Origin of the sequence: Streptomyces sp. NPDC006140 (assembly GCF_040628815.1) — a bacterium.
Classification (GTDB): domain Bacteria; phylum Actinomycetota; class Actinomycetes; order Streptomycetales; family Streptomycetaceae; genus Streptomyces.
In genome coordinates this window covers 170,627-227,980 of sequence record NZ_JBEXTS010000003.1, presented here as the reverse complement: position 1 = coordinate 227,980, position 57,354 = coordinate 170,627, and the positions used below count along the sequence as shown (strand labels likewise).

Annotated in this window: 44 protein-coding genes and 1 tRNA gene (2 of these 45 only partly in view); 20 read left to right on the top strand and 25 right to left on the bottom strand. The window is 71.9% G+C overall.

Annotated features, from left to right (window positions below; translation table 11 throughout):
• The 3 genes from ABZ386_RS10450 to ABZ386_RS10440 all read left to right on the top strand — a co-directional run.
• Positions 1-1,578, top strand: partial view of an ABC transporter ATP-binding protein gene (locus ABZ386_RS10450; protein ID WP_358964557.1) — the 3' portion only. Its footprint begins 147 nt before the window's first position; only the last 1,578 of its 1,725 coding nucleotides appear in the window; its start codon lies beyond the left edge, outside the window; its stop codon occupies positions 1,576-1,578.
• Positions 1,575-3,425 (top strand): ABC transporter ATP-binding protein, encoded by a 1,851-nt coding sequence (locus tag ABZ386_RS10445; RefSeq protein WP_358964555.1) that lies wholly within the window; start codon positions 1,575-1,577, stop codon positions 3,423-3,425. Before ABZ386_RS10450 ends, ABZ386_RS10445 begins: the two co-directional genes overlap by 4 nt.
• Positions 3,426-3,579: 154 nt before the next feature.
• The gene (locus ABZ386_RS10440; protein ID WP_351334239.1) at positions 3,580-4,776 is read left to right on the top strand and encodes an MFS transporter; all 1,197 of its coding nucleotides are present in this window, start codon (positions 3,580-3,582) and stop codon (positions 4,774-4,776) included.
• 86 nt (positions 4,777-4,862) lie between these two features.
• Here the strand turns inward: ABZ386_RS10440 and ABZ386_RS10435 are convergent.
• Positions 4,863-4,950, bottom strand: a tRNA-Leu gene (locus ABZ386_RS10435).
• A gap of 142 nt (positions 4,951-5,092) precedes the next feature.
• Between ABZ386_RS10435 and ABZ386_RS10430 the strand changes: the two genes are divergently transcribed.
• Positions 5,093-6,424 carry a DUF2254 domain-containing protein gene (locus ABZ386_RS10430; RefSeq protein WP_358964554.1) on the top strand — a complete coding sequence of 444 codons (1,332 nt, stop codon included), beginning with the start codon at positions 5,093-5,095 and terminating at the stop codon, positions 6,422-6,424.
• A gap of 69 nt (positions 6,425-6,493) precedes the next feature.
• On the opposite strand, the gene ABZ386_RS10425 is transcribed toward ABZ386_RS10430, so the two are convergent.
• Genes ABZ386_RS10425 through sucC form a run of 3 tightly spaced genes read right to left on the bottom strand, consistent with a single transcriptional unit; the run spans position 6,494 to position 10,154 of the window.
• Positions 6,494-8,035: an aldehyde dehydrogenase family protein gene (locus tag ABZ386_RS10425; protein ID WP_356615789.1), complete on the bottom strand. Its 1,542-nt coding sequence runs from the start codon at positions 8,033-8,035 to the stop codon at positions 6,494-6,496.
• A gap of 56 nt (positions 8,036-8,091) precedes the next feature.
• The gene (gene sucD, locus ABZ386_RS10420) at positions 8,092-9,009 is read right to left on the bottom strand and encodes a succinate--CoA ligase subunit alpha (protein WP_356615791.1); all 918 of its coding nucleotides are present in this window, start codon (positions 9,007-9,009) and stop codon (positions 8,092-8,094) included.
• 14 nt (positions 9,010-9,023) lie between these two features.
• Positions 9,024-10,154, bottom strand: coding sequence for an ADP-forming succinate--CoA ligase subunit beta (gene sucC, locus ABZ386_RS10415; RefSeq protein WP_358964552.1), 1,131 nt, complete (start codon positions 10,152-10,154; stop codon positions 9,024-9,026).
• A gap of 142 nt (positions 10,155-10,296) precedes the next feature.
• On the opposite strand from sucC, the gene ABZ386_RS10410 reads away from it, so the two are divergent.
• The 5 genes from ABZ386_RS10410 to ABZ386_RS10390 all read left to right on the top strand — a co-directional run bounded on the left by ABZ386_RS10410 (position 10,297) and on the right by ABZ386_RS10390 (position 18,277).
• Positions 10,297-11,979: a thiamine pyrophosphate-binding protein gene (locus ABZ386_RS10410; protein WP_351334179.1), complete on the top strand. Its 1,683-nt coding sequence runs from the start codon at positions 10,297-10,299 to the stop codon at positions 11,977-11,979.
• Positions 11,980-11,988: 9 nt separating this feature from the next.
• Complete coding sequence (gene frc / locus ABZ386_RS10405; RefSeq protein ID WP_351334182.1) at positions 11,989-13,230, top strand: formyl-CoA transferase; 1,242 nt, start codon at positions 11,989-11,991, stop codon at positions 13,228-13,230.
• 4 nt (positions 13,231-13,234) lie between these two features.
• The gene (locus ABZ386_RS10400; protein ID WP_358964719.1) at positions 13,235-15,379 is read left to right on the top strand and encodes an acetate--CoA ligase family protein; all 2,145 of its coding nucleotides are present in this window, start codon (positions 13,235-13,237) and stop codon (positions 15,377-15,379) included.
• Positions 15,380-15,501: 122 nt separating this feature from the next.
• Positions 15,502-16,890: an OFA family MFS transporter gene (locus ABZ386_RS10395; protein ID WP_351343023.1), complete on the top strand. Its 1,389-nt coding sequence runs from the start codon at positions 15,502-15,504 to the stop codon at positions 16,888-16,890.
• 1 nt (position 16,891) lies between these two features.
• A complete protein-coding gene (locus ABZ386_RS10390; protein WP_355727779.1) occupies positions 16,892-18,277 on the top strand; it encodes an OFA family MFS transporter in 1,386 nt (461 codons plus the stop codon).
• A gap of 68 nt (positions 18,278-18,345) precedes the next feature.
• Here ABZ386_RS10390 and ABZ386_RS10385 read toward each other — a convergent pair whose 3' ends face one another.
• The 15 genes from ABZ386_RS10385 to ABZ386_RS10315 all read right to left on the bottom strand — a co-directional run bounded on the left by ABZ386_RS10385 (position 18,346) and on the right by ABZ386_RS10315 (position 38,379).
• Complete coding sequence (locus tag ABZ386_RS10385; RefSeq protein WP_358964550.1) at positions 18,346-19,425, bottom strand: sugar phosphate isomerase/epimerase; 1,080 nt, start codon at positions 19,423-19,425, stop codon at positions 18,346-18,348.
• Between the two features lie 81 nt (positions 19,426-19,506).
• Positions 19,507-20,925, bottom strand: coding sequence for a nucleotide pyrophosphatase/phosphodiesterase family protein (locus ABZ386_RS10380; protein ID WP_358964548.1), 1,419 nt, complete (start codon positions 20,923-20,925; stop codon positions 19,507-19,509).
• Positions 20,922-22,091 (bottom strand): metabolite traffic protein EboE, encoded by a 1,170-nt coding sequence (gene eboE, locus ABZ386_RS10375; RefSeq protein WP_358964546.1) that lies wholly within the window; start codon positions 22,089-22,091, stop codon positions 20,922-20,924. The genes ABZ386_RS10380 and eboE overlap by 4 nt, the downstream gene beginning before the upstream one ends.
• Before the next feature lie 3 nt (positions 22,092-22,094).
• On the bottom strand, positions 22,095-23,027 hold the full coding sequence (locus ABZ386_RS10370; protein ID WP_355727142.1) for a TatD family hydrolase: 933 nt from the start codon (positions 23,025-23,027) through the stop codon (positions 22,095-22,097).
• Positions 23,027-23,779, bottom strand: a complete 753-nt coding sequence (locus ABZ386_RS10365; protein WP_356503308.1) for an EboA domain-containing protein — start codon at positions 23,777-23,779, stop codon at positions 23,027-23,029. The genes ABZ386_RS10370 and ABZ386_RS10365 overlap by 1 nt, the downstream gene beginning before the upstream one ends.
• Positions 23,776-24,786 (bottom strand): sugar phosphate isomerase/epimerase family protein, encoded by a 1,011-nt coding sequence (locus tag ABZ386_RS10360; protein WP_356503310.1) that lies wholly within the window; start codon positions 24,784-24,786, stop codon positions 23,776-23,778. Before ABZ386_RS10360 ends, ABZ386_RS10365 begins: the two co-directional genes overlap by 4 nt.
• Positions 24,783-25,901 carry an SCO3242 family prenyltransferase gene (locus tag ABZ386_RS10355; RefSeq protein WP_358964545.1) on the bottom strand — a complete coding sequence of 373 codons (1,119 nt, stop codon included), beginning with the start codon at positions 25,899-25,901 and terminating at the stop codon, positions 24,783-24,785. Before ABZ386_RS10355 ends, ABZ386_RS10360 begins: the two co-directional genes overlap by 4 nt.
• Complete coding sequence (locus ABZ386_RS10350) at positions 25,898-27,130, bottom strand: inositol-3-phosphate synthase (RefSeq protein WP_358964544.1); 1,233 nt, start codon at positions 27,128-27,130, stop codon at positions 25,898-25,900. Before ABZ386_RS10350 ends, ABZ386_RS10355 begins: the two co-directional genes overlap by 4 nt.
• Before the next feature lie 82 nt (positions 27,131-27,212).
• The gene (locus tag ABZ386_RS10345; protein ID WP_351343043.1) at positions 27,213-30,935 is read right to left on the bottom strand and encodes a ThuA domain-containing protein; all 3,723 of its coding nucleotides are present in this window, start codon (positions 30,933-30,935) and stop codon (positions 27,213-27,215) included.
• A gap of 261 nt (positions 30,936-31,196) precedes the next feature.
• A complete protein-coding gene (locus ABZ386_RS10340) occupies positions 31,197-32,195 on the bottom strand; it encodes a sugar phosphate isomerase/epimerase family protein (RefSeq protein ID WP_351343045.1) in 999 nt (332 codons plus the stop codon).
• A 14-nt stretch (positions 32,196-32,209) separates the two neighbouring features.
• The gene (locus tag ABZ386_RS10335) at positions 32,210-33,421 is read right to left on the bottom strand and encodes a Gfo/Idh/MocA family oxidoreductase (protein WP_351343047.1); all 1,212 of its coding nucleotides are present in this window, start codon (positions 33,419-33,421) and stop codon (positions 32,210-32,212) included.
• Positions 33,422-33,476: 55 nt separating this feature from the next.
• On the bottom strand, positions 33,477-34,523 hold the full coding sequence (locus ABZ386_RS10330) for a substrate-binding domain-containing protein (protein ID WP_114256395.1): 1,047 nt from the start codon (positions 34,521-34,523) through the stop codon (positions 33,477-33,479).
• A 50-nt stretch (positions 34,524-34,573) separates the two neighbouring features.
• Entirely contained in the window at positions 34,574-35,593 is a 1,020-nt protein-coding gene (locus ABZ386_RS10325; protein WP_351343050.1) for an ABC transporter permease, read from the bottom strand.
• Entirely contained in the window at positions 35,590-37,107 is a 1,518-nt protein-coding gene (locus ABZ386_RS10320) for a sugar ABC transporter ATP-binding protein (protein ID WP_358964542.1), read from the bottom strand. Before ABZ386_RS10320 ends, ABZ386_RS10325 begins: the two co-directional genes overlap by 4 nt.
• Positions 37,108-37,197: 90 nt before the next feature.
• Entirely contained in the window at positions 37,198-38,379 is a 1,182-nt protein-coding gene (locus ABZ386_RS10315; RefSeq protein ID WP_351343054.1) for an ROK family transcriptional regulator, read from the bottom strand.
• Positions 38,380-38,634: 255 nt separating this feature from the next.
• On the opposite strand from ABZ386_RS10315, the gene ABZ386_RS10310 reads away from it, so the two are divergent.
• Positions 38,635-39,075: a PaaI family thioesterase gene (locus tag ABZ386_RS10310; protein WP_356503325.1), complete on the top strand. Its 441-nt coding sequence runs from the start codon at positions 38,635-38,637 to the stop codon at positions 39,073-39,075.
• A 5-nt stretch (positions 39,076-39,080) separates the two neighbouring features.
• On the opposite strand, the gene ABZ386_RS10305 is transcribed toward ABZ386_RS10310, so the two are convergent.
• The 4 genes from ABZ386_RS10305 to ABZ386_RS10290 all read right to left on the bottom strand — a co-directional run bounded on the left by ABZ386_RS10305 (position 39,081) and on the right by ABZ386_RS10290 (position 42,464).
• On the bottom strand, positions 39,081-39,758 hold the full coding sequence (locus ABZ386_RS10305) for a GntR family transcriptional regulator (RefSeq protein WP_351343058.1): 678 nt from the start codon (positions 39,756-39,758) through the stop codon (positions 39,081-39,083).
• Positions 39,759-39,931: 173 nt separating this feature from the next.
• Positions 39,932-40,870, bottom strand: coding sequence for a beta-ketoacyl-ACP synthase III (locus tag ABZ386_RS10300; RefSeq protein WP_114256389.1), 939 nt, complete (start codon positions 40,868-40,870; stop codon positions 39,932-39,934).
• Between the two features lie 150 nt (positions 40,871-41,020).
• Positions 41,021-41,161, bottom strand: a complete 141-nt coding sequence (locus ABZ386_RS10295; RefSeq protein WP_190050259.1) for a hypothetical protein — start codon at positions 41,159-41,161, stop codon at positions 41,021-41,023.
• Complete coding sequence (locus ABZ386_RS10290; protein WP_358964540.1) at positions 41,130-42,464, bottom strand: OFA family MFS transporter; 1,335 nt, start codon at positions 42,462-42,464, stop codon at positions 41,130-41,132. Before ABZ386_RS10290 ends, ABZ386_RS10295 begins: the two co-directional genes overlap by 32 nt.
• Before the next feature lie 235 nt (positions 42,465-42,699).
• Between ABZ386_RS10290 and ABZ386_RS10285 the strand changes: the two genes are divergently transcribed.
• From ABZ386_RS10285 to fdhD, 5 genes are read left to right on the top strand one after another with little or no spacing between them, the layout of a single operon-like run.
• On the top strand, positions 42,700-43,671 hold the full coding sequence (locus tag ABZ386_RS10285; RefSeq protein WP_358964538.1) for a 2-dehydropantoate 2-reductase: 972 nt from the start codon (positions 42,700-42,702) through the stop codon (positions 43,669-43,671).
• Positions 43,668-45,593 carry a molybdopterin-dependent oxidoreductase gene (locus ABZ386_RS10280; protein ID WP_356615822.1) on the top strand — a complete coding sequence of 642 codons (1,926 nt, stop codon included), beginning with the start codon at positions 43,668-43,670 and terminating at the stop codon, positions 45,591-45,593. The genes ABZ386_RS10285 and ABZ386_RS10280 overlap by 4 nt, the downstream gene beginning before the upstream one ends.
• Positions 45,594-45,599: 6 nt before the next feature.
• Positions 45,600-47,423 carry an NAD(P)H-dependent oxidoreductase subunit E gene (locus ABZ386_RS10275; protein WP_358964536.1) on the top strand — a complete coding sequence of 608 codons (1,824 nt, stop codon included), beginning with the start codon at positions 45,600-45,602 and terminating at the stop codon, positions 47,421-47,423.
• Complete coding sequence (locus ABZ386_RS10270) at positions 47,420-48,280, top strand: 2Fe-2S iron-sulfur cluster-binding protein (protein WP_358964534.1); 861 nt, start codon at positions 47,420-47,422, stop codon at positions 48,278-48,280. Before ABZ386_RS10275 ends, ABZ386_RS10270 begins: the two co-directional genes overlap by 4 nt.
• 7 nt (positions 48,281-48,287) lie before the next feature.
• Entirely contained in the window at positions 48,288-49,136 is an 849-nt protein-coding gene (gene fdhD, locus ABZ386_RS10265; RefSeq protein ID WP_355723170.1) for a formate dehydrogenase accessory sulfurtransferase FdhD, read from the top strand.
• Positions 49,137-49,233: 97 nt separating this feature from the next.
• On the opposite strand, the gene ABZ386_RS10260 is transcribed toward fdhD, so the two are convergent.
• Complete coding sequence (locus tag ABZ386_RS10260; protein WP_351343073.1) at positions 49,234-49,671, bottom strand: MarR family winged helix-turn-helix transcriptional regulator; 438 nt, start codon at positions 49,669-49,671, stop codon at positions 49,234-49,236.
• Positions 49,672-49,795: 124 nt separating this feature from the next.
• Between ABZ386_RS10260 and ABZ386_RS10255 the strand changes: the two genes are divergently transcribed.
• The 3 genes from ABZ386_RS10255 to ABZ386_RS10245 all read left to right on the top strand — a co-directional run bounded on the left by ABZ386_RS10255 (position 49,796) and on the right by ABZ386_RS10245 (position 53,975).
• Positions 49,796-50,713: a zinc-binding dehydrogenase gene (locus ABZ386_RS10255; RefSeq protein WP_351343075.1), complete on the top strand. Its 918-nt coding sequence runs from the start codon at positions 49,796-49,798 to the stop codon at positions 50,711-50,713.
• A 140-nt stretch (positions 50,714-50,853) separates the two neighbouring features.
• Entirely contained in the window at positions 50,854-52,725 is a 1,872-nt protein-coding gene (locus ABZ386_RS10250; protein ID WP_358964532.1) for a sialidase family protein, read from the top strand.
• 11 nt (positions 52,726-52,736) lie between these two features.
• Positions 52,737-53,975, top strand: coding sequence for a DUF4185 domain-containing protein (locus ABZ386_RS10245; RefSeq protein ID WP_351343079.1), 1,239 nt, complete (start codon positions 52,737-52,739; stop codon positions 53,973-53,975).
• Here the strand turns inward: ABZ386_RS10245 and ABZ386_RS10240 are convergent.
• Positions 53,911-54,948: a bile acid:sodium symporter family protein gene (locus tag ABZ386_RS10240; protein WP_351343081.1), complete on the bottom strand. Its 1,038-nt coding sequence runs from the start codon at positions 54,946-54,948 to the stop codon at positions 53,911-53,913. The two genes, ABZ386_RS10245 and ABZ386_RS10240, sit on opposite strands and share 65 nt — an antisense overlap.
• 134 nt (positions 54,949-55,082) lie before the next feature.
• Between ABZ386_RS10240 and ABZ386_RS10235 the strand changes: the two genes are divergently transcribed.
• Positions 55,083-55,961 carry a LysR substrate-binding domain-containing protein gene (locus tag ABZ386_RS10235; protein WP_114256379.1) on the top strand — a complete coding sequence of 293 codons (879 nt, stop codon included), beginning with the start codon at positions 55,083-55,085 and terminating at the stop codon, positions 55,959-55,961.
• Between the two features lie 297 nt (positions 55,962-56,258).
• Positions 56,259-57,354 carry the 5' portion of an AMP-dependent synthetase/ligase gene (locus ABZ386_RS10230; protein WP_351343084.1) on the top strand. It continues 731 nt past the right edge of the window, so the window shows 1,096 of its 1,827 coding nt (coding positions 1-1,096); its start codon is at positions 56,259-56,261; its stop codon lies off the right edge, out of view.

Below are 57,354 nucleotides of genomic sequence, written 5' to 3'. Positions count from 1 at the left end.
CGGATCGCCGAACTCGGCCTCGTGATGCTGGCGGTGACGTGCGTCCAGGTCCTCTGCGCGGGCTGCGCGGCCTGTCTGAGCGCCTCGGTGGCGCTGGCCTGGGGGCGGGAGCTGCGCCAGGCCGTCTTCTCCCGGATCCTGGCCCTCCCGGCCCACGAGGTGAGCCGTATCGGCCGGGCCGGTCTCGTCACCCGCGCCACCCAGGACGTGCAGCAGCTCCAGCAACTCGCCCTCAACGCCCTGACGGTGATCGTGGTCGCCCCGCTCACCGCCGTCGGCGGCATCGTCATGGCCCTGCGCCAGGACGCCCCGCTGGGCCTCGTGCTGTCGGTGGTCCTGCCGACGCTCACCGTGGCGCTGTGGCTGGTCCTGCGCCGGACGCTGCCGCTGTCCGCCGCCGTGCAGCGGCGCCTGGACCGCGTCAACCAGGTCATGCGGGAACGCCTCGCGGGCCTGCGCACCATCCGGTCCTTCGACCGCGACAGCCATGAGGAGGCCCGTTTCCGGACCGCCGACCAGGCCATGCTGCGCACCGGTCTGGCACTCGGCCGGGCCCAGGCCCTGGTCATGCCGGCGTTCACCGTCGTCATCGAACTGTCCTCGGTCGCGGTGCTGTGGTTCGGCGGTGTGCGCGTGGCCGCGGGCGAGGTGCGGATGGGCACCGTCGTCGCCTTCCTGCACTACCTGTCCCTGATGCTCCAGGCGGTCATGATGGCCATGGGCGTGTTCCTCCAGGCCTCGCGCGCCGGGGCGAGTGTCGGGCGGGTGCGGGAGGTGCTGCGGACCCGGTCCACCCTCGACCTGACGCGGCAGAGCGAGGTCCGGCCGCTCCGCCGGGCGGGAGTGGCGCTCCATTCCGTGGACTTCCGCCACCCGGGCGCCCGGTCGGCCGCGCTGCACGCGGTCTCGCTGACCGTGGCTCCCGGCGAGACGGTCGTGCTGACCGGGCCGGTCGGCAGCGGCAAGACGACCCTGCTGCACCTGGTGGCCCGGCTCGGCGATCCCGGCGGCGGCAGGGTCACCGTGGGCGGGCGGGACGTGCGCGAACTGGACCGCGACACGCTCGCCGCGGCCGTCGGCCTCGTCACGCAGCGGCCGTACCTGTTCTCGGGCACCGTCGCCGACCACCTGCGGCGAGGAGCGCCCGACGCCGACGACCGCGCGCTGTGGCGGGCCCTGGAGCTGGCGCAGGCCCGTGACTTCGTCGAGGCCACCGGGCACGGGCTGGACGCCCCGGTGAGCGCGGGCGGCGCCAACCTGTCCGGCGGCCAGCGCCAGCGGCTGGCCATCGCCCAACTGCTCCTCAAACGACCGCCGGTGTGCCTGCTCGACGAGCCCTTCTCCGCCCTGGACGCCGGCACCACGGCACGGCTGCGCGCCGCCCTGGACGCCGGGACACGCGGGGCCGCGCGGCTCGTCGTCTCCCAGCACCTGGCGACGCTGCGCGCGGCGGACCGCGTGGTCGTGCTGGACCGGGGCCGGGTGGTCGGGCAGGGCCCGCACGCCGATCTCCTGGCGGCCAACACCGCCTACCGGCAGCTCGTGCTCGCTCCCGGCGGCCGTACGGAGGCGTCGTGACGCGCGGGGAGGACCGTGCCGACGGGCCGGGGAGGAAGACGCCGTCCGTCCGGCCCGGGCTGCGACTGGTGGCCGCCACGCCCGGTGCGCGCGCCCGGCTGGTCGCCTGCCTCCTGCTGAGCGCCCTCAGCGTGGCCCTGTCCCTGGTCGTTCCCCTGCTGCTGGGGGCGGTCACCGATCTCGTCGTGGCCGGTGTGCGCGGGGCCGCGGGCGTCGACCTCGCGGCGGCCGGCAGGCTCCTGCTACTGGCCGCGGTGCTCGTCCTCGGTTCGGCGGCCGCCGCCTGGGGGCGTGGGCGGCTGGCGCAGTCCGTGGCCCAGGGCACGGCCTACCGGCTGCGGGAGGCGGTCTCGGCCAAGCTGTCCCGGCTGCCGATGGCGTACCTCGACGCCCGGCCGCGCGGTGACATCCTGTCGAGGCTGACGAACGACACCGAGAACACGTCGACGACCCTCCAGCAGGCCCTCACGCAGATCACCGCCGCCCTGCTCACCCTCGTGGGACTGCTCGCCGCCATGCTGTGGCTGTCCCCGGCTCTCACGCTGGTGGCGCTGGGCATGCTGCTGGTGTCCGCGCTCGTCACGCGGGCCCTCGCACGGCGCTCACGTCCGCGGTACGCGCAGCAGTGGGACGCCGTCGGCGAGGTGAACGCCTTCGTGGAGGAGGCCGTCACGGGGCACACCGAACTGGTGGCCGGGGGGCGGACGGACCGGGCCGAGGAGGCGTTCGGCGAGCGGAACCGCCGGCTGTACCGCGCCGGACTGCGGGCCCAGTTCCTCGCCGGTGTCATGGGTCCCGCGACGACGTTCGCCGGCTCTCTCGGCTATGTGCTCGTCGCGGTCCTGGGCGGCCTGCGGGCGGCGAGCGGCGACCTGTCCGTCGGTGACGTCCAGGCGTTCGTCACCTACACGCTCCAGCTCGGCGGGCCGGCGTCGGCCGTCGCCTCCGCCGTCGGCGTGCTGCAGTCGGGCCTGAGCTCGGCCCGGCGCGTCCTGGCGCTCCTGGACGCGCCGGAGACACTCCCGCTGCTCCCGGCGCCCTCACCCAAGTGCGTCACGGCCTTGGGGCAAGTGCGGTTCGACGGCGTCACCTTCGGCTACACGCCCGACCGCGTGCTCTTCGAGGACCTGTCGTTCACCGCGCGGCCCGGGGAGACGGTGGCGATCGTCGGCCCCACCGGCGCCGGCAAGAGCACGGTGGTGAATCTGCTCCTGGGGTTCTACGCGCCCTGGTCCGGACGCGTCCTGCTCGGCGGCACGGACATCGCGGCGCTGCCCCGCGACGTCCTGCGCCGGCGGGTCGGGGCCGTGCTCCAGGACCCGTGGCTGTTCACCGGAACCGTCGCCGAGAACATCGCCTACGGGGTCGGCGAGGCGAGCGAGAACGACATCCGGCGGGCGGCGCGGGCGGCCTGCGCCGACCACTTCATCCAGGCCCTGCCCCACGGCTACGCGACGGTGGTGGGCGAGGACGGCGGCGGACTCAGTACCGGGCAGCTGCAACTCGTCGTCCTGGCCAGGGCCTTCCTCGCCGACCCCGAGGTGCTGGTGCTGGACGAGGCGACGAGTGCGGTGGACGCCCGTACCGAGGTACTGATCCGCGAGGCCTCCGCGCGCCTGCGCCGCGGACGGACCAGCATCGTGATCGCCCACCGGCTGTCCACGGTCAGGGACGCGGACACCCTTCTGGTCATGGAGGAGGGCCGCGTCGTCGAGCGGGGCGGGCACGACGAACTGACGGCGCGCGGCGGCCGGTACGCCGCGCTGCACGCCCGGCTCGACGGCGCCGACGACGGCATCGGCGCCGGGCCGCCCGGACTTCCACGGACTCCACCGCCTGAGGTGTGAGTGGCACCATGAGCGAACTCGGGCCGCGCGCCCGGCAGACCGGAGCCGACCGCGCCCGCAACCCACCCGCCCCCTCCCGAAAGGCCACCCCGCGCCCATGAGCGACGACCCTTCCATACTCGCGTTACGGGAGCCCGGCTCCGAGCGGCGGCGGATGCCGAGCGGGCTTGTCGCGCTGGCGCTCGGCGGGTTCGGCATCGGCCTGACCGAGTTTCTGATCGCCGGGCTGCTGCCCCAGGTGGCGTCGAGTTTCGCCGTGTCCGAGGCGGCTGCGGGCTGGCTGATCTCCGGGTACGCGCTGAGTGTCGCGGTCGGGGCCATCGCGCTGACCGCGGCGACCGCACGCCTGCCCCGCAAGCAGGTCCTGATCGGCCTGGTGGCGCTGTTCGTCCTCGGCAACCTGCTGTCCGCGATCGCGCCGAACTACCCGGTGATGCTGCTCGGGCGGATCGTCGCGGCGCTGTGCCACGGTTCGTTCTTCGGGATCGGCTCGCTGGTCGCGCGCTCTCTGGTCGCGCCGGAGAAGAAGTCCCAGGCCGTGGCGATCATGTTCGCCGGACTGACCCTCGCCAACGTGCTGGGCGTGCCGTTCGGCGCGCTGGTCGGTGAGCGGTGGGGCTGGCGGGCGGCGTTCTGGGCGGTGACCGCGATCGGCGTGCTCGCGCTGGCCGGTATCGCCGCCCTGGTCCCCGCCTGGGCGGGCCAGGCGCCGCCGGGGAAGCCCCAGGACGGTGCCGCTCCGGTACCACCCCTCGGCCTGGCGGCTCAGTTGCGGGCGTTCCGGTCCTGGCAGGTCTGGCTGACCCTCATCGCCACGGCGCTCGGTTACGGCGGGATGTTCGGCGCGTTCAGCTACATCGCCTACACGTTCACCGAGGTCAGCGGCTTCGCACCGGCCGATGTCGCCTGGCTGCTGATGGTGTACGGCGTCGGTCTGGTCGTCGGGAACCTGGTCGGGGGGCGCGCGGCGGACCGCGATCGCGACCGGGCCCTGGTCCTCGCCCTGCTGGCGCTCACCCTCACGCTGGTCCTGTTCGGCCTGCTGGCCGAGAGCGCGGTCGCCTCGGTGGTCCTGGTGTTCGTGCTGGGGGTGACGGGGTTCGCCAGTGTGCCGGGGATGATCACTCGCGTCACCGACTACGCCCACGGGGCGGCGCTGGCCGCCAGCGCCAACGTGTCGGCGTCCAACGTCGGCAACGCGCTGGGGGCCTGGCTCGGGGGCCTGGCCATCAGCGCGGGCCTCGGCTACACCGCACCGCTGTACGTGGGCGCCGGCATCGCCCTGGTGGCCACCGTCGTCATGGTGATCGCCGCGCGCCGGGTCGCCGGGCGGGACGGGTCGGGTACGTAGGGCGCGGCGACCGCACGAGAAGCCTCGAGAAGCCGACGGCACGGAAAAGGTGCCGACCATGATCTGGTCGGCACCTTTTGTGTCGCTGGTGTCCGAGGGGGGACTTGAACCCCCACGCCCGATAAAGGGCACTAGCACCTCAAGCTAGCGCGTCTGCCATTCCGCCACCCGGACCAGGTGTCTGCCGCCTTGCCAGGGGTGTTCCCCGCGGCGACAGGGACAACAATACCAAGGTTTCGGAGTGCCTTTCACCTGCGTTTCCGTCCGCCGGGCGGGGGTCCGGGACCTCGGGGCACGATGCGCCTAGGGTCGCACCATGAGTGACGGAATGGTTACCCAGAGCCCTCCCGCGGGCCGCCGTCCGCGTGCGCTGTCGCCGCTGAGGGAGCATCTGCGGGACACGTTCTGGTTCGCCCCCACCGCGGCGATGGTGAGCGTCTTCGTGGTCTGGGTGGCTGCGCAGGCGCTCGACACGGCCGTCGTCGACGCGCTCAAGGAGGAGGGCGACCGCGAGACGCTCGACGAGCTGCTGCGGTTCTCGGAGGACGCGAAGGCCGTGGTGAGCGCGGTCGGCTCGGCGATGATGACCTTCATCGGGGTGGTGTTCAGCATCTCGCTGGTGGCGGTGCAGATGGCGAGCGGGCAGTTCACGCCGCGCGTGGTGCGCCTCTTCGTGCGGAGCCGGATCACCAAGGCGACCTTCGCGGTCTTCCTGGCGACCTTCGTGCTGACCCTGCTGGTCCTGACCTCCTTCGAGACGGCCGACGATCCCGGTGCCGTCACGTCTGTGCCGCTGGTGCAGTCCGTCCTCACGCTCTGCATGGTCGGGCTGAGCCTGTTGCTGTTCGTGCTGTATGTGAACACCACCCTGCGGCTGATGCGGATCAGCCATGTGATCGCGCGGATCGCCGCGGAGTCCTTCCGGGTGGCCGCCTCGATGCCCGTGCCGGAGGGCGGGCGGGACGCCGCCCCGCTCGGTTCGGCGACCGCGTGGGTGGCGCACGAGGGCCGGGCGGGGGTGCTGCGGGACGTGCACATCGCGCGGCTGGTGCGGGTGGCGCGCACGCACGGGGTGGTGCTGCGGCTGATTCCGCGGATCGGGGACTTCGTGGTGCCCGGTACGCCCGTGCTGGCGGTGCACGGTGGGCCCGCCCCGCCGCGCAGGGCGCTGCGCTACACGATCGCGGTGGGAGTGGAGCGGACCTACCACCAGGATCTCGGCTTCGGACTGCGGCAGTTGTCCGACATCGCGCTGCGTGCCCTGTCGCCCGCGATCAACGATCCGACGACGGCCGTCCAGGCCCTGGACCGTGTCGTGCAGTTCCTGGCCGCGCTGAGCCGGCATCCGCTGGCGGCGGTGCCGCACCGGGACCGCGGTGGGACGGTGCGGCTGGTGCAGCCCGTGCCGGGGTGGACGGAGCTGGTGGATCTCGGGTTCGCCGAGGTCCGGGGGTGCGCCGCCGGGAGCCCGCAGGTCTCACGGCGCATGCTGGCCGGACTCGACGACCTGCTCCTGCTCGCGCCGCCGGAACGGCGGGAGCCGCTGCTGCGCCACCGCGAACTGCTCCGCCAGGCGGTCGCCCGAACCGCACCGACCGCGGCGGACCGAGCGTTCGCCCTGCGCCCGGACCGACAGGGCATCGGCTGAGCGCCGCCCCGGTGCCGTCCGGCGCCGGGAACCCGCGGGGCGGGCCCGCGCCGGACGCACCGCCCTTGGTTACGGCACGAGCTGGTACTCCGGGAAGTTCCCCGGGAGCCGCTCCCCCGCCGGGCCCCGTGTCACCGCGCGCACCAGCAGTTCGCCGCCGACGAACGCGCCGCGCCAGGACGCGCCCAGCCCGCCGAACAGCTCGTCGCGGTCGCCGCGGGAGCGGGGCCGGCCGTGGCCGACCTTGAACGCACGGATGTGCGGGGCGAGTCGCTCGTAGGTGGCCCGGTCGTCCGTGGACAGCGTGGCCACCAGCGCGCCGTTCGAGGCGTTCATCGCGGCCAGCAGTTCCGCTTCCGTGTCGACCAGGACGATCGTGTCGACCGGGCCGAACGGCTCCGCGTGGTGCAGCGGAGAGGACGAGGGCGGGTTGAGGAGCGTGACCGGCTGGACGTAGGCCGAGGTGTCCTGGCCGGGCAGGAAACGGGCGTCGGCCGGACTGCCGCGGTGCAGGGGCACGGCGCCGCGCTCGAGCGCCTCGGCGACCTGGTCCTGCAGTTCCTTCGCCTTGGCCGCGTTGATCACCGGCCCGAAGTCCAGCTCCGGGTACGGGTCGTCCCGCTTCTCGACGGCGAGCGGGTGGCCGACCCTGAGCGTGCGGACCGCCGGGAGGTACGCCGTCAGGAACGCGTCGAACAGCTTCCGCTGGACGACGAAGCGCGGGTAGGCCGTGCAGCGCTGCTTGCCGTAGTCGAAGAGCTTCGGGATCACCGCGGTCAGCGTGTCCCAGTCCGAGTAGTTCCAGATGCCCCAGGTGTTGAGTCCTTCCTGTTCGAGTACGTGTCGTTTGCCGAGGTCGGCTACGGCCGTGGCCACCGCGGCGCCGGTGTCGCGGCCGCCGACGAACGAGACGCAGCCGATCTCGGGCGCCCGCACCAGCGCCTGGGACAGCTCGCCTCCGCTGCCGCTGACGAGGGTCGCGGGGATCCCCTCGCGGGCGGCGAGCGCGCAGGCCAGGGTGAGACAGGCGACACCGCCGTCGGTCGGGGTCTTGGCGATGACCGCGTTGCCCGCCAGTGCCTGCACCAGCATTGCGTGAACGAGCACGCTCATCGGGTAGTTCCAACTGGCGATGTTGGACACCGGGCCGTCCAGCGGGGCCCGTTCGGCGAGCATCGGCTCGATGCCGTCGACGTACCAGCGGACCCCGTCGATGGCCCGGTCGACGTCCGCCTGGGCGAGCCGCCAGGGCTTGCCGATCTCCCAGACGAGCAGCAGCGCGAGCAGTCGCCGGTGTTCGACGAGGGCGTCGAGGGCGGCCGCGACGCGGGCCCGGCGCTCCTCCAGCGGGACGTGCCGCCAGGCCCGGTGCTGGTCGAGGGCGGCGCGCACTGCCTGGCGCGCGGTCGTCCCGTCCAGGCGCGGCGGGCCGGCGACGGGACTGCCGTCGACCGGGCTGACGGCGGGCAGGACCCGGCCGTCCTCCTGCCAGTCGGCGTTCCAGAGGTTGAGGACCCGGTCGTCCCGGAAGGCCTCCGGGGCGACGGCGAGGCAGCGCTGCCACGCCTCGGGCCAGGACGTGCCGGATTTGAGGGTGAGGGTGGGTGCCATGGGGTTGCTCCGCTCTCGGTGCACGGTCGGGGGCGGGGGCGGGAGGTCCTGGCTCGCTACCGCTGCTCTTCGAGACGCGCCAGCACGAGTTTCGCGGTCTCGGTCGGTGTGCTGCCCACGCTCACCCCGACCGCCTCCAGGGCCTCCTTCTTCGCCTGCGCCGTACCGGAGGAGCCGGACACGATCGCGCCCGCGTGCCCCATGGTCCTGCCCTCGGGCGCGGTGAACCCGGCGATGTAGCCGACGACGGGCTTGGTGACGTGCTCGCGGATGTAGGCCGCCGCCCGTTCCTCGGCGTCGCCGCCGATCTCCCCGATGAGGACGATCAGTTCGGTGTCGGGGTCGTCCTGGAAGGCGGCGAGGCAGTCGATGTGCGTGGTGCCGACGACGGGGTCGCCGCCGATGCCGACGCAGGTCGAGAAGCCGATGTCGCGCAGCTCGTACATGAGCTGGTACGTCAGCGTGCCCGACTTGGAGACCAGCCCGATGCGGCCGGGCTTGGTGATGTCGGCCGGGATGATGCCCGCGTTGGACTGGCCCGGGGTGATGAGGCCCGGGCAGTTGGGGCCGACGATGCGGGTGCCCTTCTGCCGGGCGTACGCGGTGAAGGCGACGGAGTCGTGGACGGGGATGCCCTCGGTGATGACGACGGCGAGCCCGATGCCGGCGTCGGCGGCTTCCACGACGGCCGCCTTGGCGAAGGCGGGCGGCACGAAGACGACGGTGACGTCCGCCCCGGTCGCGCGCATGCCGTCGGCGACCGAGCCGAAGACGGGCACGGCACTGGGGGCACCTCCCAGGCCCTCAAGGCACTGGGAGACGTCGAAGTCGACGGTGCGGCCGGCCTTGCGCGGGTTGACGCCGCCGACGACGTTCGTGCCGGCCGCGAGCATCCGCCGGGTGTGCTTCATGCCCTCGCCGCCGGTCATGCCCTGGACGAGGACCTTGCTCTCCTTGGTGAGGTAGATGGCCATGGCGTTCCCTCTCCTCAGGCCTTGGTGGCGAGTTCGGCGGCACGGGCGGCGGCGCCGTCCATGGTGGTGGCCTGCTCGACGAGCGGATGCGCGTGCTCGTCGAGGACGGCCCGGCCGCGGGCCGCGTTGTTGCCGTCGAGGCGCACGACGAGCGGCTTGGTCAGGCGGACGCTGTCCAGGGCCCGGACGATGCCGTCGGCGACCGCGTCGCAGGCGGTGATGCCGCCGAAGACGTTGACGAAGACGGACTTCACGTCCGTGTCGGAGAGGATGACCGACAGTCCGTCCGCCATGATCTGGGCGCTCGCCCCACCGCCGATGTCGAGGAAGTTGGCGGGCCGCGCACCGCAGCCCGCGACCACGTCGAGGGTCGACATGACCAGGCCCGCGCCGTTGCCGATGATGCCGACCTCGCCGTCGAGCTTGACGTAGTTGAGGCCCTTGGCGGCGGCCGCCGCCTCCAGCGAATCGTCATGCTCCACGTCGTCCGCACCCCACCGTGTCTGGCGGAAGCGGGCGTTGTCGTCGAGTGTGACCTTGCCGTCGAGGGCGACGATCCGCCCCTGCCGGGTGCGCACCAGCGGGTTCACCTCGACGAGGAGGGCGTCCTCGCGGACCAGGACCTCCCAGAGCCGCACGAGGACGTCGACGGTCTGCGGCGGCACTCCGGCGGCCTCGGCGATCTCACCCGCCTTCGCGGAGGTGACGCCATCGGCGGGGTCGACGGGGATGCGGGCCACGGCCTCGGGACGGGTGGCGGCGACCTCCTCGATGTCCATGCCGCCCTCCGCGGACGCGATGGCGAGGAAGCGGCCGGCCGCGCGGTCGAGTACATAGGACACGTAGAACTCGGTGTCGATGTCCACGGGTTGGGCCAGCATCACCGTGCCGACCGTGTGGCCCTTGATGTCCATGCCGAGGATCTGACGGGTGGTGAGCTCGGCGGCGGCGGGGTCGGCGGCGACTTTGACCCCGCCCGCCTTGCCGCGGCCACCGGTCTTCACCTGGGCTTTCACCACGACTCGGCCACCGAGTCGGCGGGCGATCTCGCGTGCCTCCTTGGGCGAGTCGGTGACCTCGGCCCTCGGCACCAAGATGCCGTGCTCTTCGAAGAGTTCCCTTGCCTGGTGTTCGTACAGGTCCATTCCGGCTCCTGTCTGAAAGTGCCGCACGCCCCCTGGACACCACCCACCGGATGCGGGATAACAAGCTTCATACAGTATTCGTCGACTGTATGCAATGTACTGCGAGCCGCTCCAACCCCCTACGAAGGGACAGGACTTCGCCATGCCCGACGACACCCAGGACGTGATCTCCGGTGGTCATCTCGTAGCCAAGGCGCTCAAGGCCGAGGGGGTCGAGCGCATCTACACGCTGTGCGGCGGCCACATCATCGACATCTACGACGGCTGCGTCGACGAGGGCATCGAGGTCGTCGACGTACGCCACGAGCAGGTCGCCGCCCACGCCGCGGACGGTTACGCCCGCATCACCGGCAAGCCCGGCTGCGCGGTGGTCACCGCGGGCCCCGGGACGACCGACGCCGTCACCGGTGTCGCCAACGCCTTCCGCGCGGAGTCCCCCATGCTGCTGATCGGCGGCCAGGGGGCCCTCACCCAGCACAAGATGGGGTCCCTGCAGGACCTGCCGCACGTGGACATGATGAACCCCATCACCAAGTTCGCGGCGACCGTGCCGGACACGGCGCGCGCGGCGGACATGGTGTCCATGGCGTTCCGCGAGTGCTTCCACGGCGCGCCCGGACCCTCCTTCCTGGAGATCCCGCGCGACGTGCTCGACGCCAAGGTGCCGGCCGAGAAAGCGCGCGTGCCGCAGGCCGGTGCCTACCGCGCCTCGACCCGCTCGGCCGGCGATCCCGAAGCGATCGAGAAGCTCGCCGACCTGCTGGTGCACGCCGAGAAACCGGCCATCCTGCTCGGCAGCCAGGTCTGGACGACCCGGGGCACCGAATCGGCCATCGAGCTGGTGCGCACGCTGAACATCCCGGCGTACATGAACGGCGCCGGCCGCGGCACCCTCCCGCCCGGCGACCCGCACCACTTCCAGCTCTCGCGCCGGTACGCCTTCTCCAACGCCGACGTCATCGTCATCGTCGGCACGCCCTTCGACTTCCGCATGGGCTACGGCAAGCGGCTGTCGCAGGACGCGACCGTCGTGCAGATCGACCTCGACTACCGCACGGTCGGCAAGAACCGCGACATCGACCTCGGCATCGTCGGCGACGCCGGACTCGTGCTGAAGTCGGTGACCGAGGCGGCCTCCGGGCGCGTCAACGGCGGGGCGTCGAAGCGCAAGGAGTGGCTGGACGAGCTGCGGGCGGCCGAGCAGACCGCCCTGGAGAAGCGGCTGCCCAGCCTGAAGTCGGACGCCTCACCGATCCACCCCTACCGCCTGGTCAGCGAGATCAACGACTTCCTCACCGAGGACTCCATCTACATCGGCGACGGCGGCGACATCGTCACCTTCTCCGGGCAGGTCGTGCAGCCCAAGTCACCCGGGCACTGGATGGACCCGGGGCCCCTCGGCACGCTCGGCGTCGGTGTCCCCTTCGTGCTCGCGGCCAAGCAGGCGCGGCCCGACAAGGAGGTCGTCGCGCTCTTCGGCGACGGCGCGTTCTCCCTGACCGGCTGGGACTTCGAGACGCTCGTCCGCTACGACCTCCCCTTCGTCGGCATCGTCGGCAACAACTCCTCCATGAACCAGATCCGCTACGGCCAGGCCGCCAAGTACGGCAAGGACCGCGAACGGATCGGCAACACCCTCGGCGACGTCCACTACGACAAGTTCGCCCAGATGCTCGGCGGTTACGGCGAGGAGGTCCGCGACCCCGCCGACATCGGCCCGGCCCTGAGGCGCGCCCGCGAGTCGGGCAAGCCGTCGCTGATCAACGTCTGGGTCGATCCCGACGCGTACGCCCCCGGAACCATGAACCAGACCATGTACAAGTGAGGTGCCCCGATGACTGCTACCTCCACCAAGGCCCTCGAAGGCATCCGCGTCCTGGACATGACCCATGTCCAGTCCGGGCCCTCCGCGACCCAGCTGCTCGCCTGGCTCGGCGCGGACGTCGTCAAGCTGGAGGCGCCGACCGGCGACATCACGCGCAAGCAGCTGCGTGACCTGCCGGACGTCGACTCCCTCTACTTCACGATGCTCAACTGCAACAAGCGGAGCATCACCCTCAACACCAAGACCGAGCGCGGCAAGGAGATCCTCACCGAGCTGATCCGGCGCTCCGACGTCATGGTCGAGAACTTCGGGCCGGGCGCGGTCGACCGCATGGGCTTCACCTGGGACCGCATCCAGGAGATCAATCCGCGTATCGTCTATGCCTCCATCAAGGGGTTCGGCGAGGGTCCGTACACCAACTTCAAGGCGTACGAGGTCGTCGCGCAGGCCATGGGCGGGTCGATGGCGACCACCGGTTTCGAGGACGGGCCGCCGCTGGCGACGGGGGCCCAGATCGGGGACTCGGGGACGGGTGTGCACGCCGTGGCGGGCATCCTCGCCGCGCTCTACCAACGGGAGCGCACCGGTCGCGGGCAGCGGGTCAACGTGGCCATGCAGCACGCTGTACTGAACCTGTGCCGGGTGAAGCTGCGGGACCAGCAGCGTCTGGCACACGGGCCGCTCGCTGAATATCCCAACGAGGACTTCGGCGACGAGGTTCCCAGGTCCGGGAACGCGTCCGGCGGCGGCCAGCCCGGCTGGGCGGTCAAGTGCGCGCCGGGCGGCCCGAACGACTACGTGTACGTCATCGTGCAGCCCGTCGGCTGGCGGCCGATCAGCGAGCTCATCGGCCGGCCCGAGCTGGCCGACGACCCCGAGTGGGCGACGCCCGAGGCCCGGCTGCCCAAGCTCAACAAGATGTTCCAGCTGATCGAGGAGTGGTCCTCGACGCTGCCCAAGTGGGAGGTGCTGGAGCGGCTCAACGCGCACAACATCCCGTGCGGGCCGATCCTGTCCACCAAGGAGATCATCGAGGACCGGTCGCTGGTCGCCAACGAGATGGTCGTCACCGTGCCCCACCCCGAGCGGGGCGAGTTCGTGACCGTCGGCAGCCCGCTCAAGCTGTCCGACTCCCCCGTCGAGGTGACCAGTTCACCCCTGCTCGGCGAGCACAACGAAGAGGTCTACGTCGGCGAACTCGGCCTCGGCGACGAGGAAGTGCGCCTGCTCAAGTCGAACGGAGTGATCTGACGTGATGGCCGAAGACCGGGTCCTGCGGGTGCGGTCCCTCCTCGCAGCCGTGCGCGCCGAGGGGCGGACCGCGCTGACCGCGCCCGAGGGCAAGGTGATCGCCGACGCGTACGGGATCGCCGTACCGGGCGAGGAGCTGGCGACCGATGTCGAGGAGGCCGTGGCGTTCGCCGCGCGCTTCGGCGGGCCCGTCGTCATGAAGATCGTCTCGCCGGACATCCTGCACAAGACCGACGCGGGCGGGGTGATCGTCGGCGTCGAGGGCGCCGCGGACGTCCGGGCCGCCTTCCACACCATCATCGACAACGCGCGTGCGTACGACGCGAACGCCCGCATCTCGGGTGTGCAGGTGCAGGAGCTGCTGCCGAAGGGGCAGGAGGTCATCGTCGGGGCCGTCACGGATCCGACGTTCGGGAAGGTGGTCGCCTTCGGGCTCGGCGGGGTGCTCGTCGAGGTCCTCAAGGACGTCACCTTCCGGCTCGCGCCGGTCGACGCCGACGAGGCGCTGTCGATGCTCGACTCGATCCGGTCGGCGGAGATCCTGCGCGGGGTGCGCGGCCAGGCGGGCGTGGACCGGTGGGCCGTCGCCGAGCAGATCCGGCGTGTGTCGGAACTCGTCGCGGACTTCCCCGAGATCGCCGAGGTGGACCTCAACCCGGTGATCGCGACGCCGGAGGGGGCCGTCGCGGCCGACATCCGGGTCATCCTCGCCGAGTCGCAGCCCGCGCCGCGCCGGAAGTACTCCCGGGACGAGATCCTCGCCTCGATGCGCCGGCTGATGCAGCCGCGCGCGGTCGCCGTCATCGGCGCCTCCAACGAACAGGGCAAGATCGGCAACTCCGTGATGCGCAACCTCGTCGACGGAGGGTTCGCGGGCGACATCCATCCGGTGAATCCCAAAGCCGATGACATTCTGGGCCGCAAGGCGTACAAGAGTGTCACCGACGTTCCCGGTGAGGTGGATGTGGCGGTCTTCGCGATCCCCGCCAAGTTCGTGGCCTCGGCCCTGGAGGAGGTGGGACGCAAGGGCATCCCGAACGCCGTGCTGATCCCCTCCGGGTTCGCGGAGACCGGCGAGCACGAACTCCAGGCGGAGATCGTGGCGATCGCCGAACGGCACGGCATCCGGCTGCTGGGGCCGAACATCTACGGCTACTACTCCACCTGGCAGGACCTGTGCGCCACGTTCTGCACGCCGTACGACGTCAAGGGCGGGGTCGCGCTGACCTCGCAGTCCGGTGGCATCGGGATGGCCATCCTGGGCTTCGCGCGCACCACCAAGACGGGCGTGTCGGCGATCGTCGGGCTCGGCAACAAGTCGGACCTGGACGAGGACGACCTGCTGACCTGGTTCGGGGAGGACCCGAACACCCAGTGCATCGCGATGCACCTGGAGGACCTCAAGGACGGGCGCGCCTTCGTGGAGGCCGCGCGGGCGACCGTGCCGAAGAAGCCGGTGATCGTGCTGAAGGCGGGCCGTACGGCTGCGGGAGCGAAGGCGGCCGGCTCGCACACCGGCGCCCTGGCCGGTGACGACGCGGTCTACGACGACATCCTCCGCCAGGCGGGTGTCATCCGGGCGCCGGGGCTGAACGACATGCTGGAGTACGCGCGCGCGTTGCCCGTACTGCCGGCGCCCCAGGGCGACAACGTCGTGATCATCACGGGTGCCGGCGGCAGCGGGGTGCTGCTCTCCGACGCGGTGACGGACAACGGCCTGTCCCTGATGGAGATCCCGCCCGACCTCGACGAGGCGTTCCGGAAGTTCATCCCGCCCTTCGGGGCGGCGGGCAACCCGGTGGACATCACCGGGGGCGAGCCGCCGTCGACGTACGAGGCGACGATCCGGCTGGGTCTCGAGGACCCGCGCATCCACGCGCTCGTCCTGGGCTACTGGCACACCATCGTCACTCCTCCCATGGTCTTCGCCGAGCTCAGCGCGCGCGTGGTGGCCGAGTTCCGGGAGCGCGGCATCGAGAAGCCCGTGGTGGCGTCGCTCGCCGGGGACGTGGAGGTCGAGGAGGCCTGCCAGTACCTCTTCGAGCGCGGGGTCGTGGCGTACCCGTACACGACGGAGAAGCCGGTGGCCGTGCTCGGCGCGAAGTACCGCTGGGCGCGGGAGGCGGGGCTGCTGGGGGGCGGTACATGAGGTGAGGCAGCGGGGGGCCGGCCGACGGTGCGCGTCGGCCGGCCCCGGGACCCGCACGCGCACGAAAGGCATGGGACAGGGGGCGCTGGCCAGATCTTTCGACGCAAGGGGTGCGACACGACATGACAACGACCGATCTGCCCACCACGGTTCCCTACCGGGAGGTCACCGACGCGAACGGTCGCGTCTACCGTCTCGGTGAGACCGACATCGACATCATGGGGCGCAAGCGCAAGTGGATGGTGATCCTGCCCTGGATCGGCATGATGGGCATCTCCTCCGCCGAGTACGCGTTCGCGTCCGCCGAGGAGACCCTGCACACGGCGCACAGCTGGGACAGCATGCACATCTTCTGGATGATGACCGTCTGGGTCTTCTTCCAGGCCGCGGTGGCCTTTCCCGCGGGCAAGCTGCGAGAGAGCGGAAAACTCCCGGCCCGCTGGGCCATGATGTGCGGCGCGGCGGGCACCCTCATGGGCTACCTGTCGCTGGCCTTCGCACCGCACGTCGTCTTCGCCTACATCGGCTTCAGCATGTTCAGCGGCATGGGCGCGGGCATGGTGTACGCCACCTGCGTCAACATGGTCGGCAAGTGGTATCCGGAGCGCAAGGGCGGCAAGACGGGCTTCGTCAACGGCGGTTTCGCCTACGGCTCGGTGCCCTTCGTCTTCCTCTTCAACGGCTACATGGACCTCACCAACTTCCGCTGGGTGCTGGTCTCGGTGGGCGTGTTCCTGGCCGGGATCGTGGCCTGCTCCGGCTACTTCTTCAAGGATCCGCCGAAGAACTGGTGGCCCGCCGACATCGACCCGCTCAACCCGCCGAAGGACCCGCGCGCGGCCCGCTCACTGCGCATGAACCCGCCGGCGGTGCGCCAGTACTCCCCCAAGGAGGCCTGGAAGACCGGCCGGGTGGCCCTGATGTGGTTCTGCCTGGCCTGTACGTCCGGCGTGAACATCTTCGGCATCGCCTTCCAGGTGGAGATCGGCGAGGAGGCCGGGTTCGCGGGCGGGATCGTCGCCACGGCCATGTCCCTGAAGGCCATCGTCAACGGCACCGGCCGCGGTGTCATCGGCTGGCTCTCCGACCTGTACGGCCGCAAGCGGTGCCTGCTGGTGGTGTGCGTCATCCTGGGCCTGTCCCAGTACGGCATCCTCTGGTCGGCGAACGCCGAGAACCTCCCGCTGTTCCTGGTCTTCTCCTCGATCTCCGGCTTCGGCGGCGGCGCCATCTTCCCGATGTTCGCCGCGCTCACCGCCGACTACTTCGGTGAGAACAACAACGCGTCCAACTACGGCATGGTCTACAGCGCCAAGCTCGTCTCCGGCCTCGGCGCCGGCATGGGAGCCGTGGTCGTCGGCGCCTGGGGGCACTCCGGTGCCTTCATCCTGGCCGGCTCCATCTCCCTCTTCGCCGGATGTGTGGCGCTGTTCCTGACCCCGCCGGGACGCGACAAGGACAAGCACCGCATCGCTCCCAACCCGCAACCGCTCGGCGAGGACACGGCCTGACATGACGGCAGATCCGTACGCAGCAAGCGACTCCCCCACATCATCCGACGCCGCACACCGTCCCTACCGCGAAGTCACCGACGCCCACGGCCGCGTCTACCGCGTCGGCGAGACCGACCGGGACATCCTCGGCCACTCGCGCAAGCTCATGGTGTACCTGCCGTGGCTCGCCATGATGGCCATCAGCGTGTTCGAGTACGCGTACGGCTCCGCGGAGGACACCCTGTCCCACGCGCACGGCTGGACGCAGAGCAACACCTTCTGGATCCTCAGCGTCTGGGTGTTCTTCCAGGCCGGCATCGCCTTCCCCGCGGGCTGGCTGCGGGAGAAGGGCATCCTGACCGCCCGTACGGCCATGTACATCGGGTCCGTCATGTGCCTGCTGGGGTTCCTCGCCCTGTCGCACCTGAGCAACGTCCTGCTGGCGATCCTCGGCTTCGGCGTGGTCGGCGGGATCGGCGCCGGGCTCATCTACGCCACCTGCATCAACATGGTCGGCAAGTGGTTCCCGGAACGACGGGGCGCCCGCACGGGCTTCGTCAACGGCGGGTTCGCGTACGGGTCGCTGCCGTTCATCTTCATCTTCAACTACGGCTTCGACACGGCGAACTACCACCGCGTCCTGGACCTCATCGGCTGCTACATCATGATCGTGGTGCTGGCCTGCGCGTTCTTCTTCAAGGACCCGCCGAAGAACTGGTGGCCGGCCGAGATCGACCCGCTGACCTTCTCCGGCGACCGCAAGCACGCCACGAGCCTCGCCAAGAACCCTCCGGCGGTACGGCAGTACACCCCGAAGGAGGCCATCAGGACCGGGATGCTGCCCCTGATGTGGATCTCGGTGGTGATGACCGCGGGCGTGTCGATCTTCGGCATCTCGTTCCAGGTCGACTTCGCCAAGGACGTGGGCTTCGGCCCGCTGGTGGCGGCGTCGTCCATGGGGGTGATGGCGGTCGTCAACGGCATCGGCCGCGGGGTCGTGGGCTGGCTGTCCGACCGGTGGGGCCGCAAGTCGACCCTGGTGTTCGTCATCGTCGTGCTGGGGCTCGCCCAGTTCGGCGTGATCTGGGCGGGTGACCTGAGGAGCGAGTGGCTGTTCCTGTTCTTCGCGTTCCTCTCCGGCTTCGGCGGCGGCGCGTTCTACCCGCTGTTCGCGGCGCTCACGCCGGACTACTTCGGGGAGAACTACAACGCCAGCAACTACGGGCTGGTCTACAGCGGCAAGCTGATCAGCGGCCTGTTCGGCGGCGGACTGGGCTCCATGGTGGTCGCGGCCTGGGGCTACAACGGCGCGTACGCGCTCGCCGGGGGCGTGTCGATGCTCGCGGCGGCGGTCGCGCTGCTCCTGCGCCAGCCGGGACGCGCCGAGGCGCGGCCCGTGGGCTGACCCTTCCCCCCCCACATGAGGAGGCCCCTCCCCGGCCGGGGAGGGGCCTCCTCATGCCCGTACGGCGCTCAGCACTTCTCCCGCAGCGAGTGCAGGTGTGCGCTGGAGCGGCGCGCGAAGGCGAAGGACTCGGCCGGGTTGTCGTGCTCGGCCTGCCAGTGGTGGGCCAGGCGGTGGCCGCGCAGCCGGGTGACGGCGGAGATGAACCGCTGGTAGTCGATGTCCCCGTCGCCGACGTCGACCATGCGGTAGCCGTACGGGTTCGACGGGTCGCTCTCGCCGTCCTTCACGTGGAACAGCGGGTAGCGGTCGGGCTGCCGCAGGACGTAGTCGAGCGGTTCGAAGGGTGCGGGTGTGCCGTCGGGCCGCTTGGAGAACCGGAACTGGCCGACGTACGCCCAGTAGATGTCCATCTCCAGGAAGACGAGGTCGGGGTCGGTCTCCTCGAGCAGGACGTCGTAGAGGCGGACCTTGGGGTTGTCGGTGGCGAAGGAGAACTCCTCGGAGTGGTTGTGCTGGTAGAACTTCATGCCCCGGGCCCTCGCGGCCGCGCCGTAGGTGTTGAAGTCCTCGGCGGCGCGCTTCCAGGCGTCGACGGTCGAGCCGTAGCGGAACGGGCCGGCGGCCGTGCCGATGTGCTTGAGGCCGAGGGCCTGGGCGTCGTCGAGGACCTTGGTGAGGTTCTGGGCGAACGTGTAGGCGTTCGGGTCGCTGGAGTAGTAGCCCACGTGGCTGCCGATCGGGTTCAGGCCGTGGCTGCGGGCCAGTCGCCTGAGCTGGGCGAGCGTGATGGGACCGGCCGAGCCCTGGGTGTAGCCGGCGAACTCGACCTCGTCGTAGCCGTACTTCTCCAGTTCGGCGAAGACGGGGCCGAAGCCGAGGGTGGAGACCTTGTCGCGCAGGCTGTAGAGCTGGATGCCGAGGCGGCCGGGCGGCAGGACGGGCCGGCCGCGGCCCTTGGCGCCGGGGGCCGTACCGGTGGCGGCTGCAGCGTTGCCGGTGGCGGCCGTCGCGTTGCCGGTGGCGGCCGTCGCCGGGGCCGCGGCGCCGAGCAGGGCGGCGGCGGTGGCGCCCGCCGCCACGCCGAGCATGCCGCGTCTGCTGAGGCGGTGGGCGAGTTCGGGGTCGGGCTGGGAGAAGCGGCTCATGCGTGGAACTCCTCGTGATCGCGGGGCGTTGTCAGTGGTGAGTGCTTCACTTGTGACCAGTCAGGACTGAGGGCTATGGCCTCAGCCGAGACCGGCGAGCCGGAGCAGCAGTGACTTCACATCGGTGGCCGCGACGCGGTCGCCGACAGCGCGGGGGGTGGAGCAGATGAGGAGCGGACCGTCGTCGTCGCTCTGCGGGAGGCGGCCGTGGCTGCCGCGAATAGGTGAGGGGTCCAGGGGCACGACCGCCATGCGGTAGCGCAGGCCGAGTTTCTTGCGCGCCAGAGCGGTGGCCGCCTTGACCTTGACATAGGGGTCGAGGGGATCCATGAAGAGTTCGACCGGGTCGTAGCCGGGTTTGCGGTGGATCTCGACGAGTCGCGCGAAATCGGGCGCGCGGTCGTCGTCGAGCCAGTAGTAGTACGTGAACCAGGCGTCGGGTTCCGCCACGGCGACGAGTTCGCCCGCGCGCGGATGGTCGAGGTGATGGGTCTTCTTGCCCTCGTCGTCGAGGAGTTGCTCGATGCCGGGCAGGCCGTCCAGGGCGGCCCGGGTGGCGTCGAGGTCCTCGGGGCGGCGCACATACACGTGGGCGATCTGGTGGTCGGCCACCGCGAAGGCACGGGATGCCATCGGGTCGAGGTACTCCATGCCGTCCTGGGTGTGCACCTCCAGCAGACCGGCGCGGCGCAGGGCGCGGTTGATGTCGACGGGCCGGTTCACGCGGGTGATGCCGTACTCGGACAGCGCGACGACCGTGCGTCCCTCGGCCCGGGCGTCGTCCAGGAGCGGTGCCAGGGCGCTGTCGAGATCGGCGGCCGCCTTCAGGGAGCGCGGGTCGTCGGGGCCGAAGCGCTGCAGGTCGTAGTCGAGATGAGGGAGGTAGCAGAGCGTCAGGTCGGGATGGCGGGTGCGGATGATGTGGCGGGTCGCGTCGATGATCCACCGGCTGGAGACGAGGTCCGCTCCGGGGCCCCAGAAGTGGAACAGGGGGAAGGTGCCGAGTTTCTCGGTGAGTTCGTCGTGCAGTGCGGGCGGCCTGGTGTAGCAGTCGGGTTCCTTGCGGCCGTCGGCGTAGTAGATCGGACGGGGGGTGACGGTGATGTCGGTGTCGGCGCCCATGGCGTACCACCAGCAGATGTTCGCCACGGTGTAGCCGGGGTGGGCGCGGCGGGCGGCGTCCCAGAGCTTGTCGCCGGCCACGAGCCCGTTGTGCTGGCGCCACAGGAGGACGTCGCCGAGTTCGCGGAAGTACCAGCCGTTGCCGACGATGCCGTGCTCCGAGGGCAGGGCGCCGGTGAGGAACGTGGACTGGGCGGCGCAGGTGACGGCGGGCAGGACCGTGCCCAGTGGGGCGCGGGAGCCGGACTGGCCGAGCGCCTTGAGGTGGGGCATGTGGTCGAGGAGACGGGGGGTGAGGCCGACGACGTCCAGGACGAGGAGCGGGGTGGGGCGCTCGCGGTCCGCGGTGGCCGGGTCCGGGCGCTCATGGGTGCTCATGGCAGCTCCTTCAGGCCGAGGTCCGTCAGCAGGTCGCGGGCGAGGGTGAGTTCGGCGGCGATGCCCTCGGCGAGCTGGGCGCGGCCCTTGGGGCGCAGCTCGGGCGGGAGGGCCTGCCAGGTGTAGGTCTCGACCTCCAGGTGGCGGGTGAGCGGGGCCGGGCCGCCGACCAGCTGGGTCAGTGCTGCTTTCAGGACCGGGAGTGTGGAGGTGAGGGGTGCGGCGGGGGCCGCGTGCAGGGGGACGTGGAAGTGGGCGCGCCAGGGGGAGGCGTCGGGCAGGGCGTGGCCGGCGAGGGCCTCGTCGAGGTCGTCGGTGGCGCGCAGCCCGGCGGCGGTCGAGGTGCGGGTCTGATGCAGGAAGCGGGGTTCGGCGAAGGCGGCGAGGGCCTCGCGGACCTCCGGCAGATGGGGGTGTTCGGCGTGCAGGGCGGCGGAGAGCTGGGATTTGACGACGGGGACGCGGGCGTCGGTGAGTGCGTCCAGGGCGGTGTGCGGGTCTTCGAAGGAGGTGGCGAGATGGCAGGTGTCGACACAGATGCCGATGCGGTCGTGGCCGATCGCGGTGAGCGGGGCGATGGCGTCGCGGGTGGTCTCGACGACGCAGCCGGGTTCCGGTTCCAGGCCGACGCGGAGGGAGCGGCCGGTCAGCTCCTCGATGGCGTCGAGGCGTTCGGCGAGGGTGCGCAGGGCGGCCCGGGCGGCCTCGGCACGCTGGTCGTCGTAGGCGGTGCGCCAGGCGAGGGGCAGGGTGGAGATGGTGCCGTCGGTGACGTCGTCGGGGAGGAGTCCGGCGAGGACGCGGGCCAGGGCGGTGGTGTGGTCGAGGCGTTCCGGGTCGGCCCAGTCGGGCTTGTAGACGCGGTACTTGACTTCCTCTGCGCCGAAGCCCTCGTAGGGGAATCCGTTGAGGGTGACGACCTCGAGGCCGCGCCGGTCCAGCTCGGTGCGCAGGCCGCGCAGCGCGGAGGGGTCGGTGACGAGGGCGTGGGCGGCGTCCTTGGCGAGCCACAGCCCGATGCCCAGCCGGTCGCGTCCCAGGCGGCGGCGGACGGGTTCGCAGTGGTCGCGGAGCTGGGCGAGGACCCCTTCCAGGGTTTCGGCGGGGTGGACGTTGGTGCAGTAGGCGAGGTGGACGGTGGAGCCGTCGGGGTGGCGGAAGCGCATGGCTCACGCCTCCGCGGCGGGGACGCGGACCGGTACTTCGGGGCCGGGGTCCGGCGCTTTGAGGCCGCGGTCCGGATCGTGCGGGTCCTTCGGGACCCCGCGCAGGATGGAGTTGCCTTCGTGGGTGGCCTCCGTGCCGGTGACGTCCAGGTGGAGACGGCCGCTGAGGCCGTAGAAGGCGACCGGGTTGCGCCACAGCACCAGGTCGACCGTGTCCTCGTCGAAGCCCTCGGCGAGCATCAGGTCGGCGACCTTGCGGGTCTTGAGGGGGTCGCTCTTCCCCCAGTCTGCGGCGGAGTTGACCAGGACCTGCTCGGGTCCGTAGGCGCGCAGGATCGCGACCATCCGCTCCTCGTCCATCTTGGTGTCCGGATAGACGGAGAAGCCCAGCCAGCAGCCGCTGTCCCGGGCCTCCTTGACAGTGGTCTCGTTGAGGTGGTCGACCAGGACGCGTTCCACGGGCAGGGCGGACTCCCGGACGACGTCCAGGGTGCGGCGCAGGCCGGCGAGCTTGTCGCGGTGCGGGGTGTGCACGAGAGCGGGCAGGCCGTGGTCCGCGGCCAGCTGGAGCTGCGCGGCGAGGGCGGTGTCCTCGGCGGGGGTCATGGAGTCGTAGCCGATCTCGCCGACCGCCACGACGTTGTCCTTGACGAGATACCGGGGCAGTTCGTCGAGGACGGGCACGCAGCGCGGGTCGTTCGCCTCCTTGGGGTTGAGGGCGATCGTGCAGTGGTGGGCGATGCCGTACTGGGCCGCGCGGAAGGGCTCCCAGCCGAGGAGGGAGTCGAAGTAGTCGCGGAAGGACGCGGGCGAGGTGCGCGGCTGACCGAGCCAGAAGGAGGGCTCGACGACGGCGCGGACCCCGGCGGCGTACATGGCCTCGTAGTCGTCGGTGGTCCGGGACGTCATGTGGATGTGGGGGTCGAAGATGCGCATCAGGACTCCTTGCCGTGGGGGCGGTCCGTGCCGGGGGCCGGGTTCACGGACTCGGTCAGGTCCAGGACGCGGTGCAGGTCCTCGGGGACGGGGCGGCCGGCGGCGGTGCGTTCGGCGGCGTAGTCGCCCAGCATGCGGGCGAGTTCGACATCGCCGCGGGCGCGGCCGGGCAGGTCCGCCACGTGGTCGACGGGGACACCGGTGAACAGGCACTTCAGCACGGCGTGGCGCCATGCGTGGGGGGCCAGGTGCCGGGCGGCGTAGGGGCCGACGGCGGCGGTGAGGAGCCGGGTGTCGTTGGTGCGCAGGGCGTCCTCGACGAGCGGGAGCGCGCCGGGGCCGGAGACGAGGTGGGGCAGGGCGTGCAGGACGGCCCGCCGCTCGTCGGCGGTGCCCTGGAAGTAGACCCGGGTCAGGGCGTCGGTGCCTGCGCGGGCCGCGTCGAGGATGAGCACCCGGGCGGCGTCGGCGTGCGCGGCGCCGCAGCGGCGGCCGGCCTCGGCGAGGCGCAGTTCCCACACGGAGATGGGCCCGTGGAGGCCGGGGTGCGCGGCGGCCTCGTCGAGGGCGTGCTCCAGCCAGGCGCGGGCGGCCGGGTCGAGATGGGTGCTGAGGTGGTGACGGAGGTCGGCGAGCGTGGGGAGAGGGCGGAGGCCCGTGTCAGGGGTGGTTCGGCCGGTGTCGGTTCCGGCGCTGGGGGCGTTCTGGGTGCTCTCGGTTCTCGCCGTCGGCGTGGCGCGGGGGTGGGTCATCTGGTGCTGCTCCCTTCAGAGGTGGCCGAGGGAGCGCCGTGGGGTGGCGCGGCCTGCTGGAGGGCCGGAGCGGGCTGGTGCGACGCGGTGGCCGCGGTCCGCTCGGCGTGGCGGAGGAACGGGAGGGAGTGGGCGGCGAAGTGCGGGCCGGCGTGGGAGTGGCGGGGCAGTTCGACGACGGTCAGGCCCTGGTAGCCGGTGGCGGCGAGGGCCGCCAGGACCGGTGGGAAGTCGATCTCCCCGTCGCCGAACGGGAGGTGCTCGTGGACGCCGCGCCGCATGTCCTCGATCTGGACGTGCCGCAGCCAGGGGGCGGCGTCTCGCACGCAGTCGGCGGGAGAAAGGGGTTCGAGGCACTGGCAGTGGCCGATGTCGAGGGTGAGGCCGAGAGGGCCTGGGTCGCCGAGGAGGCGGCGGAGGTGGTGGAAGTCGGCGAGGGTGGCGAGGAGGTGGCCCGGCTCCGGTTCGACGGCGAGGGGGATGCCCGCGGAGCCGGCGGCGTCCAGGACGGGGGTGAGGGTATCGGCGAGGCGCTGCCACGCGGTGTCCGTGTCGGTGTCCTCCGGGACGATGCCGCTGAAGCAGTGGACCGCGTGGGCACCGAGGTCGGCGGCGACCCGGACGGCCCGTACGAGGAGGTCGACGCGGCGGGCCCGGTCATCGGCGTCCGGGTCCAGCAGGGACGGGCCGTGCTTGCGGCGCGCGTCGAGCACATAGCGGGCCCCCGTCTCCACGGTGACGCCCAGGCCGAGGGCGTCCAGTCGCCGAGCAACCCGGCGGGTGCGGGCGGCGAGGTCGGGGGCGAGCGGGTCGAGGTGCATGTGGTCGAGGGTCAGTCCGACGCCGTCGTAACCGAGGTCGGCGAGGAGAGCGAGCGCGTCGTCGAGCCGGAGGTCGGCGAGGCCGTTGGTGCCGTAGCCGAAGCGGAGGGGGGTGGGCGCCTCGGGCCCGGTGGGCGACGCGGCCGTCGCGAGGTCGGCCGACGCCGGGGGCGCTTCGTGGCTCATGTGACGCTCACCTTCTTCGCGAACCTCGCTCCGAGCGGGGCGAGGGCGGCGATGAGGAGTGCGCCGGCCGTGCCCCGGGAGCGAGCGGTGAGGGCGGCCTGGAGGGGGATCGTGGCGCGGATGCCGGCGCCGACGGCGCGTTGGGTGAGAGGAGGTGACGGATTCAGCGTGGCGTGGACGTAGGGGCGGGCCGTGGTCGCGGCGTAGGCGGCCGCGCATGCCGCGGTGAGCACCTCTGCGGACGCCTGCCCGGGCTGGTGCCGGGCGGGGCGGGGGTCCGTCGGCCCGGGCTTGTGCCGGGCGGGGCGGGAGTCCGTCGGCCCGTGGCCGGTGGCCTGAGAACGGCCGTTCGCCGGCCCCGCGGACCGGTGCGTCAGCAGACGCGTCAGCAGGGCGGTCGTCGCGAGGGCCGCCAGCGGGGCCAGGGGTGAGCCGCCCTGTGCCTCCTGGCGGGAGACCGTCGTCACGGCGACGGTGTGGGTGCCGAGGAGGGCGGCGGAGGGCACGGCCCGGCTGGTGCGGCCGGTGCTGGCCGCGGCTCCGAGGAGCAGGTCCAGGCCCCGGGCGGCGCCCATGGCCACGGGTCCGGCCGGGGTGTGCTTCAGGCCGAGGTCGTAGGCCCAGACGGTCGCGGCCAGAGGTGCGGCCACGGTCAGGGCCGGCCGTCCGGCGCGGGCGGCCAGGGCCAGTCCGGCCGCGGTGAGCGCGCAGGCGGCCGTGAGCGCGGCGGACGGGCGGATGCGGCCGGAGGGCAGGGGGCGGTGCGGGCGTTCGACGGCGTCGACGTCGCGGTCCGCCCAGTCGTTGAGGGCCATGCCGGCCTCGTACAGGCAGAGGGAGGAACCGATGGCGAGCAGGGTGCGGGGGCCGGGACTGCCACCGGCCGCGGCCGTGCCGGCCAGGGCGTCGCCGGGGACGCTGAACAGGGCGGGCAGGCGCAGGAGTTCCGCCCAGGCGCGTGGGGTGCGTCGGGCGCGCCGGGCGCGTCGGCGGTGCGGGTGGCCGGTGACCGTTCGCCCGTCCGTGCCGCAGGCGGCGGCCCCGGCCGCCGCCGTGACGGTGCCGTCGGGGCGTGAGCCGTCGGGCCGTGAGCCGGGCCTCTCGCGCAGCGTCACAGCACGTCCTCCGATGCGTCGGCCCGCTCCCCCGCTTCCACGCCGGGGCTGCCCTCCGCCCCCACGCCAGTGCTGCTCCCCGCCTCCGTGCCGAGGTCGGCCTCGGCCGTCCGCCCCAGCCCACGCCCGAACCGGACCAGCGCCTCGTACTGCTCGGACAGGCCCGAGGGCCCCTCCCCCACCGGGTCCTTGAAGTAGAACCCGAGAGCGCCGAGCGGACCGGTCAGGCCCTTCTCGTGGGCGCGGGCGGTGAGGCGGGCGAGGTCGAGCACCAGGGGTGCAGCCAGGGCCGAGTCGCAGCCCTGCCAGATCGTCTGGAGGATCATGCGGGTGCCGAGGAAGCCGTCGAAGGCGATGTGGTCCCAGGCGGTCTTCCAGTCGCCGAGGGCGGGGACGTCGTCGATATGGACCTCGCCCTCGGGGACATGGCCGAGGGTGTCGGCGAGGACGCGTTCTTTGCCGGCGTTCTTCGCCGCCGCGGCGGCCGGGTCGGCGAGGGCGGCGCCGTCTCCGCCGCCGAGCAGGTTCGTGCCGGACCAGGCCCGGACGTGCAGCGCCCGCTGGGCGAACATCGGGCCCAGCACGGCCCGCAGCAGGGTCTGCCCGGTCTTGCCGTCCCGGCCGGCGTGGGGCAGGCCGCTGTGCTCGGCCTCGCGGGCGGCGACGGGGTGGTGCATGCCCTCGGAGGGGGTGAAGTTGACGTAGGGGCAGCCCGCGCGGAGGGCCGCCAGGGCGTACAGGGTGCTGGCGGGCAGCGGGGCGCCGGGGCCCTGGGAGGCGGGTTCGGTGGAGGCGACGTTCACCACCAAGGTCCGCTGCAAGGCGTGGCGGTGGGTGAAGTCGCGGATGTCGTGGGTGAAGGCCGCGATCAGGTCGGCCTCACTCCTGGTGTCCCCCGGGGCGGGGCCGCCGGGCCGAATCTCCCGGTCCGCAGCCGCGAGTTCGGCGGTGACGGCAGTGGCAAGGCCCGGGGGAAGGACGCCACCCGCGGTCAGGGTCTCGGCCCGTTTGGGGAGGGGGCAGTCGAGGGTGTCGTGGCCGCCGAAGACGAGGTCGGACAGAGCGGGCAGGCCGCTGTCGGTGAAGGCGGGGGTCTCGGTCACCATGCCGGTGGGCGGGTGCAGTCCCGCGGCGACGGCGGCGCACCCCGTGACGACGGTGGTGGCGACGGAGCCGCGGGCTCCGATCAGCCACACCCCCACACGCGGTCGGGGAAGGGACGCGGACATGGGCAGCCTCCTGGTCGTGCGCGAACCCGGGGGGAGGGGGGAGACGGCGGGCGGGGGTCCGGCGTCCCCCGCCCGCCGCCGTTCACTGGCCCTGGACGGGCAGTTCCTTGAGCTGGATGTTGCGGAAGGAGACCTGGTCGTCGGCACCGTGGTTCTGCAGGCCGATGTAGCCGTCGGTCAGGCTCCGCTCGGGGTCCTTGTTGGTGAAGTCGTTGATCTTGACTCCGTTGAGGAACACCTGGAGGCGTTCGCCCTGGACCTTGATCTCGTAGGAGTTCCACTGGCCGGGCGGCCGCAGAACCTGGTCACGGGCCTTGATGTTGGCCGACTTGAAGGAGTACACGGAGCCGGTGGTGCGGTCGGGCGCGTCCGTGGCGTCGATCTGGATCTCGTAGCCCTTGTTCACGGCGGACCAGGGGTCGTCGGAGGCCGGGAAGCCCACGAAGATCCCGGAGTTGTCGTCGCCCTGCATCTTCCAGTCGAGCTTGAGGGAGTACGACTTCAGCTCCTTGGCCTGGTACCAGAGCAGGCCCATGCCGCCCTCGGTCTCCAGCACGCCGTCCTTGACGACGAACCTGCCGGGGCCGGCCTGCTTCCAGCCGTCCAGGGTCTGGCCGTTGAAGATCTTCCGGTAGTCCTTGCTCGGCTTGCAGTCCGCCTTCACCTGGCCGGTGGCGTACTGCAGGCCGCCGAGCAGGTGGGCGCGGAAGGCCTCGTCGGCGTAGGACTCCTTGGTGTGGCCGCCGCCGGTGTAGAAGGAGCGGCCGCCGCCGTAGCTCTGGCACCAGGCGATGGGGTGGTCGCCCTTCATGGTGCCGCCCTGGTAGGTGGTCTCGTCCAGGGTGGCGAGGACCTTGGCCTGCTCGCGCGGGTTGGTGCGGTAGTTGTACCACTCGTCGGTGCGCTCCCAGGTCTCGCCCAGGTGCGCGGTGGAGGGGTGGTCGTGGTCCTCGACGCGGACGGTGGCCTTCTGGATGGCCGGGTGGGAGTGGAAGTAGGCGCCGACGAGGCCGCCGTAGAACTCCCAGTCGTACTCGGTGTCGGCCGCCGCGTGGATGCCCATGTAGCCACCGCCGCCCGCCACGTAGTCCTCGAACGCCTTCTGCTGCTCGGCGTCGAGCACGTCGCCGGTGGTGGACAGGAAGGCCACCGCGTCGTACTTGGCGAGGTTGGTGGTGGTGAACTGCCGGGCTTCCTCGGTGGCGTCGACCGTGATGCCGGCCGGGCCGCCGAGTTCCTTCAGGGCGGCGATGCCGGCCGGGATGGAGTCGTGGCGGAAGCCGGCGGTCTTGGAGAAGACCAGGACCTTCTTGCCGCCCTTGAACGGGTCCTTGGAGAACTCGAAGTCGTCCACGTCGAACAGCGCGCCCTCGCCGCCCTTGAAGACCAGGTAGATGTCGGTGGTCTTCTTCGGCAGCGACCGCAGCGGCACGTCGACGTTCTGGAAGGCCTCCCAGCCGCCGGTCGGCGGGATGTACGCCGAGCCGTGCAGCGGTCCCTCGGGCGAGCCGGTGCGCAGCTCGACGAAGCCGCCCGCGCCGCCGGAGGAGGCCCGTACGGTCAGCTTCTTTTGGCCGTCGAACCGGTAGGGGGTGAAGGAGATCCAGTCGCCGTCGTCGATGTCGCCGACGGTCTTGCCGCCGTGGGCGCCGGTCTTGTCGATGACGGACACGCCCGACTGGGTGGTGAAGTGCTCGCCCTGGCGGTGCAGCGGCTGCAGGACGGTGCGCGCGGTGCCCGTCAGCTCCTCCTGGCCGCCTGCCCCGCCGTCGGTGTAGCTGGCGCCGACCACGCCATAGATGTTGGCGTTGGGGTCGTGGCCGCCGTCACCGGGCGGCGGCTTCAGCGTGCCCTCGCAGCCCATCTCGCTGGTCAGCTCGTGGGCGTGCGAGTCGTGGCCGAGGCTGTAGGTGACCTTGACCTTGGAGCAGTCGACCGTCTCCTCGGGGTCGGTGACCTTCACCTTGAACGGGACGGGCCGGCCGAAGGCGGCCAGGGTGCCGTTGGCCGGGGTCTCGATCGTCACCTTCGGTTCGGTGTTGCCGACGACGATCCGGACGCTGGCGTTGCCGGTGTTGCCCTCGGGGTCCTTGGCGGTGAAGGTGGCGCTGTAGGTGCCGACCTTCTTGTACCGGTGGGTGGGGTTGAGGCCCTCGCCCTTGGTGCCGTCGCCGAAGTCCCAGCTGTAGGTGAGGTTCGTGGAGTCGGCGTCCTTGGCGGAGGCGGTGAACTTGACCTTCAGGCCGGCCGCGCCGGAGGTCTTGTCGGCGCTCACCTCGGCGATCGGCGAGAAGCCGTCCTCGGCATTCTCGATCCGGTACAGCGCGGAGTGCTCGTCGCCCTGGAACCAGGAGACGCCGTAGTCGAGGACGTAGAGCGCGCCGTCGGGGCCGAACTCCATGTCCATGATCTGGGTGCCGGTCCACGGGAAGTCGTTGATCTTCGCGACCGACCCCTCCTCGGTCTGCTCGATCCGCTTGATCCAGCGGCGGCCGAACTCACCCGCGAAGAAGTCGCCGTCGTAGGACTCGGGGAACTTCACGCTGGAGTCGAGCTCGGGGTCGTAGCGGTAGACCGGGCCGGCCATCGGGGACTCGGAGCCGTCGCCGAACTCGGGCAGGGAGCCGCCGTCGTACGGGATCCAGGCGGCCTGCGCGGGCGGCAGGTCGACCAGGCCCGTGTTGTGCGGGGAGGTGTTCTTCGGGGCGGCGCAGTCGAACGTCTCGCCGGACTCCTTGGTGGCGAAGTCGTAGTCGACGTAGGGGTCGTTGTCGCCAGTGCAGAAGGGCCAGCCGAAGTTGGCCGCCTTGGTCACCTTGGCGAACTCGACCTGGCCCGCCGGGCCGCGCTTGGGGTCGGCGGCGCCCGCGTCGGGGCCGTAGTCGCCGACGTAGACGATGCCGGTCTTGTCGTCGACGCTCATCCGGAACGGGTTGCGGAAGCCCATCGCGTAGATCTCGGGGCGGGTCTTCTCGGTGCCCGGGGCGAAGAGGTTGCCCTCCGGGATGGTGTACGAGCCGTCCGCGGCGACCTTGATGCGCAGGATCTTGCCGCGCAGGTCGTTGGTGTTGGCGGAGCTGCGGCGGGCGTCGAAGGCCGGGTTGCGGTTCGGCCGGTCGTCGATCGGCGTGTAGCCGTCGGAGGCGAAGGGGTTGGTGTCGTCGCCGGTCGACAGGTAGAGGTTGCCGTCGGCGTCGAAGTCGATGTCGCCGCCGACGTGGCAGCAGGTGCCGCGGGAGGCCGCGACGTCGATGACCTTCTTCTCGCTGGCCAGGTTCAGCGTGCCGTTGGCGTTCAGGGTGAAGCGGGAGAGGCGGTTGACGCCGTCGAACTTCTTGAAGTCCTCGGCGGTGCCGGTCTCCGGGGCGTCGCCGACCGGGGTGTCGAGCGGCGGGGCGTAGTACAGGTAGATCGCCCGGTTGTTCTTGAAGTCCGGGTCGACGCCGACGCCCTGGAGTCCTTCCTCGTCGTGGGTGTAGACGGGGATCTTGCCGGCGACCTTGGTGACGCCGCCCTGGTCGGTGAGGCGCAGCGTGCCGTCGCGCGAGGTGTGCAGGACGCTGCGGTCCGGGAGCACGGCGAGCGACATCGGCTCGCCCGTCTCGGGTTCGCCCTTGGCGAGCGGCACCTGCTGGAACTGGCCCTCGGCGGCCGCCGGTTCGTCGTGCTCCGCGTGACGGGGGTGGGCGCCCGCGACGGTGGCGGGGGTGCCCACGGCCAGGAGCAGGCCGGTGAACAGGGCGACGGTGGTGCGCAGTTTGGGGCGTCTGGAGGTGCGGGTGCTTCTGAGGCTGGTTCTGTGCACGAAGTCCCTCCGGGAACGGGTGGGCCGTACGGGTGGGTACGAAGACGTGCGGTGCGGGCGCCGGGGTGCGCCGTCACCCCGGAGGTGTGTGTGTCCTGAACACATCAAGGAAGGTAACCGGGTCCGTCCGGGGCGAACACCCCTTGAGAGCGACTCGGTGGAACTTTCTCCCGCCCCAGGACAAAGCGGGATCCGGGCAGGTCGGAGAGGGGATCGGCGATGCCGCCGGTCCCCGCTCCCGACCAGCGCCGGGCGCGCTGTTCAGCTGTTGAACGCGGCGTCGAAGGACGCGCTGGGCGGCTCGAAGTCGAAGGCCTTGAGGCGGGCCAGCGCCTCGGGCGCCCCCTGGAGCCGGTCCATGCCGGCGTCCTCCCACTCGACCGAGACGGGGCCCTGGTAGTCGATGGAGCGCAGCATCCGGAAGACGTCCTCCCAGGGGACGTCGCCATGCCCGGCGGAGACGAAGTCCCAGCCGCGCCGCGGGTCGCCCCAGGGCAGGTGCGAGCCGAGCCGGCCGTTGCGTCCGTCGAGGCGTTTGCGGGCCTCCTTGCAGTCGACGTGGTAGATGCGGTCGCGGAAGTCCCACAGGAAACCGACCGGGTCGAGGTCCTGCCACACGAAGTGCGAGGGGTCGAAGTTGAGGCCGAAGGCGGGGCGCCGGTCGACGGCTTCGAGGGCCCGCTGGGTCGTCCAGTAGTCGTAGGCGATCTCGCTGGGGTGGACCTCGTGCGCGAACCGCACGCCCTCCGCGTCGAAGACGTCGAGGATCGGGTTCCAGCGGTCGGCGAAGTCCTGGTAGCCGCGCTCGATCATCGCGTCGGGCGCGGGCGGGAACATGGCGACGAGGTGCCAGATGGCGGAGCCGGTGAAGCCGATGACGGTGTCGACGCCGAAGGCGGCCGCGGCCCGCGCGGTGTCCTTCATGCGTTCGGCGGCCCGCTGCCGGACCCCTTCCGGGTCGCCGTCGCCCCAGATCGCCCCGGGGAGGATCGCCTGGTGGCGTTCGTCGATGATGGCGTCGCAGACGGCCTGCCCGACCAGGTGGTTGGAGATCGCCCAGCACTTCAGGCCGTACTTGTCGAGGAGCTGGTGCCTGGAGTCCACGTACGAGGGGTCGCTCAGCGCCTTGTCGACCTCGAAGTGGTCGCCCCAGCAGGCGAGTTCGAGGCCGTCGTAGCCGAAGTCGCGGGCCAGGCGGCAGACCTCCTCCAGCGGCAGGTCCGCCCACTGGCCGGTGAAGAGCGTGAAGGTGCGCGGCATGGAAAGGGGCCTCCTCAGACCGCGATCGGGGTGTAGACGGAGTTCTTCTCGGCGCTCTCCTCCACGGCGGCGAGCACGCGCTGCACCTGGAGCCCGTCCGTGAAGGAGGGTTCGGGGCGGCGGCCCTCGGCGATGGCGTGGACGAGGTCGCGGGCCTGGTGGACGAAGGTGTGCTCGTAGCCGAGGCCGTGGCCCGGCGGCCACCAGGCCTCCAGGTAGGGGTGGTCGGGTTCGGTGACGAGGATGCGGCGGAAGCCGGCTTCCGCGCCCGGCTGGGTGCCGTCGTGGAAGGACAGCTCGTTGAGCCGCTCCAGGTCGAAGGCGAGCGAGCCGCGCTCGCCGTTGAGCTCGATGCGCAGGGCGTTCTTGCGGCCGGTGGCGTAGCGGGTGGCCTCGAAGGAGGCGATCGCGCCGGAGGGGAAGCGGGCCGTGAACAGGGCCGCGTCGTCCACGGTGACCTCGCCCTTGCCGGCCGCCGAGACGGCGGACAGTCCGCTGCTGGCGCCGGTGGGCAGCGGCCGCTCGCGGACGAAGGTCTCCGTCAGCGCGGAGACCCCGGCCAGCGGCTCCCCCACGAGGTACTGCGCGAGGTCGATGATGTGCGCGCCCAGGTCGCCGAGCGAGCCCGACCCGGCCTGCTCCTTGCGCAGCCGCCAGGTCAGCGGGAACTCGGGGTCCACGAGCCAGTCCTGGAGGTACGTCACGCGCACGTGCCGCAGCCTGCCGAGCCGTCCCTCGGCGACCATCCGGCGGGCCTGGGCGGTGGCCGGCACCCGGCGGTAGTTGAAGCCGACCATCGCCACCTGCCCCCGCCCGTAGGCCTCCTCGGCAGCCCGGGCCATAGAGGTGGCCTCCTCGACGGTGTTGGCGAGCGGCTTCTCGCACAGCACGTGCTTGCCTGCGGCCAGGGCGGCGAGCGCGATCTCGGCGTGGCTGTCGCCGGGGGTGCAGATGTCGACGAGGTCGATGTCGTCGCGTTCGACGAGGGCCCGCCAGTCGGTCTCGACGGACGCCCAGCCGTGCCGGTCGGCGGCCGCCTGCGCGGCGGAGCGGTCCCGGCCGCAGATCACGGCCTGCACCGGGTCCAGCGGCAGGTCGAAGACGCGGCCCGCGGTGCGCCAGCCCTGGGAGTGGGCGGCGCCCATGAAGGCGTAGCCCACCATCCCCACGCGCAGGGGTGGCTTGCCTGCCTCGGTCCCATCTGACGGCGCTTGCGGCTGTCCCATACGGGTGTCCTCCTCGTCCTGGTCGGGGTGGCGCACGTGGGGGGTGCGGGATGGATCACTTGAAGCCGGTGGGCATGTACTGGTCGACGTTGGTCTTGTCGACGACGGCCGAGTAGAGCGTGATGGAGGCGGGGATCTCGAACTCGGCCATGCCACCGATGCCCTTGCCCTGCCCGAGGGCGCGGGCGAGGTCGATCGCGGAGGCGGCCATGGTCGGCGGGTACAGCACCGTCGCCTTGAGGACGCCGTCGTCCTGCTTGATGGCCTGGAAGGCGGACAGGGCGCCCGCGCCGCCGACCATCAGGAAGTCGTCGCGCCCGGCCTGCTCGATGGCACGCAGCGCGCCCACGCCCTGGTCGTCGTCGTGGTTCCACAGCGCGTCGAACTTCGACTGGGCCTGGAGCAGCTGGGCCATCTTGGCCTGCCCGGACTCGACGGTGAACTCGGCGGCCTGGCGGGCGACCTTCTTGATGTTGGGGTAGTTCTTCAGGGCGTCGTCGAAGCCCTGGGTGCGCTGCTTGGTCAGCTCCAGGTTGTCGAGGCCGGCGAGTTCGATGACGCGGGCGTTCGCCTTCCCCTTGAGCTTCTCGCCGATGTAATGCCCGGCGTTGAGGCCCATGCCGTAGTTGTCGCCGCCGATCCAGCAGCGGTACGCCTGCGGGGTGTTGAAGATCCGGTCGAGGTTGACGACCGGGATGCCCGCGCGCATCGCCTTCAGGCCGACCTGGGTGAGGGCCTTGCCGTCGGCGGGGAGCACGACCAGGACGTCGACCTTCTTGTTGATGAGGGTCTCGATCTGGCCGATCTGCTGGGCGGTGTCGTTGGAACCCTCGGTGATCTCCAGGGTGACGTCGGAGTACTTCTCGGCGCGGCTCTTGGCGTTGTCGTTGATGGCGTTGAGCCAGCCGTGGTCGGCCTGCGGTCCGGCGAAGCCGATGGTGACCTGCTTGCCGGGCTTGTCGTCGGCGGCCGGCTGGTTGTTCCCGGCCGGCTCGTCCTTCGACTCGGACGGCTCGTTGCTGGTGCACCCCGTGATGAGGGCGCCCGCGGAGACGGCGGCGGCCCCGAAGAGCAGTCCTCTGCGGCTCGTGATCTCTGGCATGGCGGGGAAACCCTTTCCTCAGGTCGTGCTTGGCGGGAGCGGTGCGACCCTCAGGTCGTGCTCGCGGTACGGCGCTGGACCAGCACGGCGGCGACGATGATCGCTCCCTTGGCGATCTGCTGGACGTCGCTCTGCAGGTTGTTCAGGGCGAAGATGTTGGTGATCGTGGTGAAGATCAGGACGCCGAGCACGGAGCCGGTGATGGTGCCGCGGCCGCCGGTGAGGAGGGTGCCGCCGATGATGGCGGCGGCGATGGCGTCGAGTTCGTAGAGGTTGCCGTTGGTGTTCTGCCCGGAGCCGGACAGGACGATCAGCAGGAAGGCGGCGATGCCGCAGCACAGCCCGGACAACAGGTAGAGGTAGAGCCGCTGGCGGCGGACGTCGATGCCGGCCAGCCGGGCGGCCTCCGGGTTGCCGCCGACGGCGACCGTGCGGCGGCCGAAGGTGGTGCGGTTGAGGACCAGCCAGCCGATGACCGTGACGACGGCGAACACCATGACCAGCGGCGGGATGCCGAGCACGTAGGCGTCGCGCTCGCCGAGGTCGAGCACGGACGGCACGGTGACGATCTGCGTCTTGCCGTCGGTGATCTGCAGGGCGAGGCCGCGGGCGGAGGCGAGCATGGCGAGGGTGGCGATGAACGGCACCATCGCGCCGTAGGCGATGAGCACCCCGTTGACCAGGCCGCAGCCGACTCCGACGACGACCGCCGTGAAGAGGATCCCGGCGAAGCCGTACTCCTGCGTGGCGACGGTGGTGGCCCACACCGAGGCGAGGGCGACGATCGCGCCGACCGACAGGTCGATGCCGCCGGAGACGATGACGAAGGTCATGCCGACGGTGACGACGCCGATGACGGACGCCTGGGTGAGGACGAGTTGCAGGTTGCGGGTGTCGAGGAACTCGTCGGGTTTGGTGATGCCGCCGATGAGGACCAGCGCGGCGAGCACGCCGAGCAGGGAGAGGGTGCGGACGTCGGCGCGGACCAGTACCGCGCGCCAGGCCGGGGGCTGCGCCTGGGGCACCTTGTCGGTGCTGCTGTCCCGGGGCGGGGAGACGGGCTGCGTCATGACGCCGGGCTTCCTTCCATGACCAGGTCGAGTACGCGGTGTTCGTCGAGTTCGCGCGCGGGTGCCGTGTGGACGACCCGGCCCTCGCGCAGCACCAGGACGCGGTCGGCGAGGCCGAGCACCTCGGGCACCTCGCTGGAGACCAGCAGCACCGCGAGGCCCTCGTCGGCGAGGCGGCGGATGACCGCGTAGAGCTCGGCGCGGGCGCCGACGTCGACGCCTCGGGTGGGTTCGTCGAGCAGCAGCACCTTGCAGCCGCGCAGCAGCCAGCGGGCCAGGACGGCCTTCTGCTGGTTGCCGCCGGACAGGGTGCGCACCGGCGCCGACGGGTTGTCGGGCCTGAGCGACAGCTCGCGGGTGGCGGCCCGGGCGGCACCGAGTTCGGCGCCCCGGTCGATCCAGCCGCCGCGCGAGAAGCGGGACATGGAGGAGACCGACACGTTGCGGGTGACGGACTCCAGCATCAGCAGGGCCTGCGCCTTGCGCTCCTCGGGGGCGAGCCCGAGCCCGGCCCTTACGGCGGCCCGGACGCTGCCGGGCTTCAACGCCCGGCCGTCGACCAGCACCTGACCGCTCGTCGGTTTACGGGCGCCGTAGACGGTCTCCAGGATCTCGGAGCGGCCCGAGCCGACGAGTCCGGCGAGGCCCACGATCTCGCCCGGCCGTACCTCCAGGTCGAGCGTCTCGAACTCGCCCTGGCGGGACAGCCCTTGAACCTTCAGCACAGGCTCCCCGGACGGCGGGGCGACGGGCCGGTCGGGGAAGACGTACTCGACGTTGCGGCCGGTCATCAGGGCGACGACCTCACGGGTCGGGGTCGACTTCGCCGGGAGCCCGTTCGCCACGGCCCGGCCGTCCTTCAGGACGGTGACCCGGTCGCCGATGCGGCGGATCTCCTCCAGGCGGTGCGAGATATAGACGACGGCGACTCCGGCGGCGGTCAGGTCGCCGACGATGCGGAAGAGGTTGTCGACCTCGTCCGGGTCGAGGGCGGCGGACGGCTCGTCCATCACGATGAGCCGCACGTCGTGCGAGAGGGCCCGGGCCATCGACACGATCTGCTGCTGCGCCGCCGACAGCTCGCCGACGAGCCGGCCCGGGTCGATCTCGGCGTGGCCGAGCCGCTTGAGCAGGGCGGCCGTCGACTCCTTCGCCGCCTTGCCCCGGACGACGAAGCCGGCGGTGGTCGGCTCGTGTCCCAGGTGGACGTTCTCGGCGACCGACAGATGCTCCACCAGGTCGAGTTCCTGGTAGATGGTCGCGATGCCGAGGCGCATGGCGGAGATCGGCGAGCGGAGGGTGACGTCCTCGCCGCGCCAGCGCAGGCGGCCGGTGTCGGGCTGGTGGGCGCCGGCCAGGACCTTGATGAGGGTCGACTTGCCGGCGCCGTTCTGGCCGAGCAGGCAGTGCACCTCGCCGGCCACGACGTCGAGGTCGACGCCGTCGAGGGCCCGGACTCCGGGGAACGACTTGGTGATGCCGGACATGCTGAGCAGCGGTGGTTCTGGTGCCATGAGGTCCCCTTGGCAGGCGTGCGGGCCGGTTCAGGGCAGGGCAGAGCAGGGCTCGGACCGAAAGCGTGGTGCCGACGTGCTGAAGTGCGCTTACGCGGGTGAGAACAGGTGGTCGCTGATGAGCCGGGCCGCGCCGGTGACGCCGGCGGCGGGTCCCAGTTCGCCCAGGACGATGGGCAGGTTGCCGGTCGCGAGCGGCAGGGACTGGCGGTAGACCTGGGTGCGGATCGCGGCGAGCAGGGTATGGCCGAGGCCGGTCACCCCGCCGCCGATCACCACCAGGCCCGGGTTGAAGAAGCTGACCAGGCCGGCGATGACCTGGCCGGTGCGGTTGCCGCCCTCGCGGATCAGCTCCAGCGCGGTGGCGTCGCCCGCGGCGGCCGCGGCGGCGACGTCGACGGCGGTGAGGCCGCCGTTCGTCTCCAGTCGCGAGGCCAGTTCGGCCGAGAGGCCCTGCTGGGCGGCCTCCAGGGCGTCGCGGGCGAGGGCCGCCCCGCTGAAGTGGGCCTCCAGGCAGCCCCGGTTGCCGCAGGCACAGGGACGTCCGTCGGGCACGGCCTGGATGTGCCCGATGTCGCCGGCGCTGCCCGTCGTACCGCGGTAGACCTCACCGCCGACGACGATGCCGCAGCCGATGCCGGTGCCGATCTTGACGCAGAGGAAGTCGGCGACGGTGCGGGCGACGCCCGCGTGCTGCTCCCCCATCGCCATCAGGTTCACGTCGTTGTCGACCATGACCGGGCAGCCGAGTTCCTGGCTGAGCGCCTCCCGCACGGGGAAGCCGTCCCAGCCGGGCATGATCGGCGGTGCGACCGGGATGCCCTCGGGGAAGCGGACCGGCCCGGGGACGCCGATGCCGGCGCCGTCGAACCCCTCCGCGAGCCCGGAGGCCCTCAGTTTCGCGGCCATGGCCAGGACCTGCTCGAAGACCGCGACCGGGCCTTCGCGCACGTCCATGGGGTGGTTGATGTGCCCGAGGGTCTCCAGCTCGGCGTTGGTGACGGCGACGTCGACCGAGGTCGCGCCGATGTCGACGCCGAGGAACCGGAGCTCGGGGTTGAGCCGGATGTTGTGGCTGCGGCGGCCACCGCGCGAGGCGGCGAGACCGTCGGCCACGACCAGCCCCGTCTCCAGCAGCCGGTCCACCTCCACGGCGAGCTTGGACCGCGAGAGGTCGACCTGGTCGCCCAGCTGGGCACGGGAGTTGGGGCCGCCGTCGCGCAACAGCTTGAGTAGTCGGGCCTGATGGGCGTTCCCGGGTCGTGCGGTCATGCGTCTCACGAGCCCCTCCCCGCCTCGATCGGCCTGTGCGCGCCGGTTTTCCGCCACATCGGTGGCTTGCTTTCGGAGGGAACGTAGCAGCGGCTGCCGAGGGTGGGAAGAAGTCGCGCAGGAATTGCCCCCTACTTTTTCCACTCACAGGACAAAGGCGAGGAGTGCGGCCCTTACCTCGCAGGTAATCGACCGTGGGTGCGGGCCCGGGTCAGGCTGGGCCCTCGTCCTGGTCGCCCTGTCGGGAGGTCCCGAATGTCCGACGCCCCTGCCCTGGAAGCCCTGTTGCGGGCGGTGCCCTTCGCCGGTGAGCTGGGCATCGCCCTGGAGGAGGCCGCCCCCGCGCGGGTCGAGGCCGCGCTCGCCTGGACCCCGGAGTTGTGCACGGTGGGTGGCGTCCTGCACGGCGGCGCGCTGATGGCACTGGCCGACACGGCCGGCGCGGTGTGCGCGTTCCTCAATCTGCCGCCGGGCGCGAGCACCTCGACGGTCGAGTCGAAGACGAACTTCTTCCGCGCCGTGCAGTCGGGCACCGTCCGCGCCGAGGCGCACCCCGTGCACGTGGGCCGCTCCTTCATCGCGGTCCGGACGGACCTGCGCGACGAGAGCGGCACTCTGGTGGGCCAGACGACACAGACCCAGGCGGTGCTGACGGGCGCGGGCCGCACCGACGCCGGTGCGGCCCGCGCCCGGTGAAGGCCTCAGGAGCGGGCGCGCGCGTGGTACGACCGTCGTGTGTGCTCGGTGTGTTCACGCATCAGCTGGGTCGCCCGCTGCTCGTCCCGGGCGGCGACCGCCGCGATGAGTTCGCGGTGTTCGATCCAGGACTGGTGGCCGCGCTGGCGGGCCACCGGCGTGTAGTACCAGCGCACGCGCCGGTCGACCTGGGCGGCCAGTTCGGCGAGGACGGCGTTGCCCGCCAGCTCCATGATCTTGGCGTGGAAGCGGGCGTTCATGGCGACGGCCCCGTCCACGTCGTCGGCCTCGACGGCCTGCTCGCCCTCCGCGCACAGCGCCTCCAGGGCGGCGATGCCCGCGCTGTCGGCGCACGCCGCCGCGAGCCGGGCCGCCTCGGCCTCCAGCAGCGTACGGACCGTGAGGAGCTGGTCGGCCTCCTCCTCCGTCGGCTCGTGCACGAACGCGCCCTGGGCGGGCCGCAGATCGACCCACCCCTCGGTGTTGAGCCGCTGCAGCGCCTCGCGCACCGGCTGCCGGGAGACCCCGAGATGTCCCGCGAGCTCGCTCTCGACGAGGTGCTGGCCGGGCTGGAGCGCACGGGTGGTGATGAGTTCGAGCAGTGCCTCGTACACACGGTCGCGCAGCGGACCCGGGCGTTCCAGCTTGGGTACCGCCCCCTGGGGCAGGCCTGTCGACAGCATCGCGGTCCCCCTCCTCGGCAGGGCCCTGCACAGCGCGGCGGAATCCGGTGTCGCCGCAGAGTCAGTATCGATTGTCTTTCGTCTACAGTCTACGGCTCACAGGGACCAGCGCTTCGGGGAGTTGACCGCGTCACACCGCGGCGGAGCCAGCGGAACCGACGGAGCGGCGGGGCTCAGGGGCAGCGGACGACCTGTCCGGCGTAGGAGAGGTTCCCGCCGAACCCGAACAGCAGGACCGGGTCGCCCGTCGAGACCTCGCCCCGCTCGACCAGCTTGGAGAGGGCCAGCGGGATGCTCGCGGCCGAGGTGTTGCCGGACTCGGTGACGTCGCGCGCGACGACGGCGTTCACGGCGCCGATCTTCTCGGCGAGGGGTTCGATGATGCGCAGGTTCGCCTGGTGCAGCACGACCCCGGCGAGGTCCGCGGGCTCCAGTCCGGCCCGCTCGCACGCCCGGCGCGCGATGGGCGGCAGCTGTGTGGTCGCCCAGCGGTAGACGCTCTGCCCCTCCTGGGCGAAGCGCGGCGGCGTCCCCTCGATCCGCACGGCGTTGCCCATCTCGGGCACGGACCCCCACAGCACCGGCCCGATGGCGGGCTCGGCGGCGGCCTCGACCACCGCGGCTCCGGCCCCGTCCCCGACGAGCACGCACGTGGTGCGGTCGCTCCAGTCGGTCACCTCGGACATCTTGTCGGCGCCGATGACCAGCACCCGGCTCGCGCCCCCCGCGCGGACGGCGTGGTCGGCGGTGGCGAGGGCGTGGGTGAAGCCGGCGCACACGACGTTGAGGTCCATGGTGGCGGCCTGCGGGATGCCGAGGCGGGCCGCGACCCGGGCGGCCGTGTTGGGCGAGCGGTCGACGGCGGTGGAGGTGGCGACCAGCACCAGGTCGATGTCGGCCGGGGCCAGTCCGGCGCCCGCGAGGGCCTTGGCGGCGGCGTGCGCCGCCAGTTCGTCGACCGGTTCGTCGGGGCCCGCGATGTGGCGGGTACGGATCCCCACCCGGCTCCTGATCCACTCGTCACTGGTGTCCACCAGGCCCGCCAGGTCCTCGTTCGTGAGCACCTTGGCGGGCTGGTAGTGGCCGACGGCGGCGATGCGCGAGCCGTTCATGTGGGCAGGTCCCCCTCGTTGCCTTGGGTAGCGGATCCACCAGTCTGATCAGTGACTCGCGGGTACGACGGCAGCCAAGGCGACAGGAAACGGCCGCCCGCGTTGTCAGCTTCCGTCAGCGCCCCGGACACCCGGCAAGCCGTCGAACACCTAGCCGGTGAACAGCTGCGTCGCCTTGCGGACCAGTTCGTACAGCCCGTAGGCGAGCGGCACGCCCACCCACGTCCAGGCGAAGGCGATGAGCCACCGCCGGTCCGGGCTAGGCGGACTCTGACTGCTGGGGCTCGACATGCGCGGCCTCCTTCGGTGCCGGGATGTGGTGACGCGGGTGGACGGGCCGGACGAGTTCGTTGGCGACGAAGCCGACGACGAGCAGCCCGATCATGATGACGAACGACAGCCCGTACAGGGACGCGCCGTGCCTGCCCGCCTCCTCCTGCCGGTCGGCGATCCAGTTCACGATCAGCGGGCCGAGGACCCCGGCCGTGGACCAGGCGGTGAGCAGCCGCCCGTGGATGGCCCCGACCTGGTGCGTGCCGAACAGGTCCTTCAGATAGGCCGGAACGGTCGCGAATCCGCCGCCGTAGAAGGAGAGGATCACCAGCGCGCACAGGATGAACAGCGGCTTGGAGGAGTCGCCGAACAGGGCGATGAGGGCGTACATCAGGGCGCCGACGCCGAGATAGACGCGGTAGATGTTCTTGCGGCCGATCAGGTCGGACGTCGACGACCAGCCGATGCGGCCCGCCATGTTCGCCGCGGACAGCAGCGCGACGAAGCCTGCTGCGGCGGTCACCGAGACCGGTGTGGAGGTGTCCGCGAAGAAGTCCGTGATCATCGGCGCGGCCTTCTCCAGGATGCCGATGCCCGCGGTGACGTTCATGCAGAGCACGATCCACAGGAGCCAGAACTGCGGGGTGCGGATGGCCTGGTTCGCGGAGACCTGCGGGCCGGTGAGGGCTTGTCGCGCCGTTCCCCGCGCCCCTGGGGCAGCACGCGGGACCCTGACCAGAAGCACACCCAGCAACATGAAGACGGCGTACGACAGCCCGTGCACGAGGAAGGCGAGCGCGATGCCGGAGCTGTCGGACCCGAACGACTCCAGCATCTGCGCCGACCAGGGCGAGGCGATGAGCGCGCCGCCGCCGAAGCCCATGATGGCGATGCCGGTGGCCATGCCGGGCCGGTCCGGGAACCACTTGATCAGGGTGGAGACGGGCGAGATGTAGCCGATGCCGAGGCCGACGCCGCCGACGAAGCCGTAGCCGAACACGATGAGCCAGTACTGCTCCAGGGCGGCGCCCAGCGCGGAGAGCAGGAAGCCGGAGGAGAAGCAGACCAGGGCGACGGTCATCGCCCAGCGCGGGCCCTTGCGCTCCACGAGCGTGCCGCCGAACGCGGCGGACAGGCCCAGCATGACGATGCCCAGCTGGAAGGGCAGGGCGCTCTGCGTGCCGCTGAGGCCGAGCGCGGACTCGAGCGGCGGTTTGAACACGCTCCAGGCGTAGGCCTGGCCGATGGAGAGGTGTACGGAGAGAGCGGCGGGCGGGACGAGCCAGCGGCTCCAGCCCGGCGGCGCGACGGGGGGACTCATGAACCCCGGACGGTAGGGATCCGCACGGCAGTTGAGAAGGCGGCGCGTCGACCGTATGCGATGAGCGGTATCCGGCATGCGCCGAACGGTCGGCGTACGGACCCTTGCCGCCCCAACCTCCATACTGTAGACAATATTTCGTCGACACAAGCCGTGCGCGAGCCGGACACCAGTCGCACGGCCGCCCTTCGGCAGTCACCTCCGCGGTATCCCTCAAACCGAACGGAGTGTTCCCGTGAAAGTCGCAGTTCTCGGCGCCGGTGCCATCGGCGCCTACGTCGGCGCCGCGCTCCACCGCGCGGGCGCCGACGTGCATCTCATCGCCCGTGGACCGCATCTGGCGGCCATGAGGCAGCACGGAGTCCGGGTGCGCAGCCCACGCGGCGACTTCACCGCGCACCCCCACGCGACCGACGACCCGGCCGAGGTCGGCCCGGTCGACTACGTCTTCCTGGGCCTGAAGGCCAACGCGTACGCGGCGTGCGGGCCGCTGATCGCGCCGCTGCTGCACGACACCACGGCCGTCGTGGCGGCCCAGAACGGCATTCCCTGGTGGTACTTCCACCGGCACGGCGGCCCGTACGACGGCCACCGCATCGAGAGCGTGGACCCGGACGGCGCGGTCAGTGCGGTGCTCGCGCCCGAACGGGCCGTCGGCTGTGTCGTCTACGCGGCGACCGAGCTGGAAGGGCCCGGGATCATACGGCACCTGGAGGGCACGCGGTTCTCGATCGGCGAGCCCGACCGCAGCCTGTCCGGGCGGTGCCTGGCATTCTCCGAGGCCATGCAGGCGGGCGGCCTGAAGTGCCCGGTCGAACCGGACCTGCGGGGCGACATCTGGGTCAAGCTGCTCGGCAACATCTCCTTCAACCCGATCAGCGCGCTGGCCCGCGCGACCATGCGGCAGATGTGCCTGCACGGCGGCACCCGCAGGGTCATCGAGGTCATGATGACCGAGACGCTGGCGGTGGCGAACGCCCTGGGCTGCGAGGTCGGCGTCTCCATCGAGCGCCGGCTCGCGGGTGCCGAGCGGGTCGGCGACCACCGCACCTCCACGCTCCAGGACCTGGAGCGCGGCAAGCCGCTCGAACTCGACGTGCTGCTCGCGGCGGTCGTCGAGCTGGCGGAGATCACCGGCGTGGACGTGCCCACCCTGCGCACCGTGCACGCCATCTCGGACCTGCTCGCGCTGAGGAGCGCCGCATGAGCAAACGCGATCGAACCCCGAAGACCTACACACGGCTCACCCATCCGCTGGTGAGGGACTCGCGCGACGAGCCCTTCCGCCGGGCGAGCTGGGAGGAGGCCCTGGACCGCGCGTCCCGTGGACTGGCCCGCAACCGCGACGCGTTCGGCATGTTCTCCTGCGCCCGGGCGACGAACGAGATGAACTACGTCGCGCAGAAGTTCGCCCGGGTCGTCATGGGCACCAACAACGTCGACTCCTGCAACCGCACCTGCCACGCCCCGAGCGTGGCCGGGCTGTCGGCGGCGTTCGGGTCGGGCGGCGGGACGTCGTCGTACGAGGAGATCGAGCACACCGACGTCATCGTGATGTGGGGCTCCAACGCCCGCTTCGCGCACCCGATCTTCTTCCAGCACGTGCTGAAGGGGATCAGGAACGGCGCCCGGATGTACGCGGTCGATCCGCGCCGGACGTCGACCGCCGAGTGGGCGGAGAGCTGGCTCGGGCTGAACGTCGGCACGGACATCCCGATGGCGCACGCGATCGGCCGCGAGATCATCCACGCGGGGCTCGCCAACGAGGCGTTCATCGAGCGCGCCACCACCGGCTTCGAGGAGTACAAGGCGCTGGTCGAGCCCTGGACGCTGTCGCTCGCCGAGAAGGTGACGGGCGTCCCGGCCGCGGCGATCCGGGAGCTGGCCCACGCCTACGCCCGGGCCGAGCGCGCCCAGTTGTGCTGGACGCTCGGCATCACCGAGCACCACAACGGCACCGACAACGTCCGCGCCCTGATCAACCTGTCCCTGCTCACCGGGCACGTCGGCCGCTACGGCTCCGGCCTGCAGCCGCTGCGCGGGCAGAACAACGTGCAGGGCGGCGGTGACATGGGCGCGATCCCCAACCGCCTGCCCGGCTTCCAGGACATCCTCGACCCGGACACGCGGCTGAAGTTCGAGTCGGCCTGGGACACCGTCATCCAGCCGCACTACGGCCTGAACCTCACGGAGATGTTCGAGGCGATGGAGGACGGCTCGCTCAAGGCCGTCTACTGCATCGGCGAGAACCCGGCCCAGTCGGAGGCCGACAGCGAGCAGGCCGTGCGGCGGCTGAAGGCGCTCGACTTCCTGGTCGTGCAGGACATCTTCCTCACGAAGACGGCCGAGCTGGCGGACGTCGTCCTGCCCGCCACGGCCGGCTGGGCGGAGACCGAGGGCACGACCACCAACAGCGAGCGCCGCGTCCAGCGCGTCCGCAAGGCCGTCACCCCGCCCGGCGAGGCCCGCGAGGACATCGACATCATCTGCGACCTCGCGGCCCGCCTCGGCCACGACTGGAAGTACGCCGACGCCGAGACCGTGTGGAACGAGCTGCGGTCCGTCTCCCCCGACCACTACGGCATGACGTACGAGCGGCTGGAGGAGCACCAGGGCATCCAGTGGCCCTGCCCCAGCACGGACGGACTGGAACCGACGTACCTGCACGGCAGGTTGTGGGACCCCGACCCCGCGAAACGCGGCCGGCTCGCGCCGTTCGGGATCGTGCAGCACGACCCGCCCGTGGACCTCACCGACGAGCGGTACCCGATCCGGCTCACCACCGGGCGGCGGCTCGACTCGTACAACACCGGTGTGCAGAGCGGCGGTTACGCCTCCCCGCTGCGGCGCGGCGAGTACATCGAGCTGTCCCCGGAGGACGCCGAGCGCTACGGGGTGGTCGTCGGCGAGGAGGTCCAGGTCACCTCGCGGCGCGGGTCGGTGACCGCACCGGTGTGGGTGGACCCGGCGCTGCGGCCCGGGCTCGCCTTCATGACCATGCACTTCCCCGACGAGGTGGACACCAACCAGCTGACGATCGAGGCGAACTGCCCGATCGCGGGGACGGCGGAGTTCAAGGCGTCGGCGATCCGGATCGAGAAGCTGCCCATCGCGACCATCGTGGGGTGACGCACCGTGGACCTGCACTTCGGCGACAGCAAACCGACGGACGAGGAACGGGCGGCCGTCGACGCCCTGCTCGGGCCACCGGAGTCCTCCTGGGAGGGCGCCGACCGTTCCGACGCGGACCTGAGGTGGGCCCGGGGCGGGCGTGCGGCCCGCGACCGCCGTGACCTGCTGTTGCCGGGGCTGCACGCGATCAACGACCGGGTCGGCTGGATCAGCGACGGCGCCCTGGACTACCTGTGCCGGCGGCTGACGGTGCCACCGGCGGAGGCGTACGGGGTCGCCACCTTCTACGCCATGTTCTCCGTCAAACCGCGCCCGGCGACCGTGCTGCACGTGTGCACGGACCTGGCGTGCGCGGCGGCCGGGGCGCCGCAGCTGTGCGCGGGGATCGAGGAGCGGCTGGGCCCGGGCAGCGGGGTGAGCGTGGAGCGCAGCCCGTGCCTGGGCCTGTGCGAACGCGCCCCGGCGGCACTCGCGGTCAAGGCCGGTGACCCGGTCCGTACGGCGGTGTCGGCTCCGGCGACCGTCGAGGAGGCCGTCCTCGCCGCGAGCGCCCCGGACTCGGCGCCGGAGGAGCCCCCGGCCGCGCTGGCGGTGCCCCAGGCCGGCCAGGACGGCCTGATGCTGCTGCACCGCGTCGGCGTGGTCGACCCGGCGTCCCTGGACGACTACCGCGCCCACGGCGGCTACACGGCCCTGCGCCGGGCCTTCGAGCTCGGTCCGGCGGGGGTCATCCGCGAGGTCACCGACTCAGGCCTGGTCGGGCGCGGCGGCGCCGCCTTCCCCACCGGACGCAAGTGGCAGGCCACGGCGTCCCAGCCGGACCATCCGCACTACCTCGTCTGCAACGCCGACGAGTCGGAGCCCGGCACCTTCAAGGACCGGGTGCTGATGGAGGGCGACCCGTACGCGCTGATCGAGGCGATGACGATCGCCGGGTACGCCACGGGCGCCCACCGGGGCTACCTCTACCTGCGCGGCGAGTACCCGCGCTCGCTGCACCGCCTGGAGCACGCCATCGCCCAGGCACGCGCGCGCGGGCTGCTCGGCGACGACGTCCTCGGCCAGGGCTACGCCTTCGACATCGAGATCCGGCGCGGCGCGGGCGCCTACATCTGCGGTGAGGAGACGGCCCTGTTCAACTCCATCGAGGGCTACCGCGGCGAGCCCCGCTCCAAGCCGCCGTTCCCGGTGGAGAAGGGCCTGTTCGGCAGGCCGACGGTGGAGAACAACGTCGAGACGCTGGTCAACGTCCTGCCGATCCTGACCATGGGCGCCCCGGCGTACGCGGCGATCGGCACCCAGCGGTCCACCGGGCCCAAGCTGTTCTGCGTGTCCGGGTCCGTGGAGCGGCCCGGTGTCTACGAGCTGCCGTTCGGCGCGACCCTCGGTGAGCTGCTCGCGCTCGCCGGGGTGCGGGACGGGCTGCGGGCGGTGCTGCTCGGCGGCGCGGCCGGCGGTTTCGTCCGGGCCGACGAGCTGGACATCCCGCTCACCTTCGAGGGCACGCGCGAGGCCGGCACGACCCTGGGCTCGGGGGTCGTCATGGCCTTCGACGACACCGTGCCCCTCCCCCGGCTGCTGCTGCGCATCGCCGAGTTCTTCCGGGACGAGTCGTGCGGGCAGTGCGTGCCCTGCCGGGTCGGGACCGTGCGGCAGGAGGAGGCGCTGCACCGGATCGCGGAGCGCACGGGTGCCGCCGCCGCGGGCGACATCGCCCTGCTCAGGGAGGTCGGCCGCGCGATGCGGGACGCCTCGATCTGCGGTCTCGGGCAGACCGCCTGGAACGCCGTGGAATCCGCCATCGACCGTCTGGGGGCGTACGAATGACCGTCACACCGCTGGGGATCCCGCGCCGGCTGCTGGAGTTCACCCTCGACGGGCAGGAGACCCGGGTCCCCGAGGGCTCGACGATCCTCGACGCCTGCCGGGCGGCGGGCAAGGACATCCCGACCCTGTGCGAGGGCGACACCCTGCGGCCGAAGAACGCCTGCCGGGTCTGTGTCGTCGAGGTCGAGGGGTCCAGGACGCTCGTCCCGGCCTGCTCCCGCAAGGCCGAGCCGGGCATGGAGGTCCGCACGGACACCGAGCGCGCCCGGCACAGCCGGAAGATCGTCCTGGAGCTGCTAGCGTCCTCCGTCGACCTGTCGACCACGCCCCGGGTCGCCGAGTGGCTGAAGGAGTACGAGGCGAAGCCGGACCGCTTCGGCCCGGACGCGGCCCGGCTCAACGAGGAGCCGAAGGTCGACAACGAGCTGTACGTGCGCGACTACGACAAGTGCATCCTCTGCTACAAGTGCGTGGACGCCTGCGGCGACCAGTGGCAGAACACCTTCGCGATCTCGGTCGCGGGGCGCGGTTTCGACGCCCGGATCGCGGTGGAGCACGACGCGCCGCTGACCGACTCGGCGTGCGTGTACTGCGGCAACTGCATCGAGGTGTGCCCGACGGGCGCGCTGTCCTTCAAGTCGGAGTTCGACATGCGCGCGGCGGGTGCGTGGGACGAGTCGAAGCAGACGGAGACGACGACGGTGTGCGCGTACTGCGGAGTGGGCTGCAACCTGACGCTGCACGTGCAGGACAATGAGATCGTGAAGGTCACCTCGCCGCACGACAACCCGGTGACCCACGGCAACCTCTGCATCAAGGGCCGCTTCGGCTACCAGCACGTACAGAACCGGGGCTGATCAGGACATGGGACGAGTCACGGAACGACGCAAGGTGCTCCGCATCCGGGACGGGGCCGTCTCGAGCCGCCCGGACACGCTCGTCGCCGAGGAACCCCTGGAGATCCGGCTGAACGGCAAGCCCCTGGCGATCACCATGCGCACCCCCGGCGACGACTTCGCGCTGGCGGCGGGCTTCCTGGTGAGCGAGGGCGTGCTGGGCGGGCAGCGGGACCTGCGGAACATCGTCTACTGCGCCGGGGCGACGACAGACGGCTCGAACACGTACAACGTGGTCGACGTGCAGACGGCCCCGGGGGTAGTGATCCCCGACATCACCCTGGAGCGGAACGTCTACACGACCTCCTCCTGCGGGCTGTGCGGCAAGGCCTCGCTGGACGCGGTGCGCACCACGGCCCGCTGGCCCATCGCCGACACCCCGCCGGTCCGGGTCACCCCCGAACTGCTGGCGAGCCTGCCCGACCGGCTGCGCGCCGCCCAGCGGGTCTTCGACCGGACGGGGGGCCTGCACGCGGCGGCCCTGTTCTCCGAGGAGGGCGAGCTGCTGGACGTCCGGGAGGACGTGGGCCGGCACAACGCGGTCGACAAGCTGGTCGGCCGGGCCCTGCAGAACGGGGGGCTGCCGCTGTCGCGGGCGGTCCTGCTCGTGTCGGGCCGGGCCTCCTTCGAGCTGGCGCAGAAGGCCGTGATGGCCGGCATCCCGGTCCTGGCGGCGGTGTCGGCGCCGTCGTCGCTGGCGGTGGACCTGGCCGCCGAGACGGGCCTGACGCTGGTGGGCTTCCTGCGGGGCGCCTCCATGAACGTGTACGCGGGTGAGGACCGCATCGCTCTGCGGGCCGCGGCCGCCCAGGGCTGAGCAGGTTCGTCCCGCTGCACGGCGGCGGGGCCCCGACCGGCGGGGAGCGCCCCCTGCGCCGCAGGGGCCCCGTCTCGGCCTGCCCGGGGCGCGGCGCCTAGTCGGCCGTGCCGGATATCCGCAGCAGCATGCCCGTGAACTGCTCGCGTTCGGCCGGTGTCAGGGGCGCGAGCAGTTCGTCGTTGGCGGCGCGGGCCGCCCTCTCGCAGCGCTTCAGCAGCCGGGCTCCCCGAGCGGTGAGGGACACCGCGTTCTTGCGGCGGTCCTTCGGGTCCGGCTCGCGGACGACCAGGCCGGCCGCCTGGAGGTCGTCGAGGATGCCGACCAGGTCCTTGGGGTCCAGCCGGATCCCGCGGCCGAGGTCGGCCTGGGCGACGGGCCCGAGGTCGCGGACGGCGGACAGCACCACGTGGTGCCACATCCGCATGTCCTGCTCGGCCAGCGCCTCGGCCACCAGGGCGCGGCCCCGGGCGGCGGCGCGGCCGAGGAGCCAGCTGGGCAGGGAGCGGATCGCGGGGAGGGGGGCTTCCGACATGGCCGCAGCCTAACCAAGAAATCGTTGGTTCTCCCTATGATCGTCCTATACCGTTGGGCATCCCAACGAATCCGTTGGGATGCCCGACGAGTGTGTTGGGATCACCGACGACCCCGGAGGTGCGATGCGCCGCGTCCGCTACGAATCCCGAGGCGGCCCCCTGTTCGTCGAGGAGGCACCGGTCCCCGAGCCCGGCCCCGGAGAGCTGCTCGTGCGCGCGGAGGCGATCGGCGTCACGCTCCCGGTGGTGCGCAAGGTCACCGAGGCGGCCGAGCCGGTCCCGCTCGGCGGCGAGATCGCCGGGGAGGTCACGGCGGTCGGCGAGGGCGTGACCCGCTTCGGCACCGGCGACCGGGTGACGGGGCTCTGCTTCGGCCACGGCTACGCCGACTTCGCACTGCTGCACGAGGCCATGGCCTCCCCGGTCCCGGCAGGCGCCGGCGCCGTCGACGCGGTCGCCCTGGTCCGCAGCGGCCTGGTCGCCCTCGGCGCCCTGGAGGCGGCGCGCCCCGAGCCGGGCGAGGCGGCCCTGGTCACGGCGGCGGCGAGCGGCGTCGGCCACCTGGCCGTGCAACTGGCCCGGACCCGCGGCGCCGGACGCGTCGTGGGAGCCGTCTCCGACCCGGCCAAGGCCGACTTCGTCCGCGGCCTCGGCGCCGACCACGTCGTCGCGTACGGCGACGACAGCTGGGGCACCCCCGTCGACTACGCCCTGGACGCGGTCGGCGGCGAGCTGCTCACCCCGGCCCTCGCCGCACTCGCCCCGGAGGGGCGGCTCGTGGCGTACAGCTCGGGCGGCGGCACGATCCGGGCGTACGACCTGCTCGTGGGCGCCAAGTCGGTGATCGGGTTCCAGATGGCCCGGATCGCCCGCGGGAAGCCGGAGTTGTACGAGCTGTGGCGCGAGGAGCTGTGGCGGCTGTTCGCCGCGGGAGAGATCCGGCCCGTCGTGCACGGGGAGTTCGCCCTGGAGGACGCGGCGAAGGCACACGGGGAGATCGAGGCGCGCTCCAACCTCGGAAAGGTCGTACTGATCCCCTGACGCACGCTCCTTGTGGGGGGTCTGTGAAGCCAAGTACCGTCTGTGGCCCACACATTGGACGTGGGATGTCCGGATGACCGGATGTCTGTTCGCACGTCCCGGTGGTCCAGCCGACAGACGCATGAAGGGCAGGTCGCACCATGCCGTCAAGTCTTCGTACCCGTCTGAGATCCACCCTGACAGCCGCTCTCGCCGCCGCGGCCCTCCTCGCGCCCACCGGTCCGGCCCACGCCCGGCCCACCACGGCGTTACCGGAGTTCGAGCAGCAGGTCCTCTTCAAGGCCTCCCAGGACCCGGGTTACGCCTGCTTCCGGATCCCGGCGATCGTGCGGACCACGTCCGGCACGCTGCTCGCCTTCGCCGAGGGCCGGGTCCTCAACTGCGGTGACGCCGCCGACATCGACATCGTCCTCAAGCGCTCCACCGACGGCGGCCGCACCTGGGGCCCGCTCCAGGTCGTCAACGAGGGCGCCGGCGACACGCACGGCAACCCCGCGCCCTTGGTGGACCGCAGGACCGGCCGCATCCTGCTGGCCGAGACGTACAACACCGGCCGCACGGACGCCGGGAACTGCCAGATCCCCTGCGACCGCACCCCGCACCTGCAGTACAGCGACGACGACGGCCGCACCTGGTCCCGGCCGCGCGACCTGAGCGACCAGATCCTCCCCGACCACTGGAACTCCTGGTACGCCACGGGCCCCGTGCACGGCATCCAGCTGACCCGCGGCGAGCACGCCGGGCGGCTGGTCTTCGGCGTCAACACCGAGACGTGGAACGGCAGTCGCGTCTCCGCGAACCACGCCGCGCTCATCGTCAGCGACGACGGCGGCGACTCCTGGCGGGTCGGCGCCACGGACACCTGGCCCATAGCGCAGGACGGCACGTTCCGGCAGAAGCCGTCCGAGGTGACGCTCACCGAACGCGCCGACGGCGCCCTCCTCGTCAGCGGACGGGAACAGGACGGCACCGACCTCGGCCACCGGGCCCAGACCTTCAGCCTCGACGGCGGCGACAGCTTCGCCACGCCCTTCCGCGCTCTCCCGGACCTCTACACCCCGCAGGTCCAGGGCGCCACGCTGCGCCTCGGAGACCGGATGCTGCTGTCGGCCCCGGCCGACCCCGACCGCCGCCGCACCATGATGGTCCGCTCCTCCTACGACGGCGGGCGCACCTGGGAGAGCGTGGACCGGGGCACGGTCGTCACCACCGACTGGTCCGGCTACTCCGACATGGCGGCGGTCGACGGCTCGACGGTCGGCCTGCTGTACGAGGGCGGGGCGGTCGACGCCCGTGACGAGATCCGCTTCGCCCGCTTCACCGAGGACTGGCTGAAACCCCGCCGGGGCGCCGACCCGACCACCCGTGACGCCGCGGCGGGCGCCAAGCCGGCGGCCGTGCTCGGCGGTGCCGGGCGGACGGCCGGTGTCCGCGGCAGCGCGCTGTCCTTCGACGGCACCGACGACGCCGTACGCCTGCCGTACCGGTCCGGGCTCCCGCTCGGCGAAGGGGACTTCACGGCGTCGCTGTTCTTCCGGTACACGGCCACGGCCGGCGAGCAGCCGTTCCTGTGGATGGGCGGCATCGGCAGCACCCAGCCGCAGATCTGGCTGCGCGGCGAGCCGGCGAGCGACCGGGTCCGGGCGCTGATCACCACCCGGTCGGGCGCGGCGACCGTCAGGAACGCCTCGGTGTCGGCCGCCGGCGCCCACAACGACGGCCGCTGGCACCACCTGGCGCTGCGCCGCGGCGGCGGGACGCTGACGCTCTTCCTCGACGGCAAGGCGCTCACCACCGCGGACGTGCCGGGCTCGGTCAGCCGCAACTCCCCGTTCGGCGTGCACATCGGCCAGCGCATGGACAGCAGGGCGTACCTCACCGGGGCGATCGACGACGTCCGCGTCTGGAACCGGGCCCTGTCCGACAAGGAGCTGGCCTCCGGCGCCTCGGGCGCGGCCGCCCGGGGCACGGTGCTGTGGCTGCCCATGGACCAGGTGAGCGGCAGCAACTAACGTCACGGGTCGTGCCCGACGACGCATACGCAGCACGAGCACGACAGCGCACGGGAACCGGGATCGGCCTGCTGCTGGTCCTGGTTCTCGGGGCAGCGCTGCTCATCGCCCTGCCGGACGACGACAGACGGGACGACGAGGGCGCCTGTGCGGCGCGCACGGTCGGCTCGTGGCGGGCGGACGAGGGCCTCACCGCCGAGTTCGCCCGCTACGGCGACGACGCGTCCCGCACCGACGACTGGACCGGCGGCGACGGCACCCACTCGGTGCGGCTGCCGGACGGCCGCGTGCTGTGGCTGTTCTCCGACACCTATCTGGGCCGGGTGCACGGCCCGCCCAACCCGCACGGCGAGTCCTACGCCTGGCGGGACACCACCGCCCCGCTGGTGCGCAACTCGGCCGTGCTGATGCGCGACGGGCGGCTCGAATCCACGCTGCCCGCCCCGCTCTTCGCCGACCCGGCGCCGAACCAGTGGCGCTGGCCGGTCGCCGCCCGCGTCGAACCCCGCTCCCCCGGCTCCTCCGAGCGGGTCGTGCGGGTACTGCTGTGGGTCCGCACCGCGGGCGCGTCCCCGTGGATCTACGGCGTGCCCACCGCCACCGAGGTCGCCACGCTGTCCCTGCCCGAGCTGCGCCTGGAGTCGATCGTCAAGGTGCTCGACCAGCAGCTGGTCCCCGACCCGTCCCGGCGCGTGCTGTTCGGCACGACGCTGGTGGAGGAGGACGGCTGGACGTACGTCTTCGGCGGCGACGACGGCCAGGCCGCCTCCCGCCCGGCCTCGCACGCCTACGTGGCGCGGGTGCCGGAGGGCGGGCTCGCGGATCCGGCGGCCTGGCGGTACTGGAGCGGCTCGGCGTGGGTGCCCGGCGCCCGGCCCCGGCCGGTGCTCGGGGACGGACAGCGCAAGGGCGTGGGCAGCGCGTTCTCGGTCGTCCGGGACGCCGGGACGTATGTGCTGTTCACGATGGCCACGGGCACCAAGGGCCTGACCACCGTGGCGTCCTACTGGGCGTGCTCACCGGAGGGGCCGTGGCACGGGCCGGCGAAGGAGTTCAGCCCGTCGCTGCCGCAGGGCCAGGTGGCCGCCTACAACCCGCAGGCGCATCCCGTGCTGAGCGGCGCCGGGCGTCTCGTGCTGAGCTACGACGTCAACTGGCTGGAGACGACCGGCGCCGCCGCCCAGCTCAGCCGGAACGTGTCCCTGTACCGACCGCGGTTCGTGACGGTGCGGCTGGCTCCCGCGGGGTGACGTCGGCCACCGGGTCCTGCGCACGCCGCTTGGCGAGCACCGCGCACACGATCAGCTGCATCTGGTGGAAGAGCATCAGCGGCAGCACGGCCAGGGCCGCCTGCGGGCCGAACAGAACGCTCGCCATGGGCAGTCCGGAGGCGAGGGACTTCTTCGAGCCCGCGAACTGGATCGCGATCCGGTCCTCCCGGCCGAAGCCCAGCGCCTTGCCGCCGTACCAGGTCAGCAGGAGCATCACGGCGAGGATCACCGCCTCGACGGCGAACAGCCCGCCGAGCCGCGCGGGGCTGACCTGGCGCCAGATGCCCTGCACCATGCCCTCGCTGAACGCCGTGTAGACGACCAGGAGGATCGAGCCGCGGTCCACCAGGCCGAGGACCTTCTTGTGGCGGGTGACGAAGCCGCCGATCCAGCGGCGCAGCAGTTGCCCGGCGAGGAAGGGCACGAGCAGCTGCAGCACGATCTCCAGCAGCGAGTCGGCGGAGAACCCGCCGCTGCTGCCGAGCAGGGAGGCCGCGAGCAGCGGGGTGGCGATGATGCCGACGAGGGAGGAGAAGGAGCCCGCGCAGATCGCCGCGGGCACGTTGCCGCGGGCCATCGAGGTGAAGGCGATCGACGACTGCACGGTCGACGGGACGAGCGTGAGGAAGAGCAGGCCCTGGTAGAGCGGGTGGGTCAGGATCACCGGCACCAGGCCGCGCGCCGCCAGGCCGAGCAGCGGGAAGACCACGAAGGTGCAGGCCAGGACCGTGACGTGGAGCCGCCAGTGGCGCAGGCCGTCCAGCGCCTCACGGGTGGACAACCGGGCCCCGTAGAGGAAGAACAGGAAGGCGATCGCGGCCGTGGAGGCGCCGGAGGAGACATCGGCGGCCGTCCCGCGCGCCGGGATCAGTGCGGCGAGGCCCACCGTCCCGAGGAGAAGCAGGATGTAGGGGTCGATCGGCAGCCGGCTCGGCCAGCGCAGGCGTTTCACGGTGCTCCACTTGCTTGGTGCTTCGGTCGGTCACAGGGCCGGAACGGCCCCCTTCCATCCTGCTCCCCCGTCCGGCGATCGGGAATCCCGCACACCGCTCTCACTGCTATCGCGTACCGCGATAACCTTGGGCCATGTACGAGCCCTCCCATCTGCGCACGTTCCTGTCGGTGGCGCAGACGCTGAGCTTCACGCAGGCCGCGCGGCGGCTCGGGCTGCGGCAGTCGACGGTCAGCCAGCACGTGCGGCGGCTGGAGGACGCGACCGGGCGGACGCTGTTCACCCGGGACACGCACTCGGTGGAGCTGACCGAGGACGGCGAGGCCATGCTCGGGTTCGCGCGGCGGATCCTGGAGGTGCACGAGCAGGCGGCGGCGTTCTTCACGGGCACCCGGCTGCGCGGCCGGCTGCGCTTCGGCGCCTCGGAGGACTTCGTGCTGACCCGGCTGCCGGAGATCCTGGAGGGCTTCAGGCACGAGCACCCGGAGGTCGACCTGGAGCTGACGGTCGAGCTGTCGGGCACGCTGCACGAACAGCTGGCCGCCGGGAAGCTGGACCTCGTGCTGGCCAAGCGGCGGCCCGAGGACCCGCGCGGCGAGCTGGTCCGGCACGACCGGCTGGTGTGGATCGGCGCCGAGCGCCTCCGCCTCGACCCCGACCGCCCGGTGCCGCTCATCGTCTATCCGCCGCCGGGCATCACCCGCGCGCTCGCCCTGGAGGCCCTGGAGCGGCAGGGCCGCGAATGGCGGGTGGTGTGCACCAGCGGCAGCCTCAACGGCCTGGTCGCGGCGGCCCGAGCGGGCCTCGGCGTGATGGCCCACTCCCGCGGCCTCATCCCGCCGGGCCTGGTGCGGGTGCCGGACCGGGCGGGGCTGCCGGAGCTGGGGCAGGTCGACTTCGTCGTGGTGCACGGCCGGCGCCGCTCCTCCGCGCAGGGGGCGGCGGACGCGCTGGCGGCGGCGATCCTGGCCGGCGGGGACCGGTTGCACCGCAGCTCACGCAAGGGCCTGTGACAAACGGAGTGACGGAATCCGCGGCCGCCGCGCTGACAGAAGAGGCCCCTCCTCAGCTCGCCCGTGCCGCGCCCGGAGTCGTACAGATTCGGTGGAGATTACGGCACCGAAACTTACTCAACCGTCAGGATTCTGTCCGACCCTTCCCCATGTGCGTGCTTTCTCCCTCCTGACCAGCACCGATCCGAGCGCCGCTCACTGCTCACCCCCCTCCCGCGCCCTGGTGCTGTGGGGTAGCTTCCATGGCGCTGTGCGGAGCGTCACTCGACAAAAGCGCTGAGGAGCGGGGAGCGGGGTTTGCGCGAGTTTTCCAACCCTCCGTTGGCGTTGGCACCTCCGGTGGGCGGTCTGGCCGACGTGGTCTTCCAGCATGCCCAGGAGGACCCGCTGCACATCGCGCTGGGCCGCAAGGACGACTCCGGCCAGTGGCGGGACGTCACCAGCGCCGAGTTCCGCGACGAGGTGCTCGCCCTGGCCAAGGGCCTGCTGGCGAGCGGCATCCGGTTCGGCGACCGGGTCGCGATCATGTCCCGCACGCGCTACGAGTGGACGCTGTTCGACTACGCCCTGTGGACGATCGGCGCCCAGGTGGTGCCGGTCTACCCGACCTCCTCGGCCGAGCAGTGCTTCTGGATGCTGTACGACGCCGAGGTGACGGCCGCCGTGGTGGAGCACGAGGACCACGCGATGACGATCGCCACCGTCATCGACCGGCTGCCGCAGCTGCGCCGCCTGTGGCAACTGGACTCCGGCGCGGTGCACGAGCTGTACGACGCGGGCGCGCACCTCGACGACGAGGTGGTGCACCGCCACCGGCAGGCCGTCACGCCCGACTCCGTCGCCACGATCATCTACACCTCGGGCACGACCGGCCGGCCCAAGGGCTGCGTCATCACGCACGGCAACTTCATGTTCGAGGCGGACACCGTCATCGAACGCTGGGAGCCTCTGTTCCACTCCAAGCGGGGCGACGAGGCGGCGACCCTGCTGTTCCTGCCGCTCGCCCATGTCTTCGGGCGGATGGTGCAGGTCGCCGGGATCCGCGGCAAGGTGAAGTTCGGCCACCAGCCGCAGCTGAACGCGGCGGCCCTGCTGCCGGACCTGGCGGCGTTCAAGCCGACGTTCTTCCTCGCCGTGCCGTACATCTTCGAAAAGGTGTTCAACGCGGCCCGCCGCAAGGCCGAGAAGGAGGGCCGCTCCGGCCCCTTCGAGAAGGCCGTCGACATCGCCATCAAGTACGCCGACGCGATGGAGGCGAAGGCCTGGGGCGTCGGCCCCGGCCCGTCCGCCGGGCTGCGCATGCAGCACCAGTTGTTCGACAAGCTCGTCTACTCCAAGATCCGCGCCGCGATGGGTGGCCGCATCAAGCACGCCATGTCCGGCGGCTCGGCGA

Coding starts and splice junctions, on each gene's coding strand:
- ABZ386_RS10440 (WP_351334239.1), top strand. CDS start 3,580: ATGCCGAGCGGGCTTGTCGCGCTGGCGCTCGGCGGGTTCGGCATCGGC.
- ABZ386_RS10430 (WP_358964554.1), top strand. CDS start 5,093: ATGAGTGACGGAATGGTTACCCAGAGCCCTCCCGCGGGCCGCCGTCCG.
- ABZ386_RS10425 (WP_356615789.1), bottom strand. CDS start 8,035: ATGGCACCCACCCTCACCCTCAAATCCGGCACGTCCTGGCCCGAGGCG.
- sucD (WP_356615791.1), bottom strand. CDS start 9,009: ATGGCCATCTACCTCACCAAGGAGAGCAAGGTCCTCGTCCAGGGCATG.
- sucC (WP_358964552.1), bottom strand. CDS start 10,154: ATGGACCTGTACGAACACCAGGCAAGGGAACTCTTCGAAGAGCACGGC.
- ABZ386_RS10410 (WP_351334179.1), top strand. CDS start 10,297: ATGCCCGACGACACCCAGGACGTGATCTCCGGTGGTCATCTCGTAGCC.
- frc (WP_351334182.1), top strand. CDS start 11,989: ATGACTGCTACCTCCACCAAGGCCCTCGAAGGCATCCGCGTCCTGGAC.
- ABZ386_RS10400 (WP_358964719.1), top strand. CDS start 13,235: ATGGCCGAAGACCGGGTCCTGCGGGTGCGGTCCCTCCTCGCAGCCGTG.
- ABZ386_RS10395 (WP_351343023.1), top strand. CDS start 15,502: ATGACAACGACCGATCTGCCCACCACGGTTCCCTACCGGGAGGTCACC.
- ABZ386_RS10390 (WP_355727779.1), top strand. CDS start 16,892: ATGACGGCAGATCCGTACGCAGCAAGCGACTCCCCCACATCATCCGAC.
- ABZ386_RS10385 (WP_358964550.1), bottom strand. CDS start 19,425: ATGAGCCGCTTCTCCCAGCCCGACCCCGAACTCGCCCACCGCCTCAGC.
- ABZ386_RS10380 (WP_358964548.1), bottom strand. CDS start 20,925: ATGAGCACCCATGAGCGCCCGGACCCGGCCACCGCGGACCGCGAGCGC.
- eboE (WP_358964546.1), bottom strand. CDS start 22,091: ATGCGCTTCCGCCACCCCGACGGCTCCACCGTCCACCTCGCCTACTGC.
- ABZ386_RS10370 (WP_355727142.1), bottom strand. CDS start 23,027: ATGCGCATCTTCGACCCCCACATCCACATGACGTCCCGGACCACCGAC.
- ABZ386_RS10365 (WP_356503308.1), bottom strand. CDS start 23,779: ATGACCCACCCCCGCGCCACGCCGACGGCGAGAACCGAGAGCACCCAG.
- ABZ386_RS10360 (WP_356503310.1), bottom strand. CDS start 24,786: ATGAGCCACGAAGCGCCCCCGGCGTCGGCCGACCTCGCGACGGCCGCG.
- ABZ386_RS10350 (WP_358964544.1), bottom strand. CDS start 27,130: ATGTCCGCGTCCCTTCCCCGACCGCGTGTGGGGGTGTGGCTGATCGGA.
- ABZ386_RS10340 (WP_351343045.1), bottom strand. CDS start 32,195: ATGCCGCGCACCTTCACGCTCTTCACCGGCCAGTGGGCGGACCTGCCG.
- ABZ386_RS10335 (WP_351343047.1), bottom strand. CDS start 33,421: ATGGGACAGCCGCAAGCGCCGTCAGATGGGACCGAGGCAGGCAAGCCA.
- ABZ386_RS10330 (WP_114256395.1), bottom strand. CDS start 34,523: ATGCCAGAGATCACGAGCCGCAGAGGACTGCTCTTCGGGGCCGCCGCC.
- ABZ386_RS10325 (WP_351343050.1), bottom strand. CDS start 35,593: ATGACGCAGCCCGTCTCCCCGCCCCGGGACAGCAGCACCGACAAGGTG.
- ABZ386_RS10320 (WP_358964542.1), bottom strand. CDS start 37,107: ATGGCACCAGAACCACCGCTGCTCAGCATGTCCGGCATCACCAAGTCG.
- ABZ386_RS10315 (WP_351343054.1), bottom strand. CDS start 38,379: ATGACCGCACGACCCGGGAACGCCCATCAGGCCCGACTACTCAAGCTG.
- ABZ386_RS10310 (WP_356503325.1), top strand. CDS start 38,635: ATGTCCGACGCCCCTGCCCTGGAAGCCCTGTTGCGGGCGGTGCCCTTC.
- ABZ386_RS10305 (WP_351343058.1), bottom strand. CDS start 39,758: ATGCTGTCGACAGGCCTGCCCCAGGGGGCGGTACCCAAGCTGGAACGC.
- ABZ386_RS10300 (WP_114256389.1), bottom strand. CDS start 40,870: ATGAACGGCTCGCGCATCGCCGCCGTCGGCCACTACCAGCCCGCCAAG.
- ABZ386_RS10295 (WP_190050259.1), bottom strand. CDS start 41,161: ATGTCGAGCCCCAGCAGTCAGAGTCCGCCTAGCCCGGACCGGCGGTGG.
- ABZ386_RS10290 (WP_358964540.1), bottom strand. CDS start 42,464: ATGAGTCCCCCCGTCGCGCCGCCGGGCTGGAGCCGCTGGCTCGTCCCG.
- ABZ386_RS10280 (WP_356615822.1), top strand. CDS start 43,668: ATGAGCAAACGCGATCGAACCCCGAAGACCTACACACGGCTCACCCAT.
- ABZ386_RS10270 (WP_358964534.1), top strand. CDS start 47,420: ATGACCGTCACACCGCTGGGGATCCCGCGCCGGCTGCTGGAGTTCACC.
- fdhD (WP_355723170.1), top strand. CDS start 48,288: ATGGGACGAGTCACGGAACGACGCAAGGTGCTCCGCATCCGGGACGGG.
- ABZ386_RS10260 (WP_351343073.1), bottom strand. CDS start 49,671: ATGTCGGAAGCCCCCCTCCCCGCGATCCGCTCCCTGCCCAGCTGGCTC.
- ABZ386_RS10255 (WP_351343075.1), top strand. CDS start 49,796: ATGCGCCGCGTCCGCTACGAATCCCGAGGCGGCCCCCTGTTCGTCGAG.
- ABZ386_RS10250 (WP_358964532.1), top strand. CDS start 50,854: ATGCCGTCAAGTCTTCGTACCCGTCTGAGATCCACCCTGACAGCCGCT.
- ABZ386_RS10235 (WP_114256379.1), top strand. CDS start 55,083: ATGTACGAGCCCTCCCATCTGCGCACGTTCCTGTCGGTGGCGCAGACG.